Here is a 57,671-nt window from a genome sequence, read left to right as displayed (position 1 = left end):
GCCTGGTGTTCGCCAACCTGCTGCAGGGCTTCTCCGCGGGCGGCGAATTCGGCAGCGCGACCGCGTATCTGGTGGAGAGCAACCGGAAACGCCGCGGATTCATGGGCAGCTGGGGCGCGGCGAGCCAGGGATTGAGCACGTTGCTGGGCATCGTGTTCGCCGCGGTGCTGAGCGCGGTGCTCACCGAACAGCAGCTCGGATCGTGGGGCTGGCGGATCCCGTTCGCCTTCGGCCTGCTGATCGCGCCGATCGGCTACTACATCCGGCGGCACGTCGAGGAATCCCCGGCGTTCGAGGAGGACGCCGCCGAGGCGCCGCTGCGGGAAGTCCTGCGCTCGCAGAAGACGCGGATCCTGGTCGCGATGGGCGCGATGGCGGTGTCCACCGCGATCAGCTACCTCATCATCTACATGCCGACCTTCGCCATCCGCAACCTCGGACTGCCCAAATCGCTGGCCTTCACCACGACCATCGTCACCCAGATCGTGCTGACCGTCCTCGCCCCGGTCGCCGGGCGCTTGTCGGACCGGACCGGCCGGATCCCGCTGATGGCGGCCGCCTGCTCGGTGATGCTGCTCGCGATCTTCCCGCTGTTCCTCGCGCTGAACAGCCAGCCGACGTTCGCGATGATGACGGCGGTGATGGCCGCGATCGGCCTGGTCAAGGTCTGGTATGTCGGCCCGCTGGGCACGATGATGGCCGATGTCTTCCCGACCCGGACCCGTGCGACCGGATTGTCGGTCAGCTACAACATCACGGCTTCGTTGTTCGGCGGGTTCACGCCGCTGGTGGTGATTTGGCTGATCCAGGTGACGGGGAGCAATCTGGCGCCGAGTTATTACGTGATGGCGTTGGCGGTGCTGAGTCTTGGCGCTCTGGTTTTCGCCCGGCGGCGGTTGCGGGTGCGGTGAGCTTTTGTCCGTTGTGGACTCTCGGTCGGAAGTGCCGTGCGCGCGATGCCAGCGAGGCACCGCGCGCACGGCAGGTCAGCTACGGATGAGTCCGGAAAGCGTCCACGATCAGGTAACTGCCGTTCTTCATCGTGCCGGTAACGGTGTGCACCCCCGGCGGCAGACCGGAGACACTCGCGACTGTCGACTGGTACTGCCGGGTCGGCGTCACGAAACTGACCGTCCGATAAGGCGCACCGTCCAAGGCCAGGTCGACGTCGCCCTCGTCGGTGTTGGTTTCGGAGATGATGTCGATCCCAGTGCCGTAGAATGTCAAACTCCACGAATCGCCGACGTTCTGCGTCGCCCAGATATCGTCGAGATACGAGTTCGCGCCTCCCGCCGAGCTGCCGCGCCAGAGCCATCCCGTCGACGGGGCGCCGGTGTTGGTGTAGACGACGCCGGAAGTGTTGTTGAGCAGCTCCGATTCCCGCGTCTTGGCCAGGCGAACGGTGACATCGGCCTGCCCGCGCCGCACGGTCAGCGTGATCGGCGCACCCGGCGCGAGTTTGTTGTAGCTGAGCCAAAAAGTATTGCGATCATCGGTTACCGGGGTGCCGTTGACAGCGGTGATGTCGTCGCCGGTCCGCAGCCCGTTCTGCGCCGCGTAGCTGCCCTGCGGCACCGACGGCAGGTAGAGGCCGTACGGTTTGGTTAAGCCGAGCGACGACTGGACCGCGAGCGACGGGATGTTGGTAGCGGTGGCGCCCATCAGCATTTCGGGTTGGACGATCATCCCGTTGCTAGGCCCGCCGGAACCGGGGCCGTAAGCGAAGGCCGCCTTGGGCGGAAGCGGCCCGCCCGAGGCGCCGAAGCCGGTCATCGGGAAGTTGGCGTACCCGAGGCCGAGCGCGGGCGAATCGGCGGCGACCGTGAAATCGTAGCTGCCGAGCGGGTCGGCCGCGGCGAACTTCGGGTCGGCGACGCGCGAATGCGGGTCCATGCCGGCGCGGACCCAGGCCGACTGGGGGTTGATCGTGGCGCCGTCCGCGGAGAGTGCTTCGTTGCCGCTGCCGTCGGGGTTGACGTAGACCGGGTAGCTGTCGTTCCAGAAGAGGTTGCGGTCGACGCCGTACTTGGCGGTGGACGGATTGTTCAGCACGTTGTTGTACGCCTGCGGTCCGAGCGTGATGTTGTGCTCGATGACGTCGCCGCAGTCGGAGTGGCTGACCTGTTCGTAGATCGAACCGTCCACGAGCAGGTTGTTCCGCACGGTGCGCTCGTAGCCGTCGCGCAGTTTGATTCCGCCCTTGAGGACGAGATTGTCCAGCAGGCGGAAATTGGACGATCCGTCGTCGAGGTCGATGGCCCAGTCCCCGTCGTGCCAGAACCGGTTGTGCTGGATGGTGATCGGCCGGACGACGTCCAGCTTCATCAGGCTCCGGGCCTGGGCGTCGGTCAGCGCGGTGCCGGTGGATCCTTCGTAACTCGTGCCCGGCGCGAGGGTGTTGTTGCCGGAGCTGGCCCAGAACCGGCCGCGGCCCCACACGTTGACGGACCCGTTGTCCCCGGTTTCCTCGACGCAGTTGAAGAGATCGTTGTTCTTGATGTCGTGTCCGCCCCACGCGCCGTCCTCGATGTTGAGGCACGCGCGCGGGCTGCCGGAGACGGTGTTTCCGTCGACCGTCACGTCCGCGCTCATGGAAATGTTGACGCCGGAGGACTGCTTCTCGAACCGGCCCATGTTCTGCATGAGATTGTTCCGCACGACGATGTCGCGGGGATAGTCGTCGGTCTTCGGCCCTGGCGCGGTGTCGGTGACCGCGACGTTGTCGTAGTAGTTGCCGGAGTAGTCCCGCACCGCGCTCGGCGAGCCGACGATCTGGACGTCCGTGGCGCCGTCGGAGGCGAACTTGTTGTCGCTGATCGTGTTGTGCTTGTTGTAGCTGTCGAGGAAGACGCCGTTGCCGCCGAGCTGGTCGAAGAACGACCCGGTGACTGAGATGTCAGCGGCGTTCTTCAGAGATACCGCGCCCTTGCGGACCACCGCCCAGTCGCCCTTCGCGTCGGCCTCGAAGGGGCTGTCGAAGAGCGTGCGGTGAGTCGCGGTGAAGTGCAGTCCGCGCAGCGTGATGTCGTGGACGGGGTCGGCAGCCGAGGTCCCGGCGAGGGTGATCAGCTGATCCTGCTCGGCGGTTTCGACCGTCGCGGCGGAAAGATCGGTTCCCTCCGGCGGGTAGTAGAGCAGCTGGCCGCTCGTCCGGTCGTAGAACCACTCGCCGGGAGCGTCGAGCTCCTCCTTGACGTTCTCGGCCATCGCCGGACCGACCCGGCCGGGCCCGTTGCCCTTCGTCAGCCCGCAGTCCTGCGGCCGGTTGTTGTCGCCGACGTAGTGCAGAGCGAGCCCGTCGCCGGTGCGTCCGCTGACGGTGAACGAGACGGATCCCCAGTCGCCGCAGTGCATCGCGCGCACCAGCGCGGTCGACGGGTCCGCCCACTTCGCCGATTCCCGTTGAAGGTCGGCCAGCGAGGTCGACCCCTGCAGCCGGGCCGCGCTGGCGTCGTAGTTCGGGTAGCGGGCCAGGATCTGGCGCTGGCCGTTGACGAACAGGCCGTCGAAGTCCAGCCCGGCCGGGAGGGCCGCGGCCATGATCTTGCTGCCGGGCGCGGCGGGCTGCCAGGCCGGACGCAACGACCGGCCGCCGCTGATCGTCACGGCGGCGTCGGTCGCTGGTTGCCAGGTCACGGTGTGGCCGTTGCGCCCGGAGTCCTGCGGGCCCAACGCCAGCGGAGCGGAGAGGTAGTAGGAGCCGCCGGCGAGCTTGACCACGATGTCGCGGTGGTTGCCGACGCCGGTGCCGAGAAGATGCCGGACCCGTTGCTGCGCCTGCGAAAGCGAACACGGACGCGGCTGGGTGCAAGGGTTTCCGGGCGGTGCGTCGGCACCGGGAGCGGCATAGACGGCCATCGGCAGCGGCCCACTCGCGGCGGCTGGCGGGCCGAGGGCGACCGTTCCGCCAAACCCGGCGACGGCGGACAGGACGATGCTCAGAAGGCGGCGGTTGGCCATTCAGGTCCTCCTTGACCAGGCATCGGACGTTCTGTACGCCAGGACATCCGATGTCTAGGAGACTATGCAGGAGGGTGTATCGGTCGTCAAGGAGCTCTCCGGGTGGTGTCCGGATGCAGGTAACTGGCTTTACAGCACGGGTGCGTGCCTGATCGGCGAGGTTGCCGGGAGGACGCGCTAGGCGGACGACGACGGGGTTTACATCTGATCTTTGGGCGGCTTCCGAGTCTCGGTACGCGAGGTCCATCCGGCCGGGTGCCCGGTGGTTGACGGTCTTGCTCCCGGCCGGGAAAGTCCGAAGTGGAGTCTCCCGCGCGACTGCACGTGCGGTCTCTTCGGCGGAGTCGGGAGGGCAGAGGATCGGGCCGCCGGAGCACCTGGCGGGCCGCGGCCGCTATGGTCGGGCGAGGGGCTGCGGCCGGGTACATCGTCGTGCGGGGGAGTCGAGTGAGCAATCCGTTGATCGCGCCGGTCAAGGACTCGACGACGGCGTTGTCCGGGATACCGCTGCTCGAGGACGCCGAGACGCTGAAGCAGGGCATCGAGAGCAAGAACTGGGCGTCGGTGGCGATCGGCGCGGTCGGGACCGCGCTGGACGTGCTGACCGCGGTGATGGACCCGTTCGGCGCGATCCTCGCCGCGGGCGTGGGCTGGCTGATGGAGCACGTCGGCCCGTTGAAGGAAGCGCTCAACGCGCTGACCGGCAACGCCGACGAGATCAAGTCCCAGGCCGAGACCTGGACGAACGTCGCCAAGGAACTCGAGGGCATCTCGGCCGAGCTCGGCGAGATGATCAAGAAGGACCTGGAGAGCTGGCAGGGCGAGGCCGCGGACGCCTACCGGCAGCGGGCCGGGGACACGTCCGCGCTGATCGCCAGCGCGCAGAAGGGTTCCGAGGGCGCGGCCAGCGGGGTGAAGACCGCGGGCGAAGTGGTGGCGGCGGTGCGGACGCTGGTGCGCGACACGATCGCGGACCTGGTCGGGCACCTGATCTCGTGGGCCTTGCAGGTGCTGTTCACCGCGGGGATCGGGATGGCGTGGGTGGTGCCGCAGGTCGTCACCGCGGTCGCCAAGACCGCCTCCACCATCGCCAAGGTCACCTCGAAGCTCGTCAAGGCGCTCAAGGCGCTGATCCCGCTGCTGAAGAAGGCCGGGACGCTGTTCGAGGACGCGGGCAAGGCGCTGAAGGGGCTCAAGAGCGGCAAGGGCGGCGCGACGCACACGCCCAAGGACATCAACGTCAAATCCGAGAAGCCGAAGGGCGGCTCGAAAGACGACGAGAGCACCACGGCCTCCGGCGACCACAGCGGCGGGCACGGCGGCGGCGAGCGCGGCGGGAACACGCACACCTCCGGCGACCCCAACCCGCCGAAGGACCACAAGCCCGAGACGAGGGACGAAAACACCTCGGCCTCGGGCTCGCGGGAGGACATCGGGGGGACGGACGGTTCGCGCGGGGGAACGCGCGACCGGGACGGCGGCAACTCGATCAAGAAGAACAACCAGCCGCCCGCGGAGAACTCGACCCCCGGCTACTGCCGTCCCGGCAGCGGCGACCCGATCGACATGACCACCGGGCGGATGATGCTGCCCGAGACCGACCTCGTGATCGCCGGTGCGCTGCCGCTGGTGCTGCAGCGGATGCATTTCTCCACCTACCGCGCCGGATTCCGGTTCGGCCGCACGTGGGCGTCCACTGTGGACCAGCGGCTCGAGATCGAGGACGGGGAAATCGGCTTCGCCGCCGAGGACGGCACGTTCCTCGTCTACCCGGTGACCGAGGGCACCGCGCTCCCTGTCAGCGGACCGCACTGGCCGCTCAAGCGTTCGCCCGAAGGCGGTTACGTCATCGAGCAGCACGACCTGCAGCGGATGCTGTACTTCGCGCCCGACGGCAACGGACGGCTGCCGCTGACGGCGATCTTCGACAACGACGGGCACCGGATCCATTTCTGCCACGACGAAGACGGACGCCTCGCCGAGATCCGGCATTCGGGCGGCGCCCGCATCGGCGTCGAAACCGCGGCGGGGCTGGTCACCGCGCTCACGCTGCTCGGCGAGGACGCCGCGGACGAGCGGGTCGAACTGGTCCGCTACCGCTACGACCGCGAACTCCGGCTGACCGAGGTGATCAACTCCTCCGGCCAGTCGATGCGCTACGGCTACGACGAACTGGGCCGTGTCGTGCGGTGGACCGACCGCAACGGCCGTTCGTACGAGTTCGTCTACGACGAGCAAAGCCGTTGCGTGTCGGGCACCGGGACCGAGGGACACCTGGCCTACACCTTCGCTTACGACAGCGAGGCGCGCGTCAGCACCGCGACCGATTCGCTGGGCAACACCACCGAATTCCACCTGAACGCGAACTTCCAGATCGTGCGCCACGTGAGCCCTCTCGGCGGGGTCACGCACTACGAATGGGACCGCTTCGACCGCATTGTCTCCCAGACCGACGAGCTGGGCCGCACCTCGCGGTGGGAGTACGACGAACAGGGCGACCTGGTGGCGTACACGTTCCCGGACGGCGCACGCCGCCTGTTCGAGTACTCCGAGCACCGGCTGCTGTCCACTGTGGAGCCCGACGGAGCCGTGTGGCGGCAGGAGTACGACGAGGAAGGGCGGCTCGCCGCGGTGCACGGCCCGCTCGGCGCGACCGTCCGCTACACCGTCGGCGAGGACGGCGCGGTGCGCAGGTCCGTCGACGAGCTGGGCAATCTCACGAGGATCGAGTCCGACGCCTTCGGCAGGCCGGTCACGGTCATCGATCCGCTCGGCGCCGTCACGCGCACCTCGTACGACGCGATGGGCCGGGTGGTCTCCGAGACCGACGTGCTCGGCACCACCGAGTACTCGTGGACGGTCGAGGGCCGCGGCTGGCGGCGGACCGCGCCGGACGGGTCCGTGCAGCGCCGGGTCTACGACGGCGAGGGCAACCTGCGGGAGGAAATCGACGAGCTGGGCAGCGTCACCCGCGTCGACTACGGTGCGTTCGACCTCCCGATCACCCAGATCATGCCGGACGGCAGCCGTCTTCAGGTCGAATACGACACCGAACTGCAGATGATCGCCGCGACCAACGGCGAGGGGCAGACCTGGCGGTTCGAGTACGACGGCGAAGGGCGCATGGTCCGCGAGGTCGACTTCGACGGGCGCGTGCTGACCTACGCTTACGACGCCGCGGGACAGCTCGTCTCGCGTACCAACGCGCTCGGCAGCGTCACCACCTACGCTTACGATCTGCGGGGCAACCTCGTCGAGAAGCGCACCGAAGACGACGTCAGCCGCTACGCCTACGACGCGGCCGGGCGCATGGTGCGTGCCGTGAACGCCAGCGCTGACGTCTCGTTCGCCTACGACGCTCTCGGCCGGCTGGTGGCCGAGACCCTCGACGGCGAGACGGTCGCGACCGGCTACGACCTCGCGGGCAACCTCGTGCACCGGCGGACCCCCTCGGGGGTGGAGAGCCGTTGGGCCTACGACGGCCGGGGCGCGCCCGAGTCGCTCGCCGCGGGCCCGCGCACGCTCCGGTTCCGCCACGACGCGGCGGGCCGGGAGATCTGGCGCGGGCTCGGGGCCGCCGAGCTGACTCAGGAATGGGACGCGCGATACCGGTTGCGCAGCCAGACGGTCGCCACCGGGCCGGTCGCCGTCGCTCAGCGCCGTGTCTACGAATTCCGGGCCGACAGCGCTATTTCCGCCGTCGAGGAGCTGCTGGGCGGCCGGCGCGAGTTCACGCTCGACCGGATGGGCCGCGTCATCGGAGTGCAGGGCCCGAACGGTCCGGAGCAGTACCGGTACGACCGCGCCGACGCCGTGGCACTGCCGGACAAGCGCGCCGGCCGGTTCGACGCGCAGGGCAGGCTCGTCAGCCGCGAGGGCTGGACCTACGAGTGGAACGGCGAAGACCGGCTCGTCGGCGCCACGTCCCCGGACGGGCAGCAGTGGCGGTACCGCTACGACGCGCTCGGCCGCCGCGTCGCCAAGCAGCGCCTCGACGGCGAAACGGTCGTGTTCGAGACCCGTTTCGTGTGGAGCGACGACCTGCTCGTGGAGCAGATCGAATCGACGCCCGCGGGCCGCACGCGCAGCACCACGTGGGAGTGGCACCCGGACGACGAAACCCCGGTGGCGCAGACGGATCGCGCGTACGACGGCGACGCGTGCGTCGACGACCGTTTCCACGCGATCGTCGCGGACTTCCTCGGCGCGCCCGCCGAACTGGTCGACGAGACCGGGCGGATCGCCTGGCGCCGCGACGAAACGCTGTGGGGCGTGCCCCGCTCTGCTCCGTCCGGCCCGTCGACGCCGCTTCGGTTCCCCGGCCAGTACCTCGACGCAGAGACCGGACTGCACTACAACCGCCACCGCTATTACGACCCCGGCACGGCCCGCTACCTCAGCGCCGACCCGCTCGGGCTCGACGGCGGGCTGGACCCGCACGCGTACGTGCGCAACCCGCTCACCTGGAGCGACCCGCTCGGCCTCGCGGGCGGGTGCAAGAAGAACAAGCTCGACCTGCGGAACGGCAAGGAACGGAAGGGACAGACCGGCACCACGCCGTCGGGTCTGAGCTACGGCCCGATGAAGCGGGGCGGGCGCGGGGAGAAGAGCCGGGTCGACCACGTGGACCTGCACACCGACAACGTTCCCGGCAAGGCCGAACACGGGGTTTTCGGCACCCGCAACGGAAACGCGTGGAGCAAGGACAAGGTCGTCAAGGTCACCGACTCCGCCTGGCGAAGGGTCAAATCGGGCGACCCGCGCGTCACCAAGGAAGCGCAGGGCGACCGGACGGTCTACCTGGTCCCGATGGACAAGAAGGTCGGCTACATCGACGAGCGCGTCCCGGAGCGCGGGCCTTTCGACCACAACACCGGCCGGGCCGAGATCGTCCGGAACAGGCAGGGCGAGATCCAGTATCAGCGGGGGGAGAGCGGGAGCTACGTCCGGGAGCCGCACGACCTCGACCACCTCAGGATCGTGGTCGACAAGAACAACAACGTGATCACCTCCTACCCCGACCGCGTCCGCGACTACTGAGCCGCGGCGGCGGTCGGACCGGGTGACGCGGCGCCGGTTCGCCGGGAACGCCGCTCGCCGCGTCGCAGACGGCACGGGTCGCGGGAACAGCTCGTGTGCCAGTCCCGGTCGAGGACAGGCGGTCACCGGCCGGTTCGCGTCTTCGGCGGCTGCCGTTCAGGCGGGCACGTGCGCCCGGGCGAGCCGTCGTCGGCGGTGTGCGGCCACGCGGACCGGGGCGCCGGTCCAGCCGTCGTGGTCGCCGAGGCGTGGGACCAGTGCGAGGAACGCCCGGCCGCCGAGTACTTCGGTGCAGGCTTGCAGATAGTCGCCTTCGGGAGTGTGTTCGTGCAGCACGCCGAGTTCCCGGTAGGTGGCGAGCGTGCGGCGGCAGCAGCGGATTCGACGGCGAGGGCGGCGACGGCTGCCGGTTCGCCGGAGCGGTTGACGAGGATCCGCGCCTTGTTCCCAGCGGCCCACGGGTTTGGCGCGGTGGGTTCCGGTGCGCGCGAAAGACGTCGAACACCTCGAGCGAAAGCGGTCCAGCGTATCCGGCGGCGAGCACGGGGGCGAGGAATCCGGGCAGGCCGAACGCGCCTTGCCCCGAACCCAAAGCCCACTTGCCGCGCTTGCGTTCCTGGAGGGAGACTTCATGTCCCCGCGACCGTCCATATCGGACTGACCAGACGACCGGCTCGCCGACGCCTGTCTGCGCCGCAGCGCCCGGCGCGCTGCGGTCACCCGGGAAGCGGCGTGATCGACACCGGCGTGACCAAGACCCGGTCGTGGCCCGCTTCGCGGACCGGGCCGGTGAGTTCGAACCGGCCGGTGCAGGGCAGGTCGCCCGCGGACGGGCCGGCCAGGACCTCGATGGTTCCGGGCTCGACGATCCGGCGCAGGTCGAGTCCGGTGAAGCTGGTGCGGTCGGCGTGCAGCGCGAACGTGACCCTTGCGGCGCGGCCCGCCTCGAGCGGCACCCGGGCGAAGCCGGCGAGCTGCCGGACGGGGCGGGTGACCTGGGCGTGCACGTCGTTCAGGTACAGCTGCACGATTTCGTCCGCCGCGCGCTCGCCGGTGTTGCGGACGGTGACCGAAACGGACAGTTCGCCGTCGGTGGGGATCTCGGACGCGCTCAGCCGCAGGTCCGAGTAGGCGAACGTGGTGTAGGACAGGCCATGGCCGAACGGGAACAGCGGGGTCGGGTCGAGGTTGCTGATGCCCGCGCTGTCGCGGCCCAGCGGCGGAGCCAGGTAGGTGCCGGGCGAGCCGCCGGGCACGCGGGGGACCTGCACCGGCAGTTTCCCGGACGGGGCGGTCCGGCCGGACAGGATCCCGGCAACGGCGCCGCTGCCCTCCTCGCCCGGCAGGAACGCCTGGACCAGAGCGGCGGCGCGGCCGACGTGGCGGCCGAGGGCGTACGGACGGCCGGACACCACCACGACCACGACCGGGGTGCCGGTCGCCAGGAGCGCGTCGAGGAGTTCGTCCTGGACGCCGGGGAGGCTCAGGTCGGGGGCGTCGCAGCCCTCGCCGGAGGTGCCGAGGCCGAACATGCCCGCCCGGTCGCCCACGACGGCGACGCACACGTCGGCGGCTTCCGCGGCGCTCGCCGCGGCGGCGATGCCGGAGCGGTCCTCGTCGAGGATCGGGCAGCCTTGGTGCAGCGCGATCTCGGCCGCGGGCAGTTCGAGCCGCAGCGCATCGGCCAGGGACGGAACGCTTACGCCGAGGCCGAATTCGGGGTGGCGCGGCAGGACGTGGTTGGGGTAGGAGTAGCAGCCGAGGAAGACCAGCGGGTCGTCGGCGCACGGCCCGACGAGGGCGATTTTCCCGGCGGATTCCCGGGCGGACAGCGGAAGCGTGCCGTCGTTGGCGAGCAGCACGACGGACTTCTCGGCGATTTCCCGGGCGAGGGCTCGATTTCGCGGTGAATCCAGATCGACCGGTTCGGCCCGCGGCACCCAGTCCGCGTCGAGCAGGCCCAGCTCGGCCTTCTGCCGCAGGAGCCGGCTCGCGGCCCGGTCGACGAGCGCCTCGGGGAGCTCCCCGGAACGGACCAGCTCGGTCAGTTCCTTGCTGTAGCACAGGGTGTCCGGCAGTTCGACGTCGATCCCGGCGGCCAGCGCGAGCGCGCCCGCCGCACCCGCGCTGGCGGCCACGCGGTGCATGCTCTTGAGGAACGCGATCGCCCAGTAGTCGGAGACGACGACTCCGTCGAAACCCCATTCCTCGCGCAGAATCGTGGTGAGCAGCGCTTCGCTGGCCGCTGCGGGTACGCCGTCGAGGTCGCTGTAGGAGTTCATGACCGAGCGGGCCCCGCCGTCGCGCACCGCCATCTCGAACGGCGGCAGGACGACGTCGCGCAGCTCGCGCGGTCCGATCGAAACCGGCGCGTGGTTGCGTGCCGCCCGGGACGCGGAGTATCCGGCGAAATGCTTCAGCGTCGCGATGACCCCGGCCTTCTCCAGGCCGCGGACATAAGCGGTGCCCAGCATGCCGACGAGGTACGGGTCTTCGCCGAGGGTTTCCTCGGTGCGGCCCCAGCGGTAGTCGCGCACGACGTCGAGCACGGGCGAAAGCCCTTGATGCACGCCGACCGCGCGCATGTCTTCCGCGATGGCCGCGGCCATCCGCTCGACGAGACCGGGATCGAAGGTCGCCGCCCAGGCGAGCGCGGTGGGGTAGACCGTGGCGCCGAGGGTCGTGAAGCCGGTGAGGCACTCTTCGTGCACGATCGCCGGGATGCCGAGCCGGGTCTCGGAGACGATTTCGCGCTGCAGCGCGGTGATCCGGGCGACGCCGTCGGCCGCGCTCACCGGCGCGGTGCCGAACGGGCGGGTGAGGTGCCCGATCCCGTCCGCGCGCACCTGGTCGAACGGGACCTCGCCGCGGGCGAAAACGTCCTGCATGGGGGCGACGTTCCCGCTGATCTCCTGATTGCCGGGCCACGCGCTGCCCAGCTGGGCGACCTTCTCCTCGAGCGTCATCCCGGCCAGCAGCGCGTCCGCGCGTTCGGCGGGGGAGAGGGTCCGGTCGTGCCAGCGGCTCATCGTGCTCCTCGGTCGGCTGCGGGGGCGGTCGACTCGCGCACGACGAGATGGGTCGCGAGTTCGACGTGGTGGGAATCGAGCGTCTGCCCGGAAATCAGCTTGAGCAGGGTGCGCAGCGCGACCCGGCCCATGTCGTGCAGCGGCTGCCGGATCACGGTCAGCGGCGGGGTGGCGAGGCCGGCGAGCATGGTGTCGTCGAAGCCGACGACGCTCAGGTCCTGCGGCACCCGCAATCCCCGCCGCCGGGCGGCTTCCAGCACGCCGAGCGCGGTGGCGTCGCTGGCGGCGAACACCGCGGTCGGCGGATTTTCCATGGCCAGCAAGCGGTTTCCGATCTCCAGTCCGGCCGGGTGGCCGAAGTCGCCGTGGCACACCAGCTCCGGGTCGAAGGCGACGCCCGCGTTGTCGAGGGCGGCGCGGTACCCGTGCAGCCGGGCCTGGCTGCAGGAGGCCCCGACCGGCCCGCCGGCGAACGCGACGCGCCGGTGCCCGAGGCTCAGCAGGTGCTCCGCGGCGGCGATCCCGCCGGACCAGTTCGTCGCCCCGACGCTGGCGACCTCGGTCCTCGGCAGGTTGATCGGGTCGATGACCACCAGCGGCAGCCCGGCGCGTTCGAAGCTTTCGACCTGGGCGAGCGAGAGTTCGGAGGTCACGACGATCAGCCCGGCCCGGCCGTTGCCCTTGAGCCGGTGCGTCCACTGGTCCTCGGGGCTGAGCGGGCCGCCGGGCGCCGCTTCGGGCATCCGGCTCACCACCACGTCGGCGCCGAGTTCGGCGCCCGCGGCGGTCACCCCGCGCAGCACTTCGAGCGCGTACGGGCTGACGAGATCGTCGAACACGACGTCGACGATCCGGGTCGCGGGGGCGTTCCGGCTCCCGCCGCGCGGCACGTATCCGGCCTCCCGCAACGCTTGTTCCACTCGGGCGCGGGTGCGCGCGGCCACGTCGGATCGCCCGTTGAGCACCTTCGAGACGGTCGGCAGCGAGACGCCGGCGGCTTCGGCGACGGCCGCGAGCCTCGCGCCAGTGCGGGACGGCATCAGGCTCCCTCTTTTCGAAATGTTTCGAAGCGTGATTGTTGGCTATGAAAAGGGAATTTAGCACTTGACTGACCCGAATCACTACCCTAGATTTCGGCCAGCCTACGAGAAGTTTTCGAAACTTTTCGAACCTTCGGAGCGGAAGGTGCATCATGAAACTGGGTACTCGCCGGACGGTCCGCGGGACGCGGACGACGCTCGCGGCGACCGGGTTCGCGGCTCTGCTGGCGTTGACCGCGGCGTGCGGCACGAGCGGGCCCACGGCCGCCGCCGGCGGGAAAGCGACGGCATGGGCGTTGACCGGCGGCGACGAGCAGGTGTTCCGCGCTTCGTTCGCCAGCGGCGGCGTCGAGGGGCAGTTCTTCGGCAACGACGCGTACAAGCAGAAGATCCGCTCGGCCGTCGGCGCCGACCAGGCGCCCACCCTGGTGTTCAGCTGGGGCAACGGCGGGATGCTGAAATCCTGGGTCGCGGCCGGGAAAATCATGGATCTGACCCCGGAGGTGCGGAAGGATCCCGCGCTGACCGGCCGGTTCCTGCCCTCGGTGGCGAAAACCGGGGTGCTGGACGGCAAGACCTACGCCGTGCCGAACAACAGCATGCAGCCGGTTTTCCTGTTCTACAACAAGGATCTTTTCGCCCGGGTGGGCGCGCAGCCGCCGAAGACCTGGGACGAGCTGATGGCGCTCGTGCCGAAGTTCGCCGCCGCCGGGATCGCTCCGTTCTCCCTCGGCGGGCAAAGCAAATGGCCGCAGCTGATGTGGGAGGAGTACCTGGTCGACCGGATCGGCGGGCCCGGCGTCTTCGCCGCGATCGCCGCGAACAAGCCGGGCGCCTGGTCCGATCCCGCGATCCTGGACGCGAACCGCAAGATCCAGCAGCTCGTCGACGCGGGCGGATTCGCCAAGGGGTTCAATTCGATCAGCACCGACAGCAACGCGGACCTCGCCCTGCTCTACACCGGCAAGGCGGCGATGTACCTGATGGGTTCGTGGGCGTTCCCCACGATCAAGGAAGCCGACCCCGGTTTCGCCGCGGGCAAACTCGGCTACGTCGGCTTCCCGGTCGTGCCGGGAGGGAAGGGCGATCCGGCGGACATCGTCGGGAACCCGGCGAACTTCTGGTCGGTGTCCGCGCACGCCTCCGACGCGCAGAAACAGGCGGCGGTGAAATACCTGCGCGAGGGCGTCATGAACGATGCCTACGTCGACGCGCTGCTCGCCGGGGGCGCGGTGCCGCCGGTCAACGGGATCGAGGCCAAACTGGCCAAGGCACCGGACCCGGCGTATCTGTCCTATGTGTACGGACTGGCGCGGAACGCGCCGAATTTCCAGCTCTCCTGGGACCAGGCCCTTTCCCCCGGACAGGCCGACGCGCTGCTGAACAACCTGGACCAGCTCTTCCTCAAGCAGATCACGCCCGAGCAGTTCTCGGCGAACATGAACGCGACGGTCGGGAAGTGACGGTGTCCGCTGCCCTCGTGCGGGAGCGTTCCGGGAAGCGGCCGCGGTCCGCCGCGACGCCCGGCCGCGCCGGACCGCATCCGCTGACGGCCGTTCCCGCGCTGGCGTTCTTCTCGATCTTCGCGCTGCTCCCGCTCGGCGGGGTGGCGGTGCTCAGCCTGATGAAGTGGGACGGGATCGCCGACCCCGTCTGGACCGGGCTCGGCAACTGGACGGCGGCGCTAAGCGACCCGGCTACTTATCACGCGCTCTGGCTCAGCGTGCAGGTGATGGCGGCGAGCTGGTTGTTCCAGACGCCGGTCTCGCTTCTGCTTGGCGTGCTGACCGCGGGCCGCGGCCGGTACCGCGCGGTGCTGGGCGTGCTGTATTTCCTTCCGCTGCTGCTGTCCTCGGCCGCGATCGCGATCGCGTTCAAAGCCCTGCTCGACCCGAACTTCGGGATGAGCCGCGCTTTCGGAGCCGACTGGCTCTCCCAGGACTGGCTCGGCGAGCCGACACTGGCCCTGTACGTGGTGATCTTCGTGATCGGCTGGCAGTTCATGCCGTTCCACACGCTGCTCTATCAAGCGGGAGTGCGGCAGATCCCGGCCCAGCTTTACGAAGCCGCGCAGATCGACGGCGCGGGCCCGGTCCGGCAGTTCTTCCACATCACCCTGCCGCAGCTGCGCTACACGATCGTCACCTCCTCGACGCTGATGCTGGTCGGCTCGCTGACCTATTTCGACCTGGTCTTCGTGCTCACCGGCGGCGGCCCGGGCAACGCCACCCGGTTCCTGCCGCTGGACATGTACCTCAACGGTTTCTCGAACAACGACATGGGCCGCGCGAGCACTCTGGCCGTACTGCTCGTCGTCGCCGGGCTGGCGCTGTCGCTCGGCCTCTCCCGGTTCGCCCGCTTCTCCCGCGGCAGCCAGCAGGACGGTGTGTGATGGCCAGGAGCAGGCCCAACGTGCTCGGCGGGCTCGCCGGATTCGCCTGGCTGTTCGTCGTTCTCGTGCCCGTGTACTACATCGTCGTGACGAGCCTGCGCGGCCAGAGCGGGTTCTTCGGGGCCAACCCGTTGTCGCTGCCCGCAAATCCCACGTTCGAGAACTACCGGCTGGTCCTGGACAACGGCTTCCTGCGCTACCTGATCAACAGTGCGGTCGTCACGGCAGGCACTGTGGTTATCACCGTCGCGGTATCGCTACTGGCGGCCTATTACATCGTGCGCGGCCGGACCCGGTTCTCCGCGACCACGTACAAGATTTTCCTGCTAGGCCTGGCAATCCCGCTGCAGGCGACGATCATCCCGATCTATTACCTGATCACGCGCGCGCACCTCTACGACACCCTGCTCGCGATCGTGCTGCCCTCGGTCGCCTTCGCGATTCCGCTCTCGGTGGTCGTCCTGGCCAATTTCCTGCGCGACGTGCCGAACGAGCTGTTCGAATCGATGCGCGTGGACGGCGCCGGGCACGGGCGGATGCTCGTCAGCCTGGTGCTGCCCATGGTCAAACCCGCGATGGTCACCGTCGCGGTGTACGACGGCCTCAACGTGTGGAACGGATTCCTCTTCCCGCTCATCCTCACCCAGAGCGCCGACCAGCGCGTGCTTCCGATGGCGCTGTGGGCTTTCCAAGGCCAGTTCCGGGTCAACATCCCCGCGGTCCTCGCCGCGGTCGTCCTTTCCACCCTGCCGGTCCTCGCGCTGTACATCCTCGGCCGGCGCTACCTCGTCACCGGTCTCACCGCCGGCTTCGGCAAGTAATCCTTCGCCCGGCCGGCCGGCCTGCGGGGCACGTCCACCCCGCAGTGGTGCGACGTTGTGAGATATCGTTGCGAGGAAACCCCGAGCGGGGTCGTGCGACTCGCGGTGAGACACCTTTGAAATCTGTCGCACTGCCTGGTTCGTCGAGAGGGGCTGTCAAGGTTCATGGCCGGCACGTCACGTCCCCCGTCCTCCGGCACCTCGGGCAACCGGGAGCTGCCGTTGCAGCGAGAATTGCGGCAGGGCCCAGATCCGCGGGTAGGGGCGCTGGACGTGTTCCGGCTGGCCCGCGAGATGTTCCTGGAAGGCCGCCGGGTGGACATGAATCTGCTCGCGGAGACGCTCGGGGTGAACCGCGCGACGCTGTACCGCTGGGTGGGCGGCCGCCAGCAGCTGCTGGTGGAGGTGCTGTGGTCGCTTGCCGAGGAGTCGTTGCGTGCCAACCGGCGACGCGCGCGGGCTGAGTCGGCGAACTGGCTGGTGGAGGCCTTGGTCGGGTTCGTGGACGACTGGCTGAGCAATCCAGGGTGCCAGCATTTCATGCGCGAGGAAGCGGACCTGGCGCTGCGCCTGACGACGGTCCCGGAACAGGGTTTCCAGCCTCGGGTGCTGGAGGTCGTCCGCGAGTTCCTCGCCGAGCAGCATGACACCGGAGCGCTGGCGGCTGATCTGCCGTTGGACGAGTTCGCGTTCGTGATCGTGCGGGTCATCGAGTCCTACGCGCACATCGAGTACCTGACCGGCCGGTCTTCGGACCTCGACGCGTTGCGCCTGGTGTTCGGGACGCTGTTGCGCTAATACGGGCCCTCAGGCGCGGGACAGGTAACGGTCGCGGACTGCCAGTTTGAGCAGTTTGCCGCTGGGCGTACGCGGCAGCTCCGCAGTGAATTCCACCCGGCGCGGCACTTTGTAGTGCGCGATCCGGTCACGCAGGAAGCCGCGCAGTTCCTCGGCGAGTTCAGCTCCCGGCGAAGAACCCTGCGCGGGCTGTACGACGGCCACCACTGATTCGCCCATCTCGGGGTCCGGAATTCCGAACACCGCGACGTCGACGACTTTCGGGTGCAGTGCGAGCGCGTCCTCCACGTCCTGCGGGTAGATGTTGACGCCACCGGAGATGATCATGAAAGCCTTGCGGTCAGTCAGGAACAGATAGCCGTCCTCGTCCAGATAGCCGAGATCGCCGGTGGTGCTCCACGTGGCGTGCCGCGGATGGCGGGCGCGGGCCGAAGCCCTCGGATTGTTGTGGTATTCGAACGGCGGTTCGTCCCGTTCGAAGTAGACAGTCCCCACCTCGCCGGCAGGCAGCTCCGCTCCGTCGTCGGCGCAGATCCGCACGACGCCCACCGCCGCGCGGCCGACCGAACCCGGTTTGCGCAGCCATTCCTCGCTGCCGATGAGTGTCACCCCGTTGCCCTCGGTGGACGCGTAGTACTCCTCGATGATCGGGCCCCACCAGTCGATCATCCGCTGCTTGACGTCCGCCGGGCAGGGTGCCGCGGCGTGCACGGCGACCTTCATGCTGGAGTGGTCGTAACGCCGCCGGACGGTTGGACTCAGCTTCAGCATCCGCACGAACATTGTCGGCACCCACTGGCTGTGCGTCACCCAATGCCGCTCGATCGCGGCGAGCGCCTGCTCCGGTTCGAACCGCCGCATCAGCACGACGGTGCCGCCCAACGCGTGCACCGCTCCGCCGAATCGCAACGGCGCTGCGTGATAGATCGGTGCTGGCGACAAATAAACCGTGTCCGCGTCGAACCCGTACCGGCCGCCGAACGCGGCGACGTACGGGTCGCCAGGCTCGTGCACCTGACGGTCCGGAAGCGGCGGTTTGATTCCCTTCGGTTTCCCGGTGGTGCCCGACGAATACAGCATGTCCGCGCCCCGCGGCTGCGCGGACAGCGGTACCGCCGGGGTCGTGGCAAGGGCGTCGGCATAGGAACCGTGTCCGTGCACCGGCCCGCCGAACGCCAACCGGATCCGCACCCCCGGGGTCTGATCTGCCAACTCCTCGGCGAGATCGCGCAGCACCGCCGAGACGACCAACGCCTGCGCGCCGCAGTCCTCGACGATGTATGCCGCCTCCTCGGCAGTCAAATGCGAATTGATCGCCGTCAGGTACAGGCCGGATCGCATCGCCGCCCAGTACACCTCGAACGCGCGCGGAGAATTGTCGCTCAACAGCGCGATATGATCGCCTGGCCGCAGCCCCGCCTCGTGCAGGAACCTGGCCAGCGACAACGAGCGGTCCTCGAGTTCCCGATAGGACAGGACTTCTTCCTCGGTCTGGTCTTCGCCCGCGATCAGCACTGCGGGTTTGTCCGGAAATCGCGCGGTGTATGCGCCTGGGTACATTCGCCGTCCCTCTCGATTTCTCGTTTGACGTCGTTCCTGCCACCCGGATGATTCAGTTCGCGCCGCACCCCCGCGGATAGACGTAGCAGCGCAGTGGCGGTTCGGCGTCGACCGCGTCGCGCGGAAGGTTCACGACGACTCCGTTCGCATACAGGTTCGTGATCCCCGAAACCTGCGCGATCGGATTCGAATACGGCTGCCCCAATTGCGAACAGATCTTCCGGTCGACCCGGCTCGGATTCGCCGGCTCGTCCGGATGCCGCAACGCGTCTTCCACGAGCTGATAGGTCACCGCTGAACCCAAAGTCTGCCCGTGATCAGCTCCCAGCACGGCGGCGCTGAGACACACATCCTGAAGCGCGATGTTCCGGACGTTCGGCGCGGCCGGCAGCATCGACGCCTGCCCGGCGATGTTGGGCTCGTTGATGGTGTCGATCCGGGTGTAGATCACCGTGTACTGCACTTCCGGAAACGTCATCGCACCGGAGTTCAACGCGTCCAAGAACTTCGAGCCCACTCTCTGCTGCCACACCGCGGGCGGGCAGAGGGCGTTGACCAGTCCGCATCCCAGAGCGTTGGCCACGATCGAACCGTGGTTGGGCGGATCGATGGCGATGAGCCCGTTGACCATCGGGCGCACGTCCGGCCACCACCGCAGAGCCCACCGCGGCACCGGACCCGCCCCCTGGCTCCACCCCAGGATCTGTACCTTCCGCCCGGATTCCGCGTGCATCACCCGGATCGCGCGCACCGCGTACTCCGCAGCGGTCTGGATGTCGCCGTCCGCGTCCTTCGGCAATGTGACGGCACAGTACGGAACGCCTTCCGCCTTGAACGCCGGCAGGAAATTCCAGCCGAACACCGACTCCGGGTTGCTCGCTGTCCCCGGGATCAGCAACACCGGATCCTGCTTCGCCCCGCGCACTGACGGAGAACAGGAGAGCGCGTCGTCCACCGTCGACTCGGGAACCGTCAAGGCCGGACCGGGCTGATCCACCGGTGCGTAACCGCCCTGTCCAGCCGCGGTTGCGTGCCCGGGAACCGAAAACGCCAGAGCCGCAGCGAGAACGACAGCGAGCGGCGCCATCCGCCGAGCTCCGAACCTGGCAAACACAGACTGCGACATTGCATCCTGCTTTCTCGGTGTGCGACATCTTGCGTAAATGTCGCATGATGTGTACCACTTGCTCCCGAGGCGGTCAACACGCGCCGGACCTCGATCAGGGGTGTGTGCGCGGCGTTCCTCGGATTCCGCAGTGCCCGGTGATTTCCGCCGACCGGGACAGGTGGTCCTGCCGAGCGTCCGCAGCAACCTCTGCGCAGGATTCGCGGCCGAGCTCGACGGGCCGATCCTGGCGCGCTTTGGTGAATACGCAGGGTCCGGACGGCAGTGACCCACCGCGTTGTGACGGCCGAGGCGACGGTCCAGGGTTGCGTAAGCGAGCCTCGCCGTTATCCTGCGACTAAGCGGTCGCTTAGCGGTGGCTGTCCAGCGGCGGACAAGGAGACGGTGTGGTGGAGTCGTTCAAGGATCGCGTTGCCCTGGTCACCGGGGCCAGCCGGGGGATCGGGCTGGCTATCGCGCAGGGGCTGGTCGAGCGCGGGGCGAAGGTGTGCATTACCGCGCGCAAGCCGGAGCCGCTCGCGGAGGCCGTCGAGAAGCTCGGCGGGCCCGAGGTCGCGATCGCGGTGCCCGGCAAGGCCGACGACGCCGCGCATCAGCAGGAGGCGGTCGCCGCCGCGGTCGAGAAATTCGGCAGTCTCGACATGCTGGTCAACAACACCGGCATCAATCCGGTCTACGGGCCCACGCTGGACGTCGACCCGGCCGCCGCGAGCAAGATCTTCGCGGTGAACGTCGTGGCGCCGCTGTCGTGGATCCGCGTCGCGCGGGACGCGTGGATGGGCGAGCACGGCGGCGCGGTGGTCAACGTCGCCTCGATCGCGGGCATCCGCACCTCGCCGGGCATCGGCATGTACGGCGTCAGCAAGGCCGCGCTGATCCGGCTCACCCAGGAACTCGGCGCGGAACTCGGTCCGAAGATCAGGGTCAACGCGGTGGCTCCGGCGGTGGTCAAGACGCAGTTCGCGACAGCGCTGTACGAGGGGCGCGAGGAAGAAGTCGCCGCGGCCTATCCGATGAAGCGGCTCGGGGTGCCGGAGGACATCGCGGGCGCGGTGGCGTTCCTGCTGTCCGGCGAGGCGGGCTGGATGACCGGGCAGACGGTCGTGCTCGACGGCGGCGTGACGCTCGGCGGCGGTCTGTGAGCGCCGGAGTCGTCATCACCGGCGGTGGTGGCGGGATCGGGGCGGCACTGGCGCGGCGGTTCGCGGCGGACGGGGCTCGCATCGTGGTCGCGGACCTCGACGGGGACCGTGCCGCCGAGGTCGCGGCCGAGGTGGGCGGCACGTCGTTCGCCGGTGACGTCGCCAGCGAATCCGGGGTCGCCGACCTGATCGACACCGCCCGCGAAACGCTCGGTGAGATCGACGTTTTCTGCGCCAACGCCGGGGTCGCGCCGTTCGGCGACGCCCACGCGGACGAAGACGCGTGGTCGCTGGCGTGGGACGTGAACGTGATGGCACACGTCCGTGCGGCCCGGCTGCTGCTGCCGGCGTGGCTGGAGCGCGGCGAGGGGCGGTTCGTCGCGACGGTGTCCGCGGCGGGCGTGCTCACGAGCCTTGGCTCGGCTCCGTATTCGGTGACCAAGCACGGCGCGCTGGCGTTCGCGGAATGGCTGTCGGCCACCTACCGGCACCGCGGCATCACCGTGCAGGCGATCTGCCCGCAGGGCGTGCGCACCGCGATGCTCGAAGAGACCGGCGAACGCGGCAAACTGCTGATGGGCGCCAGCGCGATCGACCCGCCGCAGGTGGCCGACGCGCTGTTCGCCGCGATGGCCGAGAACCGGTTCCTGGTGCTGCCGCACGCCGAGGTCGCGGACTTCTATGCCTTGCGCGCCACCGAAACCGACCGCTGGCTCGGCGGGATGAACAAGCTGCAGCGGAAAATGGAGGAGCTGCCCGGCGACGCGTGACCCGATATTCTCCCGGGGCGGCACCGGGCCGCAGGGGAGAACAGGGAGCCGGAATGACCGCACCCGCGCGCACCGACATGTCGCGCATCGCCACCGCCAGTTTCATCGGCACCGCCATCGAGTTCTACGATTTCTACATCTACGGGACCGCGGCGGCGCTGGTGTTCGGGAAGGTCTTTTTCCCGACGTTTTCCTCGACCGCCGGGGTGCTGGCCTCGCTCGGCACCTTCGCGGTGGGATTCGTCGCGCGCCCGGTCGGCGCGATCCTTTTCGGACACTGGGGCGACCGGATCGGCCGCAAGTCCATGCTGGTCACGTCCTTGCTGGTGATGGGACTGTCCACAGTGGCTGTCGGGCTGGTGCCGGACTACGGCACGCTCGGCATCTGGTCGCCGATCCTGCTGGTGGTGCTGCGCTTCGTGCAGGGCATCGGCCTCGGCGGCGAATGGGGCGGCGCGGTGCTGATGTCAACGGAGTACGCGCCGCCGGGCAAACGCGGCCTGTACTCGGCTTTCCCGCAGCTCGGCCCGGCCATCGGATTCGTGCTGGGCAACCTGCTGTTCCTGCTGCTGGACGCGGTGCTCCCGCCCGCCGAGTTCCTGTCCTGGGGCTGGCGGCTGCCGTTCCTGTTCTCCGCGGTGCTGCTGGCGGTCGGGTTCTACATCCGGATCAAGATCGCCGAGACGCCGGTTTTCCAGGCCGCGTTGGACAAAGCCGGACAGGCGAAAGTCCCACTGTTCGAACTGCTGCGGAAACAGCCGCGGGTTCTGGTGCTGTCGACGTTGTCTTTCGTGCTCGCGCACGCGCTTTTCTATACTGTCACCACATTCTGTCTTTCGATGGCGACGACCACGCTCGGCATCCCGCGCACCACTGTCCTGATCAGCCTGCTCATCGCCGCCACCGTGATGGGCGTGGCGACGCTGGTGTTCGCGATGAAGTCCGATCAATGGGGCCGCAGGCGGCTGAGCGCGGCGGCCGCGGTTTCCGTTGTGGTGTGGGCGTTTCCGCTCTTTGCCTTGCTGCAGACGGGAAACCCGGTGCTGCTGACGCTCGGGTTCGTCGGCGGCCTGGCGTGTTTCGCGATGCTGTACGGGCCGATGGGCGCGTTCCTGCCGGAGCTGTTCCGGGTGCGGTACCGGTATTCCGGCGCTTCGATCGCGTACAGCGTCGCGGGCGTGATCGGCGGCGGGATCGTGCCGCTGATCTCGACCGATCTGTGGGCGTCGACCGGCTCGACGGTGCCGGTCGCCCTGGTGCTGGTCGTGCTCGGGGTGCTCAGCTTCCTGTGCGTGCTGGCCCTGCCGGAGACCCGCGACCACGACTTCTCCGACGGGCTCGGCGAGGGGACCGCCGCCGGCCGCCCCTGACTTTCGGCCCCACCCGGCCGGGGGAAATCCGGCCGGGCGCGGTGTTTCCGGCCCGGTGCGCCGTTCGGGCTGCGGCTCTTGACACGCCGATTTGGTCTAGTCCAGTGTGTGACGGCACCCTTCCGGGTGCACTCCTCCCGGGTTGATCCCGCCGCCTCAAACCGGAGGTGTTCCGTGGTGCTCGTGGGAGGAACACGATGAAATCAGTGCGTCGGCTGGCCGCGCTCGCGGCGGCGGCAGGGGCGGCTCTCGCGACCGCGGCCGGGGTGGCCACGGCCGCGCCCGCGTCCGCTCCGCAGGTGGCGGCCGCTCCGGACCCGGTGCTCGCCTCGCCGTACCTGTACCAGTGGGCGGGGCAGACCAGCGCGTCGGCGGCGATGTCCGCGACCGGGATCAAGACGTTCACGCTCGCGTTCATGCTGTCGGACGGCTCGTGCAACCCGAAGTGGGACGGCGACCGTTCGCTGACCGGTTCGGACAAAACCCTGATCAAGTCCATCCGCGACGCGGGCGGCGACGTCATCCCGTCCTTCGGCGGCTGGTCCGGCACAAAACTCGGCGCGAAGTGCTCGTCGGCCTCGGCGTTGGCGGGGGCGTACCAGAAGGTGATCGACGCGTACGGCCTGAAGGCGATCGACCTCGACATCGAGAACACCGACGAGTTCGAGAACGCGACAGTGCAGGACCGGATCCTGAACGCGGTCAAGATCACCAAGCAGAAGAACCCCGGCGTGCGCGTCGTGATCACGATCGGCACCGAAACGTCCGGCCCGAACGACTGGGGCAAGCGGCTGATCAAGCAGGCGAAGGCGATCGGCGCGCCGGTGGACGTGTGGTCGGTGATGCCGTTCGACTTCTCCAGCGGCGGCGACATGGCGGGCAAGACGAAGTCCGCGGTGGACGGTCTCGTGGGGCAGCTGAAGTCGACGTTCGGCTGGGACAGCGCCACGGCGTACCGCCATGCGGGCCTCTCGTCGATGAACGGCAAGACGGACAACCCCGGCGAGGTCGTCTCGGTGTCGGACTTCACCGCGATCCGCGACTACGCCTCCAGCCACCACCTCGGCCGGTTCACCTTCTGGGCCACCAACCGGGACTGCTCGGGCGGCGGGGAGTGCAGCGGAATCTCGCAGCCGAAGTACGCGTTCACGAAGATCGTGGCCGGGTACCACGGCTGAGCTGGTCCAGGCCGGTGACGAGGCCGCCGTTCCGAGGGGTGCGGCCTCGTCGCCACCTGCTCTGCGACTGGGTGGGGTACTCGGTGGGATTCGGAGCGGCCGGGCGATGCCGGGGGAGCCGCATTCGGCCGGGCGGACTGGATGGGCTGAGTTCTGGCGCAGGGGGACAGAGGTCGGGCTGAGCCGAGGTTGCGGCCGCAGCGGGTCCGGGATGGGCTCGGGACGGAACGGTGCGAAGAGGCCGGTCTGGGCCGCGGCAGCCCGTAGAGGTTGGCGGGCCGGGGCGATTGCCTCGGTTGCTGGAGTGGTGCCGTCTGGTGACTGCGATTGGTGGGGTTGCCGAGGGCGCAGGGTTTGGGGTGATCGCCGCGATTGCTGGAGCGGTGTCGTCTGGCGGCTGCGATTCCTAGGGGCTGCGGAGGGCGCAGGGTCGAGCGCGGCGGTGCGCGCGCGATGTGGCGGCCCGCGGTTTTGCGCAGGTGGTGCTGGGGCGGGGTGATCGCGGTGGCATGGTGCGGCGGCTGCGATTCGCGGGGGCTGCCGAGGGCGCAGGGTCGGGCAGGGTGAGCGCGGTGCGGCGGCTGCGATTCGCAGGAGCCGCTGAGGGCGCAGGGCCCGGCGGGATGATCGCCGGAGCACCCTCGACCGCAGAAGGCTCGGCGCAGAGGAGCTCGGCGCAGAGGTCGGTACGGTCGCGCGGTGGGGGCGCGACCGTACCGGTCTCGAACAGCGAGACTCGGCGCTAGCCGCAGCACACAGCCCTCAACCGCCCAGAACCCGGAGGACGAACTCCGTCTTCCCCGCCGTATACACCTCCCGATCCGTCACCTCCCCAGCCAGCCGTCGCTTCACCTCGGCGTACTCCTGGGCCAACCCGGGATCCGCCCGCAGCGCGTCCCGAAATCGGAGCTGTGCCTGCCACCGTGGATGTCCCTCCGGGAGCAGGTGCAGATGCGCCACCCGACGCCGTCCCGCCGCATCGGGCAGCACGAAGAACCGTCGCCACGGTGCCGCGACGTCCAGTTCCGGCGGCACGAAACACCAGCCCTCAGCGGAAAGCACCGGCACTACCGCCGAGACCGTCTCCGCGGACAGGTCCCGCATCGGGGCCATCACGTCGAGCACCGGTTTGGCTGCCAAGCCGGGCACCGCTGTCGAGCCGACGTGCTCCACCCGCCCGGGAGCTAGCCACGGCGCGAGCAGCCGCGCGACCTCAGCGCACAGCTTGGTGCCCCGGGAAGCCCACGTCGGATCCGGGGGATGGATTTCGGGCCGTTCGTAGGCCCAGGCCGGAGCATGGGGCGGGTCATCCATGCCGGGCCGCAAGGGAGGCCGGGGTTTCGTCCATGCCGATCACGTTAACCCCGGCCACCGACAAAACCGTCAGGCGGGAAGATCCACCAGATCAGCCAGCCGGGCCCGATGCCGTCCGGGAGTGCCGAAAGCGATCTGGTCGCTCTTGGCCCGCTTCAGATACAGATGCGCCGGATGTTCCCACGTCATCCCGATCCCGCCGTGCAGCTGGATCGCTTCCTCCGCCGCGTGCACCGCGATCGGCGACACCCTGGCCTGCGCCACCGACACCGCGATCGGCACGTCGTTCCCCGTCGCCAGCGCATCCGCCGCGTATCGAGCCGCGGCCCGCGCGTTGACCAGTTCCGTGTACAGATTCGCCAGCCGGTGCTTCAGCGACTGGAAACCCCCGACCGGACGGCCGAATTGGTACCGCCCCTTCAGGTACGTGACAGTCTCCGTCAGCGCCCACTCGGTGATCCCGGTCTGCTCCGAAGCCAGCAGCCCAGCCGCAGTGGTCAGGGCGCTGTCCAAAGCCTCGGCAGCAGCGGAACCGGTGCAAATCGTCTGTGCGGCAACGGAATTCAGAGTCACATCGGCGACCCGGCGAGTCAGATCCAACGACACTGCCTCGGTCACGGTCGCCGCGGAAGCGTCCACGGAGTAAAGACCAGGGCCATCAGGGCCAACAGCCGGAACGATCAGCAGATCGGCGACCGAAGCATCGGCCACTGTGGACACCCGGCCGGACAAGGTTCCGTCGAGAAACGAAACAGCAGAGGGGAAAGCAGCACCCGGAGCGGTCGACAAAGGCACCGCCAAAGCGCCGATCACCGAGCCGGAAGCGAGCTGGGGGAGCAGGTCCGAACCCGCGGCGAGCAAGGCAGCCGTCGCGAGCACTGCACTGCCCAGGTACGGCACCGGAGCGACACTCCGGCCCAGCTCCTCCATCACGACCGCGACCTCGCGCGTCGAAGCGCCATGCCCGCCAAGGGATTCCGGCACCATCAGTCCGGCCGCACCGAGATCGGCGGCCAGCGTCTTCCACAGCGCGAGGTCGTACGGCGTGTCCGTTTCGACCCGCGCCAGCAGCGCCGTCGGCCCGGCCCGGTCGGTCAGCAGCGCGCGCACCGACGACCGCAGGTCCTCTTCCACATCCGAGTACAGCAGGTCCGGCGTGCTCATCGCGGCAGGTCCTTCCAGGCGACGTCCTTGTCCACCCGCGGCTCGGACGGCAGCCCCAGCACGCGTTCGGAGATGATGTTCCGCAGCACCTCCGAGGTACCGCCCTCGATCGAGTTTCCCTTGGCGCGCAAGTACCGGTACCCGGCGTCGCGGCCGAAGAAGTCGACCTGTTCCGGACGGCGCATCGTCCAGTCCTCGTAGCGCAGGCCCTCTTCGCCGAGCAGTTCCAGCTCCAAACCGGACAGCTGCTGGTTCAGCTCGGCGAACGCCACCTTCATCGCCGAACCTTCCGGACCCGGCGCGCCCACCGCGAGCTGCTGCCGCTGCCGCATTCCGGCCAGCCGCAGCGATTCCGCCTCGACCCAGTGCTGCACGAGCCGGTCGCGCAATTCCGGCGTGCGCAGCTCCGGACGGTCCCGCCACGTCTTCGCGACCAGCCCGATCATGCCGCCCTCGCGCGGCATCGCGGTGCCGCCGATCGCGACGCGTTCGTTCATCAGCGTGGTCTGCGCGACCTTCCAGCCCTCGCCGACCGCGCCGATCCGCTGCGCGTCCGGGATCCGCACCTCAGTGAGGAAGACCTCGTTGAACTCCGCCTCGCCGGTGATCTGCCGCAGCGGCCGGACCTCGACGCCGGGTGCCGTCATATCGCACAGGAAGTACGTCATGCCCTGGTGTTTCGGCACGTCCGGGTCGGTGCGGGTGACGAGGATGGCCCACTGCGCGAGATGCGCGCTGGACGTCCACACCTTCTGCCCGGTCACGACCCAGTCGTCGCCGTCGCGGACCGCGCGCGTGGCCAGCGCGGCGAGGTCGGAGCCGGCGCCCGGTTCGCTGAACAGCTGGCACCAGACCTCCTCGCCGGTCCACAGTGGACGGAGGTAGCGCTTCTTCTGCTCCTCGGTGCCGAACGCGAGAATGGTAGGCGCGGCCATGCCGAGCCCGATGAGGATCCGGCGCGGGTTGTTGTCCGGTGCGCCGGCAGCGGCGAATGCGGCTTCGACCTCGCCCTGCAGCGCACGCGGAGCACCCTGGCCGCCGAGTCCTTCGGGGAAGTGCACCCAGGCGAGCCCGGCGTCGAACCGGGCCCGCAGGAACTCCACAGTGGACAAGGAAGCCGGATCGTGCGCGGCGAGGAACGCGTCGACCTGCGCCCGCAGCTCCTCGGCGGTCACTTGCCCGCCTCCGTCCGGTACTTCTTCAGCTCGCGCCGCGCCAGCGAACGCTTGTGCACCTCGTCCGGACCGTCGGCGAGCCGCAGCGTGCGCACCCCGGCCCAGATCTCCGCCAGCGGGAAGTCCTGCGAGACGCCGCCCGCGCCGTGCGCCTGGATCGCCTTGTCCAGGATCCATTCGACGGTCAGCGGGGTGGAGATCTTGATCGCCTGGATCTCGGTGTGCGCGCCCTGGTTGCCGACGGTGTCCATCAGCCACGCGGTCTTGAGCACCAGCAGCCGCTGCTGTTCGATCCGCACGCGCGCCTCGGCGATCCAGTCCTGCACGACGCCGGAATCGGCGATCGGACGCCCGAACGTCTCGCGCGACAGCGTGCGGCGGCACATCGCCTCCAGCGCGCGTTCCGCCATGCCGATCGCGCGCATGCAGTGGTGGATGCGGCCCGGCCCGAGGCGGGCCTGCGCGATGGCGAACCCGGAACCCTCGTCGGCGATCAGGTTCTCCGAGGGCACCCGCACGTCCTCGAACAGCACCTCGGCGTGCCCGCCGTGGTCGCCGTCGGTGTAGCCGAACACCTGCATGCCGCGCACGACGGTCAGCCCCGGCGTGTCGCGCGGGACCAGGATCATGCTCTGCTGCTGGTGCGCGGGCGCGTCCGGATCGGTCTTGCCCATCACGATGAAGATCTTGCAGTTCGGGTTCATCGCGCCGGTGATGTACCACTTGCGCCCGTTGATGACGTATTCGTCGCCCTCGCGCCGGATGCTGGTCGCGATGTTGCGCGCGTCCGAGGACGCCACGTCGGGTTCGGTCATCGCGAACGCGGAGCGGATTTCCCCGGCCAGCAATGGTTCCAGCCACTGCTTCTTCTGCTGGTCGCTGCCGAACATGGTCAGCACTTCCATGTTCCCGGTGTCCGGCGCGGCGCAGTTGACCGCGGCGGGCGCGAGGTGCGGGCTGCGGCCGGTGATCTCGGCCAGCGGCGCGTACTGCAGGTTCGTGAGTCCCGCGCCGTGGTCGCCGGGCAGGAAGAAGTTCCACAGCCCGCGTTTGCGCGCCTCGGCCTTCAGCTCGTCGACGACCGGCGGCGGCGACCACGGGTCGGTGCGCGCGGCCAGTTGCTCGTGGAAAACAGCCTCGGCGGGGTAGACGTGCGAGTCCATGAATTCGAGCAGCTGCCCGCGCAGTTCCTCGGTGCGGGCGTCGAACGCGAAGTCCATCAGTTCTCCTTGCTGAGCGTCTTGGCGCCCTGCTCGATCAGGGGAGCGACGGCGGCGCCGATCTGGTCGAAGCCCTCGCCGACGGTTTTGCCTTGCTGGAAGCGGAAGTAGATGCCCTCGAGGATCACCGCGAGCTTGAAGAACGCGAAGCTCACGTACCAGTCCAGCGCCGACAGATCGCGGCCGGACCGCTGCGCGTAGCGGGCGATCGTCTCGTCGGTGCCCGGATAACCGGGCGCGCTGCTGGCGTTGGACACCATCGGCAGCGAGAGCTGGTCCCGCTGCGCGTAGGTGATCATCAGGCCGAGGTCGGTGAGCGGGTCGCCGAGCGTGGACATTTCCCAGTCCAGCACCGCGGTGATCCGGTCGTCGCCGTCGACGAGCACGTTGTCCAGCCGGTAGTCGCCGTGCACGATCGCGGGCGGGCCGGATGCCGGGATCGCCGCGGCGAGCCGGTCGTGCAGCTGGTCCGCGCCCGGCAGGTCGCGGCTGCGCGAACCGTCGAGCTGCTTCTTCCACCGGCGCAGCTGGCGTTCCAGAAAGCCTTCCGGACGGCCGAAATCGCCGAGCCCGACCGCTTCCGGATCGACCGCGTGCAGGTCGACGAGCGTGTCCACCAGCGAATCGGCGATCGCCCTCGTCCGCTTCGGGCCGAGCTGCTCCAGCTCCTCCGCGGTGCGGTACGGCGTGCCCTCGACGAACTGCATCACGTAGAACTGCGCGCCGAGCACGTCCGCGTCCTCGCACAGCAGAACGGTTTCCGGCACCGGCACCGGAGTCCCGGCGAGACCGCTCATCACGCGGAACTCGCGGCGCATGTCGTGCGCGGTCGGCAGCACGTGGCCGAGCGGCGGACGCCGCACGACCCAGCGCTGCGTGCCGTCGGAGACGAGATAGGTGAGATTGGACCGCCCGCCCTGCACCACTTCCGCGGTGAGGGCTCCGGAGACGAGCCCGGGCCGCTCGCGGTCGAGATGGGCGCGCAGCCTCGCCAGATCGAGGCCGGGCGGGTCGGTTTCGGTCATCGGAAGGACTCCAGTTCGTGCGAGGTCGGGGCTTGCGCCCCCATGCCGCGTCGGGTGCGGGGGACGCACCGGACGCCGCATCGGGGCGCGGGCGGGGCTCAGAGGATGAGCCGGGAAACCATCTCGGCGACGCAGGCGGGTTTGTCCTCGCCCTCGATTTCGACGGTCCAGCGCACCACGGCCTGCTTGCCGCCGGGCACGTCGGTCAGCTCGACCAGCTCGGCGGTCCCGCGCACCCGCGAGCCCACCTTCACCGGCTGCGGGAACCGCACCTTGTTGAGGCCGTAGTTGATGCCCATCTTCAGGCCCTCGACCCGGTAGATCTCCGGCAGGAACGCCGGGATCAGCGACAGCGTGAGGAACCCGTGCGCGATCGTCGTGCCGAACGGGCCGGCAGCGGCCTTCTCGGCGTCGAGGTGGATCCACTGGTGGTCGCCGGTGGCGTCGGCGAACAGCTGCACCTGCTCCTGGGAGACGGTGTGCCATTCGCTCGTGCCCAAGGGCCCGCCCACTGCTTCGGCGAGTTCGGCGACATCGGAGAACACGCGCATCGGGATCAGTCCTTCGGTCCGCCGGCGACGTAGATGACCTGGCCGGACACGAATCCCGCGCCCTCGCTGACCAGGAACGACGCGACGTTCGCGATGTCCTCGGGCGTGCCGACGCGCTGCACCGGGATCTGCGAGGCGGCCGCGGCCTTGAAGTCCTCGAAGCTCATGCCGACGCGCTCGGCGGTCGCCGCGGTCATGTCGGTGGCGATGAACCCGGGCGCGATCGCGTTGGCGGTGACGCCGAACTTGCCCAGCTCGATCGCCAGCGTCTTGGTGAAGCCCTGCATGCCGGCCTTGGCCGCGGAGTAGTTGACCTGCCCGCGGTTGCCCAGCGCCGAGGTGCTGGACAGGTTGACGATCCGGCCCCACTTCTCCTGCGTCTGGTACTTCTGCACGGCGCGGGTCATCAGGAACGAGCCGCGCAGGTGCACGTTGAGCACCGAGTCCCAGTCCTGTTCGGTCATCTTGAACAGCAGGTTGTCGCGGGTGATGCCGGCGTTGTTGATCAGCACGGTCGGCGCGCCGAGCTCCTCGGCCACGCGGGTCACCGCGGCCTCGACCTGCTCGGCGTCGCTGACGTCCAGCGCGACGCCGACCGCGCGGCCGCCGTCGGCGACGATCGCCTCGGCGCCCTGCTTGACCCCGGCCTCGTCGAGGTCCAGCAGGCCGACGGCGAACCCGTCGGAGGCGAGGCGGCGGGCGACGGCGGCGCCGATGCCACGGCCTGCGCCGGTCACGATGGCCACACGGGAAGCGGTCACGGGGATCTCCTCATCGTCGAGAAAGCGGTTCGGCAGCGGCGCTAAGCGTACGCTTAGTACGAGAATTTCGCGAGACCTCGGAAGGGCGGTTCGCCGCGTGCGGCCGGAATTGTCGGTCCGGGCCGGTAGGGTCGCCGCCGATGAAGATCACGAGCGCGCCCCTCGTCGCGGCGGGACGCGCGCTGGGGGAGGCGGTCGCTGGCGGCGGCGGTCCGGCGGTCGCGCCCGGCCGGACGCACCAGGTGCTGACCGGGCTCGCGGCGCTCGTCGCCGGGGTGCTCGCGTTCTTTCCCGCCGACCGCGCGACCGAGGGCGCGCGGGTGCTGGCGGCCGCGCTGACCCTGTTCGCGGTCGGCCTCACGCTGGTGCGTCCGCTGTGGTCCTGGCGGGTGCTGATCGTCCTCGTGGGCTGCGCGGACCAGCTGTACGGGATCCACGCCCGGTTCGGCTGGCCGTGGAGCGAGGGGTTCGCGTTCGCGGCGATCCCCGTGCTCGCCGCGGTCGGCCGCAACCACCGGCCGGGCGTGCTGGCGTGGGTCTGGCTGATCTCCACCGGGGTCAGCGCCCTGCTGGCGAACGTGCGCGGCGAGCTGGTCGTGATCTCCGTGCTGCTCGCGGTGCCGCTGGCGTTCGGCTGGCTGGTTTCGCGGCTGCGCGGCGCCGAACGCGACCTGGAAGCGGAGTCCACCCGTCGCGCGGTGCTGGAGGAACGCGCCCGGATCGCTCGCGAGCTGCACGACGTGGTCGCGCACCACATGTCGGTGCTGGCCATGCGCGCCGACTCGGCGCGCTACCGGTTTCCCGGCCTCGACGACGGGCTGCGCGAGGAGTTCCAGTCGATCCAGGACACCGCCCGCAACGGGATGACCGAAATGCGCCGGCTGCTCGGTCTGCTGCGCGCCGGGCAGGCCGGACAGGAGATCGAGCCCCAGCCCGGGGCCGAGCAGATCGAACAGCTGGTGGAACGGGTCCGCGCGGCGGGCACCGACGTGCGGTTCGAGCTGCGCGGCGATTACCGCGGGCTGCCCGAGGGCGTCGGGTTGTCCGCGTACCGGATCGTCCAGGAAGGGCTCAGCAACGCGGTGCGGCACGCGCCCGGCGCACCGGTCGAGGTGTTCGTGCACGTCGGACCAGGTGAGCTGCGGCTCGTCGTGCAGGACACCGGTGCCGTCGCGAGCGCTCCCGAGGACACCGCGGGGCGGGCGAAACACGGACTGCTCGGGATGCGGGAACGCGCGGCGGCGCTCGGCGGTACGTTCTCCGCGGAGCGAAGGGACGGCGGCGGATTCGCCGTCGTCGTGACCGTTCCGCTGGACTAGGGGACAGCCATGGCGGTGACGGTGGTGATCGCCGACGACCAGACCATGGTCCGGCAGAGCTTTCGCGCGGTGCTGGCCGCGCAGCCGGACATCGAGGTGGTCGGCGAAGCGGCCACCGGGACCGAGGCGGTGGCCGCGTGCCGCGCGCTGCGCCCGGACCTGGTGCTGATGGACATCCGGATGCCGGACCTCGACGGGCTCGCCGCCACCCGGCTCATCCTCGGCGACGGCGAGGACGCCAGGCCGCGGGTGCTCGTGCTGACCACGTTCGACGCGGACGAATACGTCTACGGCGCGCTCAGCGCCGGTGCCAGCGGTTTCCTGCTGAAGGACTCCCCGCTGGACGATCTGGTCGTCGCGGTCCGGATGGTGGCGGCGGGCAACGCGCTGTTCGCGCCCGCAGTGACCCGCCGCGTGATCGAAGGGTTCGCCGGGACGCGGCGGCCGACCCAGGACGTCGGCAGGCTGTCCGAGCTGACCGCGCGCGAACTCGAGGTGCTGCGGCTGATCGCGCGCGGACTGTCCAACGCGGACATCGCCGCGCAGCTGGTAATTGCGGAACAGACCGCCAAGACGCACGTCAGCCGGGTGCTGGGCAAGCTCGGGGTCCGCGACCGCGCACAAGCCGTGGTCATGGCCTACGAGGCGAAGTTCGTGGTGCCGGGCCAGTGATACGCCGGTAGCACTCGCGGGCGGGGACGCTACCGGGGGAGCAGCCGAAGACAGCTCCGCGGACCGACGCTTCCGGGGCACTCGTCTCCCTAGCTTTCCCTTGTGCGCCAAGAGAAAAGCATTGTCGTCGTGGTGATTGCCGCGTTGACCGGGATCGCCGTCTTCCGCTGGCTCGGCGGAGCACCGCTCGGGGTGGACAGCGCGGTGTACCGCGCCGGTGCGCTGGCCGTGCTGCGCGGACAGCCGCTTTACGAGCCCCTGCTCGCGCTCGACCCGAAGTCCGCGCTGGAGTTGCCTTTCACGTACCCGCCGAGCGCGGCGTTGCTGTTCCTGCCGCTGGCCGCGCTCCCGGCGCACTTCGCGTGGCTGCTGATCGCGGTCGGCTCGGTGCTCGCGCTGTGGTCGGTGTCGCGCCGGTTCGCCCGTGAACGGCCGCTGCTGGCGCTCTGTCTCCTGCCCGTGCTGGAACCCGTGTGGCGGATGATTTCGCTGGGCCAGATCAACGGCGTCCTGATGGCCATGGTCGTGCTGGACGCGCTGCCGGTCCGCAACCGCAGATCCGGCGGAATGTTGATCGGACTCGCGGCGGCGGTGAAGCTGACCCCGCTGATCTTCGTCCCGTACCTGCTCCTGACCGGCCGCCGCGCCGACGCGTGGCGCGCGCTGGCGACCTTCCTCGGAGTGAGCGCCGCCGGAGCGCTGCTCCTGCCGGGCGACTCGATCCGGTACTGGACCTCGGCCATGCTGGACAACCGCAACGCCGGAACCCTCGACTGGGTCCTCGACCAGTCCCTGCACGGCATGTTCGCGAGGTTCGGCGCGACCTCGCTCGGCTGGTACGCGGCGTCGGCCGCAGTGTGCCTGCTGGCGGGCGCGCTGCTGGTCCGCGAGTTCCACCGGCGCGGCGACCCGCGAGCCGCGCTGCTCGTGACGGCGGGCTGCGGGTTGCTGGTGAGCCCGCTTTCCTGGACGCACCACTGGATTTGGGCGGTGCCGCTGGTCGGTTTTCTGTCGGGCAAACGGGCCGGGCTGATCTGCGCCGGAGCGGTTTTCAGCGGGATCGCGCTGGCTGTGGTTCCCGAAGGCGGGCACCGGGAGCTGTCCTGGAACCCGGTCGAGATGGTGCTGGGCAACGCCTATGTGCTGAGCGCGTTGGCTGTCGGCGCGGTCCTCAGCGTCCGGCTGCTGACCCGACGGTCGGGGCGGCAAGTGCGGCCAGTGCGACAAGTTCGGTGAGCGCCATCCCGCGTTCGACGAGGCCGAGCGGGATGAGCAGCCACCAGCGCTGGTCGGTCAGCGCGGCGACGGCGACCGCGCCGAGGATCACCGCGAACCAGGCGAGCGACGCGACGGCGAGCGCGCGGGCGAGGAACCGGCGGCGCGGCGAGTCCGGAAAAGCTGCGCGCGCCGAGACGAGTACCGCGAGCGGAAGGCAGACGAAGGCGACGACACTGGCGATCCGGTGCAGCGTGCCGCCCGCGCCGGTCGCGGCCGCGTTGGCCCAGTCGGTCTTCGGGAACGCGATGATCACCAGCAGCCCGGCTGTCCAGAACGCTCCGAGCACGGCCGCGAGGACCGGCAGCCTTCCTTGCAGTCGCAGCACGGCGAACGCGACCGCCGAACCGGCCGCGACCAGCACGATTGCCAGGTCGAACACCCATTTGTGGTCCGACCGCCCGTACTCGCTGATGGTCCGCCAGGTCGCGCTGATCTCGTCGGTCGGCGGCACCAGTTGCAACAGCAGCATCAGCACGGCGCCGAGAGCCAGCGCGGCGATCCCGGCCAGCGCGAGCAGGACGGGGCGGCGGTCGGCGCGCACGGTTGTCATGCACTCACAGTGACACATGCCGGATATGTCCCGGGTGAATCAGGCCGCCCGGCCGGATCCGGTGACCTGCGCGCGCACCGTGCGCAGCGCGTTGTGGTCCACAGTGGACGGTTCGGCGGACAGCCAGCCGCCGATCTCGTGCAGGAACTGCTCCGGCGTCATCGGCGGGCCGGGTTCGCCGTCCGGTTCGGCGGTGGTGACCTCGCCGTCGCGGCTCGGGTACACGATCATCGCGCCGCGCAGCGCGACGCCGGGCAGCAGTTCGCGGTAGCGCTCCAGGCTTTCTTCCAGCTGGCTGCCGCCGCCGCGGAACGGGCGCCCGTTGCGCAGCAGCCGTCCGTCCTCGGCGGTTTCGTAGTGCCCGGGCAGCCAGAGCTTCGATTCGACCAGCACCAGGCGTTTCCCGCACAGCACCGCGTGGTCGACGTCGGCGAACACCGAACCGGGCCACGCGAGACCGTGGAAGATGCGCGCGCCGGGCAGCCGGGTCAGATAGCGCTCCAGCAGGTCGGCGGTGAGCTGTTCGGCCAGCTCGTCGGCCTCGGCGCCGGGGGCGCCGAACACCGCGCTGCCGCCGAATTCCTCCGCGAACTCGTGCCGGGCGCGGCGCGCGGAAAGGAAACCGCGGGCGAGCCGGTGCACGAGCAGCGCGGTGCCCGCGGTGAGCGCGAGCCAGACGATCAGCACCGGCGGCGTGAAGTCGATCCCGGCGAGCAGCGGCAACAGCACCAGCACCGTGCCGGCAACGGCCGCGACGACCGGCGTGTGCCCCGGCCCGCGCCGCCGCCCGTGCCGCATCCGCGGGTCGGCCGCGGCGAACGACCACCACTCCAGGGTTTCCGGATCGATCTCCGGCGCCTCCGGGCGGTAGCCGGGCTGCTCGCCGAACCGCCGCCGCGGCCGCGGTTTGGGCACCGAGGCGGCCGGGACGCCGGCGTCGTAGCGGGCGCGTTCGCTGGGGTCGGCGAGGGTGTCGTAGGCCTCGCGCAACAGCTGGAAGGTGCCGACCGTGCCGCCCGCGTCCGGGTGCAGCGTCTTGGCCAGCCTGCGGTAGGCGGCCTTGATCTCCGTGGGGGACGCGGTTTTCCCCACGCCGAGTACCGCGTAGTAGTCGGGCACGGTTCGGGTTCCACCTCCGGACGGCTGCTGCGCAACGATATGGGGTCGCCGGGGCGGCGTGCCATCCGCCTCCGCGGCGCGCCGGGGTGAACGTGTTTCCGCTAGGTGCGGGCCAGCCACTCGTCGCGGGTGAGCGCGTACTCGACGGCGTGCCGGTCGTCGCCTGGCGCGAAGTAGTCGGGATCGTCGGAGACGAAGTCGCGGATGTGGCGGAGCCCGATCGACGCCATGGTCGCCAGGGAGGCCTTGTTGCCCGCTGCGGTCCCGGCGAAGATCCGGTCCAGGCCGACCTCGCGGAAGCCGTACCGGAGCAGTTCGAGCGAGCCTTCCTTGGCGAGTCCTTTGCGCCAGTGCTTGCGGAGCAGCCGGTATCCCAATTCGGCGTCTTTCGGGGCTTCGGCGGGGCGTAAGGCCCAGTAACCGGCGAACTCGGCTTCGAGGAACCCGGCCCAGCAACCGAGCCCCGGCTGGGTGCCCGCGAGCAGTCTCCGAAGCGCTTCGGCCGACTGTTCCCGGGTCCGCACGCCGCCCAGGTAGCGCATGACTTCCGGGTCGGCGGACATCTCGACCTCGTGCTCGAGATCTCCGGCGGACAACGGGACCAGCCGGAGGCGTTCGGTGCGCAGGACCGGTTGGGACATCAGGCGAACTCGCTAGCCAGCCACTCTTCGCGGCCGACGGCGTACTCGACCGCGTGCCGGTCCTCGCCCGGCGCGAAGTACTTCGGGTCGCCGATGAAGTCGCGGAGGTGCCGGAGCCCGATCGAGGCCATCGTCGCCTGGGAGGCTTTGTTGAGCACCGCTGTCCGGGCGTAGATCCGGTCGAGCCCGACGTCGCGGAACCCGTGCCGGAGCATCTCCCGTGCCCCTTCCTTGCCGAGTCCCTTGCGCCAGTACCCGCGAAGCATCCGGTATCCCAATTCGGCCTCTCCCGCGGTTTCGCCGGGACGCAGCGACCAGAAACCGGCGAAAGCGCCGTCGATGAAGCCGGTCCAGCAACCGATCCCGCCCTCGGCGTACGCGAGGGTTCGCCGAAGCTCGTCCGCTGACTGCTCAGGGGTCTGCACACCGGCCAGGAAGCGCATCACCTCGGGGTCGGCGGAGAGTTCGACCAGGTGCTCGAGATGTCCGGCGGACAACGGGACCAGGCGGAGGCGTTCGGTGTGCAAGATCGGTTGGGACATCAGGCGAACGCTCCCGGGTCGGCGGACGACGGGAAGCAGTCTGGCAGTCGCGCGGTCCGCCCGTCAGCCGGTTTTCCGCTCGCTCGGCACGGCTCCCGGTCAGCGGCGCCATCCCGCCGGAGCGCCCGCCCGTGTCGCGAGGAGCCGTGCCTGCGGGACCCGCGCCCCACCGTCCCCTTCTCCCACTCCCGCACCGGTTTCGGCAACTTTCCGGACGCAGCCCTTCCGCACCCCGTTCCTCTTATGTTAAGAAGCTTTACTAACTATTGGATGGAGGCACGACGTGAGCTCACCCACCCGCCCGGGGGACTCCGCGACCCTTCCGGGGAACGGTCTCGAACGCCGGATCGGGCCGCTGCAGGCGACCGCGATCAACATGACGCAGATGTGCGGGATCGGCCCGTTCGTCACGATCCCCGCGATGGTCGCGACCATGGGCGGCCCGCAGGCGATGTTCGGCTGGATCATCGGCGCGATCATCGCGCTCGCCGACGGGCTGGTGTGGGCCGAACTGGGCGCCGCGCTGCCCGGGGCCGGCGGCACCTACATCTACCTGCGCGAAGCGTTCCAGTACCGCACCGGCAGGCTGATGCCGTTCCTCTTCGCCTGGAGCGCGGTGCTGTTCATCCCGCTCATCATGTCCACCGGCATCATCGGGCTGGTCCAGTACCTGGGCTATCTGGTGCCGGGCGTGACCGACGCGGGCGGCGTCACCCCGCTGGGCAAGGTGATCGGCATCGGCCTCGTCGTGCTGATCGTGCTCGCGCTGTTCCGCCGGATCGGCCAGATCAGCAAGCTCACCACCGCGCTGTTCCTGATCATGCTTTTCGCCGTCTTCGCGGTGATCATCGCGGCCTTCTCGCACTTCGACGCGCACCAGGCGTTCGACTTCACCCCGGGCGCCTTCGGCTCGGGCGGCGCGTTCTGGTCCGGTCTCGGCGCGGGCCTCGTCATCGCCGTCTACGACTACCTCGGCTACAACACGAGCGCGTACCTCGGCGGCGAGGTCCGCAACCCGGGCCGCACGCTCCCGCGGTCGATCATCTTCTCCATTCTCGGCATCATGACGCTCTACTTCCTGCTGCAGGTGGGCGTTCTCGGCTCGCAGCCGCTGGAGTCGATCAAGAACGCGACGTCGGTGGCGTCGTCGGTGCTCGAGCAGGCATGGGGTTCGGTGACCGCGAAGATCGTCACCGTCTTCATCGTGATCGCCGCGGTCGGTTCGGTGTTCGCCGGGCTGCTCGGCGGGTCGCGGGTGCCGTTCGAAGCCGCGCGCGACAAGGTGTTCCTGCCGGTGTTCGGCAAACTGCACCCGAAGCTGAACCTCCCGACCGCGGGCGTGCTCGCGATGGGCGTCATCACGGCGATCGGTTCGCTGTTCACCTTGACTGACGTCATCAACGCGGCGGTTACGGTGCTGGTGATCATCCAGTCTCTGGCGCAGGTCGCGGCGATCGTCGTGCTGCGCCGCCGCCAGCCGCACCTCAAGCGGCCTTACCGGCAGGTGCTGTATCCGGTGCCGACGATCATCGCGCTCGTCGGGTGGGTTTACGTCTACGTGTCGGCCAGTTGGCTTTCGATCTGGCTTTCGGTCGCCTGGATCGTCCTCGGCGTCCTCGCCTTCCTGATCTACGCCTCGAAGGAAAAGGTGTGGCCGTTCGGCCCCAAGGAAATCCGCGAGGCGTTCGCGTCCCAACCGGCCGCGGGGGTGGAGTCGTGAGGAAGCCGCTGATCGCCGGGATCACCGCGCTCGTCCTCGTCCCCGGCGTGGTGACCGCCGTGTCGAGTACCGCTTCCGCGCAGCAGCCGGAATCGGTGGCATCGCGTCCGCAGGGGCAGTCGACGATCGGCCTCGGCGGCTGGCAGGTGCTGACCACCGCGCAGGTCAAGGACGGCGGCACGGCGGTGTCGAGGCCTGGCTACCCGACGCACGGCTGGTTGAAGGTGAAGCCGGACGACGCGGGCGCACCGGGCACCGAGATCAACGCGTTGGTGCAGAACGGCAAATGCCCGAACGTGTTCTACTCGGACAACATGCGCAAATGCTTCGGCTACCAGGCGAAGCGCGGACCGGTCACCACGAAGCAGTTCAAGGACCCGTGGTGGTTCCGCACCGATTTCAACCCCGGTTTCCGGCCAGGCAAGAACGCGAAGCTGACCATCCCCGGCGTCGTCGGCGAGGGCGACGTGTGGCTGAACGGCACGCTCGTCGCGGGCAAGGACGTGGTGAGCGGCGCGTACGCGGGCCACACCTTCGACGTCACGAAACTCCTGCGGCCGGGCAGGAACACGCTCGCGGTCAAGATGTACCCGAACGACCCGAATTCGATGTACACGCTCGACCAGGCCGACTGGGCACAGATCGTGCCGGACAACAACACCGGCTTGCAGTTCCCGCCGACACTGCAGCTGTCGGACGCGCTGAGCGGCGACAACGCGCATGTCGTGCAGGACAACGCGGCGGATCTGTCGACGTCATCGCTGACCGCGAAGGTCGACGTGACCAACAACGCGGACACGCCGCAGACCGGCGAGGTCGCCGCGACGGTCACACCGCCGGGGCGCGGGCGGCCGATCGTGGTGCGGCAGAACGTCACGATTCCCGCGCACGCCAAGCAAACCGTGACGTTCACGCCGGCCAAATTCCCGCAGTTGAAGATCGTGAAGCCGCAAGTGTGGTGGCCGTACTCGATGGGTGCACAGCCGTTGTACACCTTGGGTACGACAGTTTCGCAGGACGGCGCGGTGTCGACGTCGTCATCGGAGACGTTCGGGATCCGGACGGTGACGTCGAAGCTGATCGGCAAGTCCCCGGCGCTGCCGGACGGCGCGCGGAAGTTCGCGGTCAACGGCCGCGATTTCGTGTTCCGCGGCGGCGGTTTCGCGCCGGACCTGTTCCTGCGCTACGACAAGGCCGACATCGCGCACCAGCTCGCGCTGATCAAGAACATGGGCCTGTCCGGCGTCCGGCTCGAGGGCCACGACATGCCCGCGGACTTCTACGAGCAGGCCGACCGCGCCGGACTGCTGGTGCTCGGCGGATTCCTCTGCTGCGACGCCTGGCAGCCGGAGCATCCGGAGAAACTGACCGACCGCGACTACCGGATCATGCACGATTCCGCGTATTCGATCGCACAGGCCGAACGCAGCCATCCCAGCGTGATCACCTACGGCTGGAGCGACAACGAGCCGATCCCGCGGCAGGAAACCGAGACGCTGAGCGCGTTCAAGGCGGCCGACTGGGACGTGCCGGTGATCGCGTCGGCGGAGTACAAGAGCACCAAGACGCTCGGTCCGTCGGGGGAGAAGGAAGGCCCGTACGACTGGGTCCCGCCGACCTATTGGTACGACTCCTCGACCTTCGACAAGACCGACCCGAGCCGCACGAACGCGGGCGGCGCCTGGGGTTTCGCGAGCGAACAGAGCGCCGGGCACACCGTGCCGACGCTGGATTCGCTGCGGCGGTTCCTGTCGCCGGAGGAGCAGGCGAAGCTGTGGCAGGACCCGGCGTACAACCAGTACCACGCGAATTACGAATCCGGGCACGGCGGCTACAAGTTCGGCACGCTGTACACCCTGGACGAGTCGATCGCGCACCGGTACGGGAAATGGGATTCGCTGGAGTCCTATGTGGAATCCGCGCAGATCGCGAACTACGAGAACACCCGCTCCCAGTTCGAGGCGTTCCTCGCGCACGCCAACGACAAGAAGAACCCGTCGACCGGCGTGGTGTACTGGCAGCTGAACAAGGGCTGGCCGACCCTGCTGTGGTCGCTGTACAACAACGACGGCGACCAGCCGGGCGCGTATTTCGGTGCGCAGAAGGCGAACAAGCCGTTGCACGCGCTGTACACCTATGACACCGGCACGGTCGCGCTGTCCAACCTGGGTGCCGCGCGGCAGAACGGGATTTCGGTCCAGGCCAAGGTTTACGACACCGCGGGCAAGGTCCTCGACGACCAGACCGCTCCGGCGGTTTCGCTGGACAGCCAGGGCGTCGCGACCGGGTTGCTGAAGCCGAAGGTCCCGGCGGAGACTAAGGCTCCCGCGAAGGCGCAGGTGTACTTCGTGGAACTGCAGGTGCGCCAGGGCGGGAAGGTCGTGGACCGGAACGTCTACTGGATGTCGACGCAGAAGGACGTGGTCGACTGGGCGAAGACGCTGCAGAACCCGCAGGCGACGATGAGCCAGTACAGCGACCTCACCGCGCTGCGCGATCTGCCGAAGTCGCAGGTCAGTGTGACCGCCTCGACCCGACCTTCGCGGGGCCCGGACGGCACGGACACCGCGACCACGGTCACGATCGCCAACACGTCGAAGACCTCCGCGGTCAGCTTCTTCCTGCGCGCGGACTTGCGCCGCTCCGCGGACGGGTCGCAGCTGCCGGCCGCGACCTGGGACGACAACGACATCACGTTGTGGCCGGGCCAGTCGCAGACGCTGACTGTCCGCTACCGGGCCGCCGACCTCCACGGCGCGGCCCCGACCGTCAGCGTCGACGGGTTCAACACCGGCAGGGTCGTGGTGCCCGCCGGTCCGCACCGGGACGGCCAGGAGGCTGTCCCGCCGGTCATCGAGGGGACCCGCGAGTGACATCGGAAGACCTGATCCTGGGCATCGACTTCGGCGGCACGAAAGTGGCGCTGGGTCTGTCCGACCGGACCGGCGCCCTGCTGGCCACGCGCCGCCTGGACACCGACGCCGAAGCAGGCGCCGAACAGGTGGTCACGCGAGCTTTGGCCGCCGCCGCCGAGCTGGTCGCCGGCGCTCCGCTGACCGCGATCGGCGTGGTCAGTCCCGGAATCGTGCTGCCAGACCGGATCCTGCTGGCCCCGAACGTGCCCGGCTGGGAAGAACTCCACCTGGCCGACCTGGTGTCTGAAGCCTTCCCCGACGTTCCGATCGCGGTCGGCACCGACGCCAAAGCCGCGGCACTGGCGGAATGGACCTGGGGCACGCTGAAGGGAGCCGACCCCGCGGTCTTCCTCTCCCTGGGCACGGGAATCGCCGCCGCGGTCCTCGTCGGAGGCCACCTGCTGACCGGCGCGAACGGGGCGGCCGGGGAGATCGGGTACAACCTGCGCACCCCCCAAGACGCCGACGGATTCGCCAGCGGAGCGGCGCCACTGGAAGAAGCCGTCGGAGGCCGGTGGCTGGGCACGCGGGCAACCGCGCTGCTCGGCCGCCCGGTCACGGCGGGGGAGCTGTTCGCCTTGGCGCGGGAGAACACGGAGGCCAAGGAACTGGTCGCTTCGGCGCTGGACGAGCTCTCCATGCACGTCGCCAACCTGGCCATCGCCTTCGACCCCGCCCGGATCGCAGTGGGCGGCGGGTTGGTCCGGTCGGCTGATGTGCTGCTACCCGCCCTACGAGAACGCCTGACGGCTGCGGTGCCGTTCCCACCGGAGCTGGTGCCTGCGCGGTTCGACCAGGACGCTTCACTGCTGGGCGCGGTGGCTTTGGCGTTGCGAGAGTGAGACTTCCGTGACCGGCGGGGTAGGGCTGACGCTTCGCCGGTCACGGGTACCAAATCGGTTGGCTTGTTTGCCGGTTGTGGTGGGTTGTTTGTTAGCCGCGCTGGGCTGGCTGGGTTTGGCAGCGTTGTTTGCCAGCTGTGGCGGGCTAGCGGCTGTTTGTTAGACGCGTTGGGCCTGGTTGGAGTGGCTAGCTGCTTTTGCCTGCACTGTTCGGCAGCTGCGTTCGCCAGCCGTGGCGGGCTGACGGCTGTTCGTTAGGCGCGTTGAGCTGGCTGGGTTTGCCAGCTGTGCTCACCAGCCGCGGCCGCCAGGGCAGTGGGCTCGGAGCCGTTCGCTCGCCCGTGCTGGGCTGGCTGTGTTTGCCTACGGCGTTTGGCGGCATTGTTCGCCAGCTGTGGCAGGCAGGCGGCTGTTTGTTAGTCGCCCTGGGCTGGCTGGGTTTGCCAGCTGTGGTTCACCTGCTGCGGCGGGCTCGAATCCGTTTGCCGTGCAGGCTGGCTGTGTTTGCCTGCGGCACTTGGCAGCTGCGTTCGCCAGCTGTAGCGGGCTGGTTGTTTGCTGGTCGCGCTGGGCTGGTTGCGTTGGCTAGCCGCCTCTGTCTGCGGTGTTTGCCAGCTGCGGCGGGCTAGGAGCTGTTTGCTAGCCGAATTCCCCAGCCGCGCTTGCCTGCGGCGTTCGCCAGGCGCAGTGGTCCCGCGTTTCCGCCACCCCTCTGGCCAGCTTCGAACGGCGATGCCCCGCGCTCACGCTCCCACGGCGAGCTCCGTGGGTGGTTGCGGCTGACGAGAACCGCGGCGCGGCGCGGCCAGGAGCCTGCCCCCACCCCGTAGCGTTGCCACGCGCTCCAATTCGCCGAACCTGCCCAGCCGCTAGCCGTGCCAGATCGCGTCTCGCACCTCCGTCGACGCCGCCCGTTCCTTCTCGTCCGAGGCTCGGCCAGCATCCGTTCGCACTCAGCGAGCCTCGTGCCCCCGTAGGTCGCGCAGCCCGGCCCCCTAACCCGCCAGACCGCATCTCGCGCTCCTTCCCCCGCCCTCCCGCCACGCACTTCGCCCCTCTCACCGGGCCCCTGACCAGCCAAAACGCCCGCTAGATCGAACCTGGCAGCACCGCGCACCGATCTGGCGCCCAAGAAGTGTGGACGAGGAGCTGCGGGTAGCCGTGCTCGTCGCCAGCACCCGGGAGGGCCGGGTCGGCGGCGAGATCGGCCGATGGTTCGTCGAGCGGGCCGCCGGGCACGGCGGGGTGGTGCTCGACGTGCTCGACCTCGCGACGTTCGCGATCCCGGCCCGGTTGCCAGCCGAGCCGACGGCCGGCATGGCCGGGTTCGCGAAGCGGATCGCGGCGGCCGAGGCGTTTGTGGTGGTCACGCCCGAGTACAACCGCAGCTTCCCGGCGTCGCTGAAGCAGGCGATCGACTGCGCGTACGAGGAGTGGCGGGCCAAACCGGTCGGCTTCGTCTCCTACGGCTACCGCGCGGGCGGCCGCTACGCGGTGGAGCATCTTCGGGATGTCTTCACCGAACTGCACACGGCGACGGTGCGGGATTCGGTGTGTCTCGACCTGCTCGAGCACGAATGCGGCGACCCCGGCGCGGGTCCGCACGGCGAATCCGCAGGCCACGCGGCCTCTGCTTTGCTGGACGAACTGCTCTGGTGGGGCCTCGCGCTGCGCGACGGCCGGCGCGCGCGGCCGTATCGCGGATGAAGAACTGAGGGGAAGGACAAGACATGAGCAACGCTGCCGGGGAACCGGCGATCGAGACTTCCGGGCTCGTCAAAGTGTTCGGCGAGACCCGGGCGGTCGACGGGGTCGACCTCGTGGTGCCCGCCGGAACCGTGTACGGCGTCCTCGGGCCCAACGGCGCGGGCAAAACCACCACTGTCCGGATGCTTGCCACGCTGTCCCGTCCGGACGGCGGCGAAGCGCGGGTGTTCGGCCACGACGTGGTGCGCGAGGCGGACGCCGTGCGCAGCCGGGTGAGCCTCACCGGCCAATACGCCTCGGTCGACGAAGACCTGACCGGGCAAGAGAATCTGGTGCTGCTCGGCAAATTGCTGGGACATCGCACCGCCGCCGCGCGCGATCGGGCGGCTCAGCTGCTCGCGGCGTTCGGGCTCACCGACGCCGCGCGCCGGCAGGTGAAGAACTACTCCGGCGGGATGCGCCGCCGGCTCGACATCGCGGCGAGCATCCTCAACACCCCGGACCTGCTGTTCCTCGACGAGCCGACCACCGGCCTCGACCCGCGCAGCCGCAATCAGGTGTGGGACATCGTCCGCGCGATCGTCGCGCAGGGCACCACCGTCCTGCTCACCACGCAGTACCTCGACGAGGCCGACCAACTGGCGTCGCGGATCGCGGTCATCGACCACGGCCGCGTCATCGCCGAGGGCACCAAGGGCGAGCTGAAATCCTCGGTCGGAGTCGGCGCCGTCCACTTGCGACTGCGGGACGCCGACCAGCGCGCGACCGCCGCCGAAGTGCTGGAACGCGCGCTGTCCGCCACCGTGCAACTGGATCCCGACCCGGTCGCGATCACCGCGCGGCTGTCGTCGGACGCGCACGAAGCCGCCGCCGATCGCGCGTCGCGGGCTCTCGCGGAACTCGCGAAGGCAGGCGTCACCGTCGACACGTTCTCGCTCGGCCAGCCCAGCCTCGACGAGGTTTTCCTGGCCCTCACCGCCCGCACAGCCACCGAGGAGGCGGCGTGACCACCGTCAAGGAACCCGATCTCGACCTCGCGGCCCCGAAACCGGACGAGCTGACCGCGGTCCTGCTCGCCACCGAACGCCCGCCGCGGCCGAGCGCGTTGTCCGCGTCGTTCTCCTTCGGCTGGCGGGCGGTGCTGAAGATCAAGCACGTGCCGGAGCAGCTGTTCGACGTCACCGCGTTCCCGATCATGATGACGCTGATGTTCACCTACCTGTTCGGCGGCGCATTGGCCGGTTCGCCGACGCAGTACCTGCAGTTCTTCCTGCCGGGCATCCTCGCGTCGAGCGTCGTGATGATCACGATGTACACCGGCGTCGCGGTGAACACCGACATCGCGAAGGGCGTGTTCGACCGCTTCCGCACGCTCCCGATCTGGCGGCCGGCCCCGATGGTCGGCTACCTCCTCGGCGACGTGCTGCGGTACTTGATCGCGTCCGTGGTGATCATGGTCGTAGGCCTGATCCTGGGCTTCCGCCCGGACGGCGGCGTCGGCGGCGTGGCCGCGGGAGTCCTGCTGCTGCTCGTGTTCTCGTTCGGGCTGTCGTGGGTGTGGACGATGTTCGGGCTGCTGCTGAGGTCCGAGAAATCGGTGATGGGCGTCAGCATGATGGTGATCATGCCGCTGACGTTCCTCAGCAACATCTACGTCGACCCGTCCACCATGCCCGGCTGGCTCCAAGCCGGCGTCTCGGCCAACCCGATCAGCCACCTGGTAACGGCAGTGCGCTCGATGATGTCCGGCACCTGGGACGGCGGTGCCATCACGTGGACGTTGATCGCGTCGGTCGCGCTGACCGCGGTGTTCGGGACGCTGACAATGCGGCTGTACAACCGAAAGTGACTCTGCTTGGCGGGAGGCCGTGCGGTCGCGGACCGGACGGCCTCCCGGACAGGCCGGGGCTTTAGGCGGCGGGGGAGAGGACGTAGGAGAATCGGCGGACGGCCGGAATCCAGCGCTGGAATCGGGAAAGGGTGTCGATGCGCAGCGTGGCCGACACGTGGCCGACACTTGGGTGAGGCCGCGATGCAGCTGACGCCAGTCCCGCTGCGTCGCATTTCCTCAGCGACAACACCGAATCTGGTGACTGCCAAGCAGTCGTGGTTCCGCTCGGTCTGCTCGCCGCGCCGGGGCACTTTTCCCTTCTTTCCCTTCCCCGGTGCCCGGCCTGGTCGCGGCAGGACGCACCGGCGGTTACAAGCGCCAGGCCATAGGCGTCTCCGGTTGGTAGCTGCAGGACGAGCCGGTCGTGATGGTGTGGCGGAGGTGGTCGGCCAGTTCCGGGTGGAGGTCGGTCAGTTTGCGGAGGGTGTCGCGGATGCGGGCGGTCACGGCTTTGCGGGCGCGTTCCGTTTCGTCGCCGAGGCGGCGGGTTCGGCCGGCCAGGCCAGTCGACGTTCGGAGTTCGTCCAGCAGGGCGGCGCGTTCGGTGTCCAAGGTGGCGGCTTTCGCGTCGTCGCCGCGGAGGGTGGCGGCGTCGATGGCTTCGTCCAGGTGCTCCAGGCGGCGGCGGTAGGCGGCTTTCGCGGTGTCGTCCAGGATCGGGTCGCCGCTGAAAGTTCGGGCGGCTTCGGATTCTTGGCCGCCGTCGGGGGAGAGCAGTTGTGCGGCGGGGATCTCGGTGCCTGGTCTGCTCAACAGGAAGTTCAAGTCTCGCAGGCCTTTTGCGTCTGGCATGCGTACTTCGCGGTCGGCGAAGCGCAGGGTCCAGACCGCGTCGGTTCGGTGGAATTCGTTTGTGGCGGCAGGTGGTGGCGGCGTCGCGGGGCGGGGGTGGGCGGTGATGTGGTGCAGGCCCAGTTCGGCGGCTTCTGCGGTGACGGCATCGGCTAAGGCGGTGGCGCGGTCGGTGTCGCCTAGGCCCAGCAATGTGCTTGCCAGGTGGTTGCGGGCTTCGACGGCCCACGGACGGGCGCGCAGCCGGTCTGCGGAGCGGGCGGCGGAGGTGAAATGGGCGGCGGCTGTTTCGTGATCGCCCAGGGTTTTGTGCAGCAGGCCGGTCCACAGGTCCACCGGGCCGCTCAGTTCGCAGCCGTACAAGGAGACCAGCCATTCTCCGGCGTGTGGGGAAAGCTCGTGCAGCAAGCGTTCGGCTGCTGCGCGGTCTTTCAGCACGACGGCGGCTTGGGCTTGGCAGCGCAGCCACAGCGGGGTGAAGACGCGGGCGTATGGGCCGTCTGCGAGTGCTTCGGACAGTTCGTGCCGGGTGGTGGCGGCATCGCCGGCGAGGGCCGCGGTGAGGGTGCGCAGCAGGGCTGGGTGCGGGAAGCCGGTGTCGGCCATTTTGGCGGGGAGTTCAGCGGCTTCGGCGAAGCGGCCTTGCACTAGCAGCGCGCTCCAGCGCAATTGGTCGGGCAGGTAGCCGTAGTCGTTGCTGCCGAAGATTTCCGGGGCGGCCAGTGCTTCCTCGAGTGCTTCGTCCGCTTCGGCGAAACGGCCGCGGAAGGTGCAGATGATGCTGCGGTCGATCGCTTCCGCCAGTTTCGCGGCTCGCACGCCTTCGTCGGCGATCCCTTGGAACAGGTGGAATTGGTCCAGGTACCGCGGATCTCCCTGTTCCAGCATCGCGACCCACTTGAGCGAGGCTGCGAAGAACTCGTTCTCCCGGTCGCCGGTGCGCCGCGCGATGGCGGCGAGTTCGTCGGTGAGCCGTTCGCGTTCGGCGCCGCTGCCCAGGCCCCAGATCGCGTCGTGTCTGGCCCACAAGGTGAATGCCAGCGCGTCGTCGTCCTCGTCGTTGCGGGCGAGGATCGTGGCGCGGGCGGTGAGTTCCAGCCGGATGCGGTCCAGCGAGAGGGGTTCGGCCGCGTTGCCGCCGCACAGTTTTTCGTGTGCTTCGCGGAGAACTTGAACGGTGAACTCGTGCCGGACGCCGCCGGTGCTGAATTTCGACAGGGTGAGGGCGGCGCGGGCTAGGAGGTTCGCGTTGTCTTCTTGGCGAGCCAGGGCGACGGCTTCCTCGCAGAGCAACCAGGCTTCGTCTTTCACCTCGAAGCGCCACAGTGCGGTGGCCAATTCCAGCGCGACGACTGCTTGGCTGCGTTTGTCCGCCGCTCGTTCGCGGGCTCGGCGCAGGTGCGCGATGGATTCCTCGAAGGCCATCCGGGCGCCTGCGTCTTTGGCCGCGGCGAGCAATAGCCGGACTGCTTGCTTCGGGTCGAGGTCGGTATGGGCGAGGTAGGCGTGCCGGGCGCGTTCGGCGACGCCGACCAGGGCCGGGGTGTGTTCACCGGCGCGCACGACCGCTGCGTGGCGGCGTTGTGCTTCGGCGGGCGTCAGTTCGGCGTATCTCGACTCCCGTACCAGGTCGTGCGCGAAGGAGAAGCGGCCTTCGCCGAGTGCGATCACGAGCCGGGCGGCTACGGCGCGGGTGAGCAGGTGGTCGACCTGTGCGGCGGGCGCACCGGCGGTGGCGGCGAGCAGGTGGAGCGAGAACTCGCGGCCGAGCACCGCGGCGTTGGTGAGCAGATCGGTGACTGGGCGGGGGAGCAGGGACAGCCGCCGCTGGAGTGCGTCCGCGACTCCGGGCGCGACCGCGGACACTGTGCTCCCGCTGCGCCACAACCGTGCCGTCTGCTCGACGAAAAACGGGTTGCCGCCGGTGCGGCGCTGCACGTCGGCGGCCAGTTCGGCGCCCGGCTCCGCGCCCGCGGTGCGGATCATCAGCTCGGCGACCCCGGTTTCGTCCAGGCCGGTGAGCGTGATCGTGGTTGCTTTCGCGACCAGCGGCAGCATCAGCTCGTGCAGCGGATGGCTGGGCGCGTCCACCTCGACGTCGCGGTACGTGCCGATGAGCAGCAGCCGTTCGAACCACGTGTGCCGGGCCGCGAATTCGAGCAGCCGCAGCGACGCCGGGTCGGCCCAGTGCAAATCGTCGAGGATGACGACGACCGGGCGGTTTTGGGCCACCGTGACCAGCGCGCGGGTGACCGCGTCGGGCAGCTGGAACCCGTCGTCGGCCGATTGTTCGGGGGATTCGCCGAGCAGCGCGGACAGCGTCGGCGAACTGGCGACGGCCCATTCGTGCGGCGCGGCCTCCCGGCGCAATGAGCGCATGACCTGGACCCATGGCCAGTAGCCCGGCGCGGCCCCGGACTCCCAGCACGTGCCGCCGAGCACGAGCGCGCCTGCCTCGCGCGCGTCGTCGGCCAGTGCGCTGACCAGCGTGGTCTTGCCGATTCCGGCCTCCCCGGTGACCAGGGTGAGGCCGCCGTGGCTGGCGGTGGCGCGCGAGAGCTGCGCACGCAAGGTCGCGGCGGGGTGAGCCCGCCCGATCAGCGCCGCAGTCATGTCCGGTTCCTCCCTTTCTCTCCGAGCCTCTCACGGGACTCGCCTCGTCGTCGCGTGCTTTCACCGGCTGCGACCGGCTGGTCACGCAGGTCGCTGCCGATGCGGGCCATTCTGTCCGGGGGGTCTGACAATTCCGGGAACCCGTCACCTGGCCGGGTGACGGGAGTCCACAGTGGACTCGCGCTGGTCACAGGGTGACGGGCGTCTCCGCCCGGGACCGGCGGAAGGGGTGGTTGCGGTACTGTCGCCGCCATGGGGAGTATTCGTTCGCGCGTCCTCGCTTGGGCCGGCCGCAGGTACATCGCCCGCCAGCAGAAGCGCGGCTTCGATCTCGAGAAGATGGCGCTGCTGCCGGATTCGGCGCTGGAGCCGTTGCGCCGCCAGGGCCTCGACCCGGTTCCGGACCTCGGCCGGCTGCGCGGCGAGGTGCCGATCAGCAAGCTGGACCTGCCGTTCGGGATGAACGCCTGGCTCGTGACCGGCTACGAGGAGGCCAAGGCCGTCCTCGGGAAGGGCGCCGAGTTCAGCAACGATTTCACGAACCTCGTCGGCAACGCGGGCGTCACCGAGGACCAGAACCCGGGCGGCCTCGGATTCGCCGACCCGCCGGTCCACACGCGCCTGCGGAAGCTGCTGACGCCCGAGTTCACGATGCGCAGGCTCTCCCGGCTGACGCCGCGGATCGACGAGATCGTCGCGGACCAGCTGGACGCGATGGCCGCGGCGGACGGGCCGGTGGACCTGTGGGAGCAGTTCGCGCTGCCGATCCCGTCGCTCACGATCTGCGAGCTGCTCGGCGTGTCCTATGAGGACCGCGCCGACTTCCAGCGGCTGAGCACCGCGCGGTTCGACCTGTTCAGCGGCGCGGGCGCGTCGCTGGGGGCGATCTCGGAGTCGCTGGGGTACCTGCTGGAGATCGTGCGCAAGCAGCGCGAACAGCCCGGCGACGGCCTGCTCGGCATGCTGATCAAGGAGCACGGCGACGAGATCGACGACCGCGAGCTCGCCGGTCTCGCGGACGGCATTCTCACCGGCGGCCTCGAGACCACGGCGAGCATGCTGGCGCTGGGCGCGCTGGTGGTGCTGCGCGACCCGGCAGCGTTCGAGGCGGTCCGGGGCGACGACGATTCGGTGCACCGGTTCGTCGAGGAGCTGCTGCGCTACCTGACGGTGGTGCAGATGGCGTTCCCGCGGTTCGCGAAGCAGGACATGGACATCGCGGGCGTGCACATCAGCGAGGGCGACATCGTGCTGGTGTCGCTGTCGGTCGCGGACCGCGACCCGGTGCTCGGCAAGGGCGACATGGACCGCTTCGACCCGACCCGCGAGCCGTCCTCGCACCTGGCGTTCGGGTACGGGATCCACCGGTGCATCGGCGCGGAGCTGGGCCGGATGGAGCTGCGGGCGGCGTACCCGGCACTGGTCCGGCGGTTCCCGAACCTGCGGCTGGCGGTGCAGCCGGAGGAGCTGGAGTTCCGGAAGGTGTCGATCGTGTACGGGCTCGATTCGCTGCCGGTGCTGGTGGACTGACTCCGGATTGCTGGACGGCCGGGGTGGCTCGGGTGGTTGCCTCGGGCGGGCCGACTGGGACGCGGGTCTCGTGCGGCTGGGGTCGCACCGGCAGCGCATTCGTGACCGGTGAGGTGGCGTGGTCGAACCGAGCCCAGCCCAGTCCCGCCGCTCTCTCGCGGCACCGTCATCATCGGCTTCTCATCGCACCCCTCTCGGCCGGAATTGGATGCTGATCCTCGGCCCCACCGCGCGGGACGTCTTCGGAATCGCGTGTTCCCAGGTCCGCTGGCAGGACCCGCCCATCACGATCAAGTCTCCGTGGCCCAGTGGGTACCGCACTGAGTCGCCGCCGCCTCGTGGGCGGAGGGCCAGGTGTCGGGCGGCTCCGACGGACAGGATGGCCACCATGGTGTCTTCGGTACGGCCGCGGCCCAGGTCGTCGCCGTGCCAGGCGACGCTGTCCTGGCCGTCGCGGTAGTAGCAGAGTCCGGCCGTGCGGAATGGTTCGCCCAGTTCAGCTGCGTAGTGCGCGGTCAAGGCTTCCCGGGCCTCGGTGAGGACTGGGTGCGGCAAGGGCGCGTGTTCCCGGTAGAAGCACAGCAAACGCGGCACGGCGACCACGCGGTCGTACATCTGCCTGCGTTCCGCGTACCACGGGACCTCGGCCGCCAGGTGTTCGTACAGCTCGTCCGAGCCGTCGAGCCACCCGGGCAGCACGTCGATCCACGCGCCTTGACCCAGTTCGGTGCGCTGCACGCCGGACAGCGAACCCAGCGTGGCCGGCCCGCTGGCACCGAACAGCGAGCCCTGAAATGCCTGACTCATGCCTCCAAGCTACACGACGATCGAACACCTGTTCGGGCGAACTACTCGGCGGGTTTGGGATGCGCGGTGACGACGAGGCGGTGCAGGCGGGCGTCGGGGGCGGATTCGTTGTGGTAGCGGGACACGAGGTCGGTTACCAGGGTGGTCAGCTCGTCGGTGAAGGCCGACCGGTCGCGGGCGGACGCGAAGGCGATCTCCGTGTCCAGGGTCAGCGTCGAGAGCGGTTTGCCTGCGCGAGCCGCGCGGCGGGCCAAGCCAGCGACTTCGCGCAGGGTTCGGCCGGCGACGGCGAGCAGGTAGCTCACCGATAGGCGGTCCGCCTTCACGTGGGCGGAACCGGCGGCGCCGAGGGCGGCGGGGGAGACCAGGTAGGCGCTGGCGGTGGCGGCGAAAAGGCGTTCGGTGAGGCCGCCCCACTGCCGGGTTCCGGCCGGTTCGACCAGGCCGTGCGATTCGAGCGCGCGCAGGTGGTAGTTGACCTTTTGCCTGGTCAGGCCCACTCGCGCGGCCAGCGCCGCGGCGGACGCCGGTTCGGTCAGCGCGGCCAGCAGGCGGGCGCGCACCGGGTCCAGCGCGGCCGCCGCGACGGCGGGGTCCTCGATCACTTCGACGTCCTGCATTCCCTGAGCCAAGCAGTGACAAACAAAGTCGTCAAGGGATGCGCTCTTGTCCGCGACCGGCCGGGGACCTACAGTGATCAGCCAGTGGTCTGGACCTGTACCGCTACCGCCGCCCTGAGTTCCACGGAGGTTGGCACGTGCGCACGAGAACCCGGATCGGCGGAGCACTGGCGGCGGCGGTGTGCGGGCTCGCGATTCTCGCCCCGGTCGCGGACGCCCAGGTCGGCGGCGGCACCTGGAAATCCTGGTCGCCGGGGTACAAGGAGCAGCAGAAGGGCTGCGGCCAGATCAGCGGGCTCACCTTCAAGCTGACCTGCTCCGACGGCAGCGGCGAACAGCGCGCCGAGCGCCGCTACGAGACCTACACCGGCGGCGCGCACCAGTTCGAGGGCTCCTTCAAGATCACCAGCATGGGCGGTTCGCGGATCAGCCTGAAGCAGACGTTCCGCGACGGTTCGAACGCCGGGCCGTACTTCCTGCTGGCGGTGGAGAAGGGCGGCCGCCTCTACACCGTCGAGAACGGCCAGACGGTGGCGACCGGCGCGACGGTCGGGACCTCGGTGCGGGTGAACACGATCAATCAAGTGGGCAGCTCCCACAAGGTATACATCAACGGCTCGCTGAAGCAGACCGACGACAGCCCATCGGGTAGTTATTACGACAAGTTCGGGTCGTACCGGACGGCGAGCGGGGCGGGGCCGATCACCGTGCAGTGGAGCGGAATCAAGTTCTGGACCAGGTGATCGCCCGCGCGGGTGCCAGCCGCCGCCTGGCACCCGTCCGGCGGGAATTCCGTTGCCTCTGCAGAGAAACTCGGTCACTGTTGCGCGCATGACTTTGGCTGAGCACTACGACACCGAGACCTCCGAGGACACGCGGCTCGTCAGATCGCCGCACGGCAGGCTGGAATTCCAGCGCACCCAAGAACTCGTGCGCAGAGCGATCCCGGCGACCGGGCAGCGAGTCCTCGACGTCGGCGGGGCGACCGGGGTGCACGCGCGATGGCTGGCCGCGGACGGACATTCGGTGCACGTAGTCGATCCGGTGGCCACGCACGTCGCAGCGGCAGCCGGGATCGAAGGCGTCACCGCGGAAGTCGGCGATGCGCGAGCTTTGGCATGGCCGGACAACAGTGCGGACGTCGTGCTGTTAATGGGTCCGCTCTACCATTTGACCGAATCCGGTGACCGCCAGCAGGCGCTTGCCGAAGCCCGTCGCGTTCTTCGTCCGGGCGGCATTTTGTTCGCCGCTGCGATCAGCCGCTATCTCTCGGCCATGGAGACCGGAACCAATGGTCGGCTCACCGAACAGATGACCCCGGCGGTAAGAGCCTTGCTCGATACGGGCAGCTACGACGGTCACGTCGGCTTCGTGCCCGCGCATTTCCACACCGCCGACGAGCTCCGCGATGAGCTGGAAACCGCTGGCATGAACGGGATTTCCGTGTACGGAGTGGAAGGCCCGGCCTGGCCCGCGCTGGACGTGGCCGGGATCGAGGAATTCGACGCGCGCGTGGACGCGGCCCTCCGCTGTGCCCGGCTGGTCGAACAGGACCCGCTCTTGATCAACGCCAGCGCGCATTTCCTCGCGACAGCGGTCAACTAGCCCATTCTTCGAGCGAATCCCACGCTGTGAGCGTCCGGCGGCTGGTGAACCGGCGGTGCTCACCGGTCAGCGGATCGTCGAATTCCAGCACTTTCGCCAGCAGCTGCAACGGTTTCGTGAAGTCGTCGAGCGGTTTCTCGTGCAGTTCCGGATAGAAATCGTCGCCCAGGATCGGGATCCCCAAAGAACACATGTGGACCCGCAGCTGGTGCGTGCGTCCGGTGGCGGGCGTGAGGCGATACCGGCCCAGTCCGTCCCGGTGTTCGAGAAGCTCCACTGTGGACTCCGCGTTCGGCGGCCCGGGAAGTTCCTGCGCGGCCAGCACGCCGCGTTCCTTCACGATCCTGCTGTGCACCGTCCGGGGCAGCTCGAGCGACGGATCGTATGGCGCGATCGCCTCGTATTCCTTGTGCACCAACCGATCGCGGAACATCGTCTGGTACGCCCCGCGCGCGGACGGCGTGATCACGAACATCACCAGCCCCGCCGTCACGCGGTCGAGCCGGTGGGCGGGGGAGAGGGCGGGCAGGTCCAGCGAACGGCGGAGGCGCACCAACGCGGTTTCCAGCACGTGCCGTCCGCGCGGGATGGTCGCCAGGAAGTGCGGTTTGTCGACCACGAGCAGGTGGTCGTCGCGGTGCAGGACGGTGACGTCGAACGGCACCGGGACCTCGTCCGGCAGGTCGCGGTGGAACCAGATGAACGAACCGGGGACGTACGCCGCGTCGATTCCCAGCGGACCGTCCTCGCCGTGGATCCGCTGCTCGTGCAGCATTTCCTCGATCCGTGCGGGGGAGACCCGGGGCAGGCGTTCGACCAGGTGCTCCAGCAGCGTCGTCCACGGACCCTCTTCGGGCAGCCGCAGCCGTGCCGGGTCTAGGCCGTGCCGAGGCGGGATCGGGGCCGGGCGCTTGCGTCTCATCGGCTCCCGAGTCTAGTCGGCGGAGTTCTGCCGGTAGGCCGCGATGTAGCGGGCGGTCGCCTCGGCGTTGGCCTCGGCGGCTTTCTCGCGCCGGACGCGCTTGCCGGTTCCGGGCGGGAAACCGTTGCGGGACAACCGGTGGTCGATGCTTTCTTCCATGTACGCGCACGAGTAGAAGTACGACACCAGCGCGGCCATCAGCACGATCGCCAGCCGCAGCCCGAGCGGCGCCGGCAGCAGAAGCCAGACCAGGCACAGCGGCGCGATGCCCACCGTCGCGCGCAGGACGTGCCGGGCCTTCCAGTGCTTGGACGTCGCGTCGTGCAGCAGCCAGTCGCGGTAGCGCTCGGGAAGCCGCCCGCTCACGGCATAGGCGAACCAGCGGAGAACGCCGGGCCGGTCGGTCATCGTTCCTCCTCGGGGTCTACGGCAACAGTACCCTAATGATTAGTACACTAACTAATAGTGTGGTGCAGCCCGCGCTAGAGTGGGCCCGAGCACGAGGAGGACGAGTGGCCGAGATCGACCTTGGCGAGGACCCGCTGAAGCTCGACCGGCAGGTGTGCTTCGCGCTGTCGGTCGCTTCGCGCAGCGTGATCGCGATTTACCGGCCGCTGCTGGAGCCGCACGGGCTGACTCATCCGCAGTACCTGGTGATGCTGGCGCTGTGGGAGCAGTCGCCGCGGTCGGTGAAGGACCTCAGCACCGCGTTGCGGCACGAGCCCGCGACGCTGTCTCCGCTGCTCAAACGACTGGAAGCGATCGGATACGTGACTCGAGGCCGCAGCCGGGCCGACGAGCGCCAGCTGACCGTCGAGCTCACCGAGAAGGGCCGGGAGCTGCGCGTCGAGGCGGAGAAAATCCCGTATCGCGTCGTGGAGCGGCTCGGCATGGAGGTCTCCGAACTGGAGGCGCTGCACACCGCGCTGGGCCGGGTCATCGAAGCGACCGCCGGATAAGGAAGAACTCGCGCCGGGATCCGGTTCTGTCGAGGGGAACGTGCCGACAGAGCGGAGCGAGCGTGGACAAGATCCGGGTGGGGGTGGCTCCGGGACTCGGGACCGGGCCGACGGAATTCACCGGTTTGGCCGAGCTGACGGAGGCAGCGGGCGTCGACTCGCTGTGGCTGTCGGAGGTGGTCTATTCGCCGGATGTCGACCCGTTGATCGGCATGACGCACGCGCTCGCCCGCACCGAGCGGCTCAAGCTGGGCACGGGCGTGGCGATCCTGCCTGGACGGAATCCGGTCCTGGTCGCGAAGCAGCTGGTCACGCTGGCCGGGCTGGCTCCGAAACGGGTGCTCCCGGTGTTCGGCCTGCTGCCCGCGCAGCCTGCGGAACGAGCGCTGTTCCCAGTGCCGGAAGGCCGGCGCGCGGCGGTTTTCGACGAGTCGCTCGCGCTGCTGCGCCTGCTGCTCGAACAGGACAACGTGTCCTTCGACGGCGAGTTTTTCCAGGTCGACGGCGTGACGATCGGGCCGCGTCCGGCGAAGCGGCTCGACGTCTGGGTCGGCGGGGCCGCGCCTGCCGCGTTACGTCGCGCGGGCCGGTTGTCCGACGGATGGCTCGGCAGTTTCCACACTCCCGAGCAGTCCCGCGCGGCGCGGATGGCGATCCAGGAAGCCGCCGCCGAAGCCGGCCGGGAGATCGAATCGGACCACTTCGGGCTGAGCATGGTCCTTGCGCTGCACGGGATCCCGGAACGGCTGCGCGCCGTGGCGCAGCAGCGCAATCCGGGCCGTCCGGCGACCGATCTCGTGCCCACCAGCTGGGCCGAGGCGCGCCGGATGATCGAGCAACACGTCGAGGCCGGACTCACGAAATTCGTGGTCCGGCCGGGATACTCCGGCGACTACCGGCAGTTCCTCGACGATTTCGTGCGCGAACTCGTGCCGCTGCAGAACTAGAACGTCAGCTGCTCGGTCTTGCGGGGCATGAGCAGCAGCGCGACGACACTCACCACCGAGACGGCGACGATCGCGAGGAACACGTTGTGCGTGGCCCCGGCGAGCGATTCGCGCACGTACGCCGTCGCCGGTGAGTTGTGGTGCGTTCCGCTGAGGATGCGGCTGGTGGCGTCGACGCTCTGCGGCAGGTGTCCGGCGACCTCCGCGGGCGGGTTCGCGAACCGTCCCGCGAGGGTCGCGTTGG

47 protein-coding genes (2 of these 47 cut by a window edge) are annotated in these 57,671 nt (G+C 69.3%); 24 read left to right on the top strand and 23 right to left on the bottom strand.

Features of this window, described 5'->3' with window-relative positions; translation table 11 throughout:
- Positions 1-911, top strand: the 3' portion of a protein-coding gene (locus EIZ45_RS16645; RefSeq protein ID WP_134663541.1) for an MFS transporter. Its footprint begins 379 nt before the window's first position; only the last 911 of its 1,290 coding nucleotides appear in the window; the start codon falls outside the window, past its left edge; the stop codon is at positions 909-911.
- 79 nt (positions 912-990) lie between these two features.
- Here EIZ45_RS16645 and EIZ45_RS16640 read toward each other — a convergent pair whose 3' ends face one another.
- Positions 991-3,960: a right-handed parallel beta-helix repeat-containing protein gene (locus EIZ45_RS16640; protein ID WP_134663540.1), complete on the bottom strand. Its 2,970-nt coding sequence runs from the start codon at positions 3,958-3,960 to the stop codon at positions 991-993.
- Positions 3,961-4,407: 447 nt separating this feature from the next.
- Here EIZ45_RS16640 and EIZ45_RS16635 point away from each other — a divergent pair, with 447 nt between their 5' ends.
- Entirely contained in the window at positions 4,408-9,000 is a 4,593-nt protein-coding gene (locus EIZ45_RS16635) for an RHS repeat-associated core domain-containing protein (RefSeq protein ID WP_134663539.1), read from the top strand.
- 156 nt (positions 9,001-9,156) lie between these two features.
- Here the strand turns inward: EIZ45_RS16635 and EIZ45_RS16630 are convergent, their stop codons facing one another.
- The 3 genes from EIZ45_RS16630 to EIZ45_RS16620 form a co-directional block, all read right to left on the bottom strand.
- Positions 9,157-9,336 carry a hypothetical protein gene (locus tag EIZ45_RS16630; protein WP_205669958.1) on the bottom strand — a complete coding sequence of 60 codons (180 nt, stop codon included), beginning with the start codon at positions 9,334-9,336 and terminating at the stop codon, positions 9,157-9,159.
- Positions 9,337-9,716: 380 nt separating this feature from the next.
- Complete coding sequence (locus EIZ45_RS16625; RefSeq protein ID WP_134663538.1) at positions 9,717-12,029, bottom strand: beta-glucosidase; 2,313 nt, start codon at positions 12,027-12,029, stop codon at positions 9,717-9,719.
- On the bottom strand, positions 12,026-13,069 hold the full coding sequence (locus EIZ45_RS16620; protein ID WP_134663537.1) for a LacI family DNA-binding transcriptional regulator: 1,044 nt from the start codon (positions 13,067-13,069) through the stop codon (positions 12,026-12,028). Before EIZ45_RS16620 ends, EIZ45_RS16625 begins: the two co-directional genes overlap by 4 nt.
- Positions 13,070-13,221: 152 nt before the next feature.
- Here EIZ45_RS16620 and EIZ45_RS16615 point away from each other — a divergent pair, with 152 nt between their 5' ends.
- From EIZ45_RS16615 to EIZ45_RS16600, 4 genes are all read left to right on the top strand, one after another.
- Complete coding sequence (locus EIZ45_RS16615; protein WP_134663536.1) at positions 13,222-14,532, top strand: extracellular solute-binding protein; 1,311 nt, start codon at positions 13,222-13,224, stop codon at positions 14,530-14,532.
- Positions 14,529-15,461 (top strand): carbohydrate ABC transporter permease, encoded by a 933-nt coding sequence (locus EIZ45_RS16610; RefSeq protein WP_370318143.1) that lies wholly within the window; start codon positions 14,529-14,531, stop codon positions 15,459-15,461. The genes EIZ45_RS16615 and EIZ45_RS16610 overlap by 4 nt, the downstream gene beginning before the upstream one ends.
- The gene (locus EIZ45_RS16605) at positions 15,461-16,282 is read left to right on the top strand and encodes a carbohydrate ABC transporter permease (RefSeq protein WP_134663535.1); all 822 of its coding nucleotides are present in this window, start codon (positions 15,461-15,463) and stop codon (positions 16,280-16,282) included. Before EIZ45_RS16610 ends, EIZ45_RS16605 begins: the two co-directional genes overlap by 1 nt.
- Positions 16,283-16,447: 165 nt before the next feature.
- Complete coding sequence (locus EIZ45_RS16600) at positions 16,448-17,080, top strand: QsdR family transcriptional regulator (protein ID WP_134663534.1); 633 nt, start codon at positions 16,448-16,450, stop codon at positions 17,078-17,080.
- Between the two features lie 9 nt (positions 17,081-17,089).
- On the opposite strand, the gene EIZ45_RS16595 is transcribed toward EIZ45_RS16600, so the two are convergent.
- A complete protein-coding gene (locus tag EIZ45_RS16595) occupies positions 17,090-18,640 on the bottom strand; it encodes an acyl-CoA synthetase (RefSeq protein ID WP_134663533.1) in 1,551 nt (516 codons plus the stop codon).
- A gap of 52 nt (positions 18,641-18,692) precedes the next feature.
- Positions 18,693-19,727, bottom strand: coding sequence for a triacylglycerol lipase (locus EIZ45_RS16590; RefSeq protein ID WP_134663532.1), 1,035 nt, complete (start codon positions 19,725-19,727; stop codon positions 18,693-18,695).
- Between the two features lie 428 nt (positions 19,728-20,155).
- On the opposite strand from EIZ45_RS16590, the gene EIZ45_RS16585 reads away from it, so the two are divergent.
- The 4 genes from EIZ45_RS16585 to EIZ45_RS16570 all read left to right on the top strand — a co-directional run bounded on the left by EIZ45_RS16585 (position 20,156) and on the right by EIZ45_RS16570 (position 24,226).
- Positions 20,156-20,908, top strand: coding sequence for an SDR family oxidoreductase (locus EIZ45_RS16585; RefSeq protein WP_106961427.1), 753 nt, complete (start codon positions 20,156-20,158; stop codon positions 20,906-20,908).
- Complete coding sequence (locus EIZ45_RS16580; protein WP_037814906.1) at positions 20,905-21,678, top strand: SDR family oxidoreductase; 774 nt, start codon at positions 20,905-20,907, stop codon at positions 21,676-21,678. The genes EIZ45_RS16585 and EIZ45_RS16580 overlap by 4 nt, the downstream gene beginning before the upstream one ends.
- Before the next feature lie 53 nt (positions 21,679-21,731).
- Positions 21,732-23,048: an MFS transporter gene (locus tag EIZ45_RS16575; protein ID WP_134663531.1), complete on the top strand. Its 1,317-nt coding sequence runs from the start codon at positions 21,732-21,734 to the stop codon at positions 23,046-23,048.
- Positions 23,049-23,245: 197 nt separating this feature from the next.
- Positions 23,246-24,226, top strand: coding sequence for a chitinase (locus tag EIZ45_RS16570; protein WP_205669957.1), 981 nt, complete (start codon positions 23,246-23,248; stop codon positions 24,224-24,226).
- A 762-nt stretch (positions 24,227-24,988) separates the two neighbouring features.
- Here EIZ45_RS16570 and EIZ45_RS16565 read toward each other — a convergent pair.
- The 7 genes from EIZ45_RS16565 to fabG form a co-directional block, all read right to left on the bottom strand.
- Positions 24,989-25,540: a GrpB family protein gene (locus EIZ45_RS16565; RefSeq protein WP_134663530.1), complete on the bottom strand. Its 552-nt coding sequence runs from the start codon at positions 25,538-25,540 to the stop codon at positions 24,989-24,991.
- Between the two features lie 69 nt (positions 25,541-25,609).
- Positions 25,610-26,704 carry an acyl-CoA dehydrogenase family protein gene (locus EIZ45_RS16560; protein WP_037814911.1) on the bottom strand — a complete coding sequence of 365 codons (1,095 nt, stop codon included), beginning with the start codon at positions 26,702-26,704 and terminating at the stop codon, positions 25,610-25,612.
- On the bottom strand, positions 26,701-27,879 hold the full coding sequence (locus EIZ45_RS16555) for an acyl-CoA dehydrogenase family protein (RefSeq protein WP_134663529.1): 1,179 nt from the start codon (positions 27,877-27,879) through the stop codon (positions 26,701-26,703). The genes EIZ45_RS16560 and EIZ45_RS16555 overlap by 4 nt, the downstream gene beginning before the upstream one ends.
- Entirely contained in the window at positions 27,876-29,099 is a 1,224-nt protein-coding gene (locus EIZ45_RS16550) for an acyl-CoA dehydrogenase family protein (protein ID WP_134663528.1), read from the bottom strand. The genes EIZ45_RS16555 and EIZ45_RS16550 overlap by 4 nt, the downstream gene beginning before the upstream one ends.
- Positions 29,099-30,124 (bottom strand): phosphotransferase family protein, encoded by a 1,026-nt coding sequence (locus EIZ45_RS16545; RefSeq protein WP_134663527.1) that lies wholly within the window; start codon positions 30,122-30,124, stop codon positions 29,099-29,101. Before EIZ45_RS16545 ends, EIZ45_RS16550 begins: the two co-directional genes overlap by 1 nt.
- Before the next feature lie 98 nt (positions 30,125-30,222).
- A complete protein-coding gene (locus EIZ45_RS16540) occupies positions 30,223-30,675 on the bottom strand; it encodes a MaoC family dehydratase (protein ID WP_037814918.1) in 453 nt (150 codons plus the stop codon).
- A gap of 5 nt (positions 30,676-30,680) precedes the next feature.
- Positions 30,681-31,436, bottom strand: coding sequence for a 3-oxoacyl-ACP reductase FabG (gene fabG, locus EIZ45_RS16535; RefSeq protein ID WP_037814923.1), 756 nt, complete (start codon positions 31,434-31,436; stop codon positions 30,681-30,683).
- A 140-nt stretch (positions 31,437-31,576) separates the two neighbouring features.
- Between fabG and EIZ45_RS16530 the strand changes: the two genes are divergently transcribed.
- From EIZ45_RS16530 to EIZ45_RS16520, 3 genes are all read left to right on the top strand, one after another.
- Positions 31,577-32,755, top strand: a complete 1,179-nt coding sequence (locus tag EIZ45_RS16530) for a sensor histidine kinase (RefSeq protein ID WP_134663526.1) — start codon at positions 31,577-31,579, stop codon at positions 32,753-32,755.
- Positions 32,756-32,764: 9 nt separating this feature from the next.
- Positions 32,765-33,427, top strand: a complete 663-nt coding sequence (locus tag EIZ45_RS16525) for a response regulator transcription factor (protein ID WP_134663525.1) — start codon at positions 32,765-32,767, stop codon at positions 33,425-33,427.
- A gap of 102 nt (positions 33,428-33,529) precedes the next feature.
- A complete protein-coding gene (locus tag EIZ45_RS16520) occupies positions 33,530-34,663 on the top strand; it encodes a glycosyltransferase 87 family protein (RefSeq protein WP_240690660.1) in 1,134 nt (377 codons plus the stop codon).
- Here EIZ45_RS16520 and EIZ45_RS16515 read toward each other — a convergent pair.
- The 4 genes from EIZ45_RS16515 to EIZ45_RS16500 form a co-directional block, all read right to left on the bottom strand.
- Positions 34,599-35,255, bottom strand: coding sequence for a DUF998 domain-containing protein (locus tag EIZ45_RS16515; RefSeq protein WP_134663524.1), 657 nt, complete (start codon positions 35,253-35,255; stop codon positions 34,599-34,601). The genes EIZ45_RS16520 and EIZ45_RS16515 overlap by 65 nt on opposite strands.
- Before the next feature lie 39 nt (positions 35,256-35,294).
- Positions 35,295-36,374: a DnaJ domain-containing protein gene (locus tag EIZ45_RS16510; RefSeq protein WP_134663523.1), complete on the bottom strand. Its 1,080-nt coding sequence runs from the start codon at positions 36,372-36,374 to the stop codon at positions 35,295-35,297.
- Positions 36,375-36,475: 101 nt separating this feature from the next.
- Positions 36,476-37,015: a GNAT family N-acetyltransferase gene (locus tag EIZ45_RS16505; RefSeq protein WP_134663522.1), complete on the bottom strand. Its 540-nt coding sequence runs from the start codon at positions 37,013-37,015 to the stop codon at positions 36,476-36,478.
- On the bottom strand, positions 37,015-37,557 hold the full coding sequence (locus EIZ45_RS16500; RefSeq protein ID WP_134663521.1) for a GNAT family N-acetyltransferase: 543 nt from the start codon (positions 37,555-37,557) through the stop codon (positions 37,015-37,017). Before EIZ45_RS16500 ends, EIZ45_RS16505 begins: the two co-directional genes overlap by 1 nt.
- Before the next feature lie 283 nt (positions 37,558-37,840).
- On the opposite strand from EIZ45_RS16500, the gene EIZ45_RS16495 reads away from it, so the two are divergent.
- The 6 genes from EIZ45_RS16495 (at position 37,841) to EIZ45_RS16470 (ending at position 46,590) form a co-directional block, all read left to right on the top strand.
- Positions 37,841-39,277: an APC family permease gene (locus EIZ45_RS16495; protein ID WP_134663520.1), complete on the top strand. Its 1,437-nt coding sequence runs from the start codon at positions 37,841-37,843 to the stop codon at positions 39,275-39,277.
- Complete coding sequence (locus EIZ45_RS16490; protein ID WP_134663519.1) at positions 39,274-42,150, top strand: beta-mannosidase; 2,877 nt, start codon at positions 39,274-39,276, stop codon at positions 42,148-42,150. The genes EIZ45_RS16495 and EIZ45_RS16490 overlap by 4 nt, the downstream gene beginning before the upstream one ends.
- The gene (locus EIZ45_RS16485; RefSeq protein ID WP_134663518.1) at positions 42,147-43,034 is read left to right on the top strand and encodes an ROK family protein; all 888 of its coding nucleotides are present in this window, start codon (positions 42,147-42,149) and stop codon (positions 43,032-43,034) included. The genes EIZ45_RS16490 and EIZ45_RS16485 overlap by 4 nt, the downstream gene beginning before the upstream one ends.
- Before the next feature lie 1,137 nt (positions 43,035-44,171).
- Positions 44,172-44,741: an NADPH-dependent FMN reductase gene (locus tag EIZ45_RS16480; protein WP_037814941.1), complete on the top strand. Its 570-nt coding sequence runs from the start codon at positions 44,172-44,174 to the stop codon at positions 44,739-44,741.
- A 23-nt stretch (positions 44,742-44,764) separates the two neighbouring features.
- Positions 44,765-45,748 (top strand): ATP-binding cassette domain-containing protein, encoded by a 984-nt coding sequence (locus EIZ45_RS16475; RefSeq protein WP_134663517.1) that lies wholly within the window; start codon positions 44,765-44,767, stop codon positions 45,746-45,748.
- The gene (locus EIZ45_RS16470; RefSeq protein WP_134663516.1) at positions 45,745-46,590 is read left to right on the top strand and encodes an ABC transporter permease; all 846 of its coding nucleotides are present in this window, start codon (positions 45,745-45,747) and stop codon (positions 46,588-46,590) included. The genes EIZ45_RS16475 and EIZ45_RS16470 overlap by 4 nt, the downstream gene beginning before the upstream one ends.
- Before the next feature lie 351 nt (positions 46,591-46,941).
- On the opposite strand, the gene EIZ45_RS16465 is transcribed toward EIZ45_RS16470, so the two are convergent.
- Positions 46,942-50,037, bottom strand: a complete 3,096-nt coding sequence (locus EIZ45_RS16465; RefSeq protein WP_134663515.1) for an AAA family ATPase — start codon at positions 50,035-50,037, stop codon at positions 46,942-46,944.
- Positions 50,038-50,289: 252 nt separating this feature from the next.
- Here EIZ45_RS16465 and EIZ45_RS16460 point away from each other — a divergent pair, with 252 nt between their 5' ends.
- Positions 50,290-51,567 carry a cytochrome P450 gene (locus tag EIZ45_RS16460; RefSeq protein WP_167756468.1) on the top strand — a complete coding sequence of 426 codons (1,278 nt, stop codon included), beginning with the start codon at positions 50,290-50,292 and terminating at the stop codon, positions 51,565-51,567.
- 180 nt (positions 51,568-51,747) lie between these two features.
- Here EIZ45_RS16460 and EIZ45_RS16455 read toward each other — a convergent pair whose 3' ends face one another.
- Complete coding sequence (locus EIZ45_RS16455; protein WP_037814952.1) at positions 51,748-52,374, bottom strand: alpha-ketoglutarate-dependent dioxygenase AlkB; 627 nt, start codon at positions 52,372-52,374, stop codon at positions 51,748-51,750.
- Between the two features lie 41 nt (positions 52,375-52,415).
- Entirely contained in the window at positions 52,416-52,994 is a 579-nt protein-coding gene (locus tag EIZ45_RS16450) for a helix-turn-helix domain-containing protein (RefSeq protein ID WP_043830187.1), read from the bottom strand.
- Between the two features lie 137 nt (positions 52,995-53,131).
- On the opposite strand from EIZ45_RS16450, the gene EIZ45_RS16445 reads away from it, so the two are divergent.
- Together EIZ45_RS16445 and EIZ45_RS16440 are read left to right on the top strand one after the other, a co-directional pair.
- On the top strand, positions 53,132-53,737 hold the full coding sequence (locus EIZ45_RS16445) for a polysaccharide lyase family 7 protein (protein WP_167756467.1): 606 nt from the start codon (positions 53,132-53,134) through the stop codon (positions 53,735-53,737).
- A gap of 88 nt (positions 53,738-53,825) precedes the next feature.
- Positions 53,826-54,599, top strand: a complete 774-nt coding sequence (locus EIZ45_RS16440; RefSeq protein WP_134663514.1) for a bifunctional 2-polyprenyl-6-hydroxyphenol methylase/3-demethylubiquinol 3-O-methyltransferase UbiG — start codon at positions 53,826-53,828, stop codon at positions 54,597-54,599.
- Here EIZ45_RS16440 and EIZ45_RS16435 read toward each other — a convergent pair.
- Both EIZ45_RS16435 and EIZ45_RS16430 read right to left on the bottom strand, forming a co-directional pair.
- Positions 54,592-55,521, bottom strand: coding sequence for an RluA family pseudouridine synthase (locus tag EIZ45_RS16435; RefSeq protein WP_043830181.1), 930 nt, complete (start codon positions 55,519-55,521; stop codon positions 54,592-54,594). The two genes, EIZ45_RS16440 and EIZ45_RS16435, sit on opposite strands and share 8 nt — an antisense overlap.
- Positions 55,522-55,533: 12 nt before the next feature.
- Positions 55,534-55,929 (bottom strand): DUF5313 domain-containing protein, encoded by a 396-nt coding sequence (locus tag EIZ45_RS16430; protein ID WP_037814960.1) that lies wholly within the window; start codon positions 55,927-55,929, stop codon positions 55,534-55,536.
- A 104-nt stretch (positions 55,930-56,033) separates the two neighbouring features.
- Between EIZ45_RS16430 and EIZ45_RS16425 the strand changes: the two genes are divergently transcribed.
- Positions 56,034-56,480 (top strand): MarR family winged helix-turn-helix transcriptional regulator, encoded by a 447-nt coding sequence (locus EIZ45_RS16425; RefSeq protein ID WP_043830178.1) that lies wholly within the window; start codon positions 56,034-56,036, stop codon positions 56,478-56,480.
- 62 nt (positions 56,481-56,542) lie between these two features.
- Positions 56,543-57,427, top strand: a complete 885-nt coding sequence (locus EIZ45_RS16420; protein WP_134663513.1) for a TIGR03854 family LLM class F420-dependent oxidoreductase — start codon at positions 56,543-56,545, stop codon at positions 57,425-57,427.
- On the opposite strand, the gene EIZ45_RS16415 is transcribed toward EIZ45_RS16420, so the two are convergent.
- Positions 57,424-57,671: the end of an MDR family MFS transporter gene (locus tag EIZ45_RS16415; protein ID WP_043830174.1), read on the bottom strand. The gene runs 1,279 nt beyond the window's last position; 248 of the gene's 1,527 nt are visible here — the last part of the coding sequence; its start codon lies off the right edge, out of view — the gene reads right to left on this strand; it ends in the stop codon at positions 57,424-57,426. The genes EIZ45_RS16420 and EIZ45_RS16415 overlap by 4 nt on opposite strands.

The sequence above is a fragment of the Amycolatopsis sp. CFH S0740 genome (assembly GCF_004522315.1).
In the GTDB taxonomy this organism is placed as follows: Bacteria; Actinomycetota; Actinomycetes; order Mycobacteriales; family Pseudonocardiaceae; genus Amycolatopsis; species Amycolatopsis nivea.
Note: the sequence above shows the minus strand (reverse complement) of the source record. Positions and strands in the feature narration are given on the sequence as shown.

Excerpts from the sequence above, each read along its gene's own strand:
- EIZ45_RS16640 (WP_134663540.1), bottom strand. The coding sequence starts at position 3,960 with ATGGCCAACCGCCGCCTTCTGAGCATCGTCCTGTCCGCCGTCGCCGGG.
- EIZ45_RS16625 (WP_134663538.1), bottom strand. The coding sequence starts at position 12,029 with ATGAGCCGCTGGCACGACCGGACCCTCTCCCCCGCCGAACGCGCGGAC.
- EIZ45_RS16620 (WP_134663537.1), bottom strand. The coding sequence starts at position 13,069 with ATGCCGTCCCGCACTGGCGCGAGGCTCGCGGCCGTCGCCGAAGCCGCC.
- EIZ45_RS16615 (WP_134663536.1), top strand. The coding sequence starts at position 13,222 with ATGAAACTGGGTACTCGCCGGACGGTCCGCGGGACGCGGACGACGCTC.
- EIZ45_RS16605 (WP_134663535.1), top strand. The coding sequence starts at position 15,461 with ATGGCCAGGAGCAGGCCCAACGTGCTCGGCGGGCTCGCCGGATTCGCC.
- EIZ45_RS16600 (WP_134663534.1), top strand. The coding sequence starts at position 16,448 with ATGGCCGGCACGTCACGTCCCCCGTCCTCCGGCACCTCGGGCAACCGG.
- EIZ45_RS16595 (WP_134663533.1), bottom strand. The coding sequence starts at position 18,640 with ATGTACCCAGGCGCATACACCGCGCGATTTCCGGACAAACCCGCAGTG.
- EIZ45_RS16590 (WP_134663532.1), bottom strand. The coding sequence starts at position 19,727 with ATGGCGCCGCTCGCTGTCGTTCTCGCTGCGGCTCTGGCGTTTTCGGTT.
- EIZ45_RS16575 (WP_134663531.1), top strand. The coding sequence starts at position 21,732 with ATGACCGCACCCGCGCGCACCGACATGTCGCGCATCGCCACCGCCAGT.
- EIZ45_RS16570 (WP_205669957.1), top strand. The coding sequence starts at position 23,246 with ATGAAATCAGTGCGTCGGCTGGCCGCGCTCGCGGCGGCGGCAGGGGCG.
- EIZ45_RS16565 (WP_134663530.1), bottom strand. The coding sequence starts at position 25,540 with ATGGATGACCCGCCCCATGCTCCGGCCTGGGCCTACGAACGGCCCGAA.
- EIZ45_RS16560 (WP_037814911.1), bottom strand. The coding sequence starts at position 26,704 with ATGAGCACGCCGGACCTGCTGTACTCGGATGTGGAAGAGGACCTGCGG.
- EIZ45_RS16550 (WP_134663528.1), bottom strand. The coding sequence starts at position 29,099 with ATGGACTTCGCGTTCGACGCCCGCACCGAGGAACTGCGCGGGCAGCTG.
- EIZ45_RS16545 (WP_134663527.1), bottom strand. The coding sequence starts at position 30,124 with ATGACCGAAACCGACCCGCCCGGCCTCGATCTGGCGAGGCTGCGCGCC.
- EIZ45_RS16540 (WP_037814918.1), bottom strand. The coding sequence starts at position 30,675 with ATGCGCGTGTTCTCCGATGTCGCCGAACTCGCCGAAGCAGTGGGCGGG.
- EIZ45_RS16530 (WP_134663526.1), top strand. The coding sequence starts at position 31,577 with ATGAAGATCACGAGCGCGCCCCTCGTCGCGGCGGGACGCGCGCTGGGG.
- EIZ45_RS16525 (WP_134663525.1), top strand. The coding sequence starts at position 32,765 with ATGGCGGTGACGGTGGTGATCGCCGACGACCAGACCATGGTCCGGCAG.
- EIZ45_RS16515 (WP_134663524.1), bottom strand. The coding sequence starts at position 35,255 with ATGACAACCGTGCGCGCCGACCGCCGCCCCGTCCTGCTCGCGCTGGCC.
- EIZ45_RS16505 (WP_134663522.1), bottom strand. The coding sequence starts at position 37,015 with ATGTCCCAACCGGTCCTGCGCACCGAACGCCTCCGGCTGGTCCCGTTG.
- EIZ45_RS16500 (WP_134663521.1), bottom strand. The coding sequence starts at position 37,557 with ATGTCCCAACCGATCTTGCACACCGAACGCCTCCGCCTGGTCCCGTTG.
- EIZ45_RS16475 (WP_134663517.1), top strand. The coding sequence starts at position 44,765 with ATGAGCAACGCTGCCGGGGAACCGGCGATCGAGACTTCCGGGCTCGTC.
- EIZ45_RS16465 (WP_134663515.1), bottom strand. The coding sequence starts at position 50,037 with ATGACTGCGGCGCTGATCGGGCGGGCTCACCCCGCCGCGACCTTGCGT.
- EIZ45_RS16460 (WP_167756468.1), top strand. The coding sequence starts at position 50,290 with ATGGGGAGTATTCGTTCGCGCGTCCTCGCTTGGGCCGGCCGCAGGTAC.
- EIZ45_RS16455 (WP_037814952.1), bottom strand. The coding sequence starts at position 52,374 with ATGAGTCAGGCATTTCAGGGCTCGCTGTTCGGTGCCAGCGGGCCGGCC.
- EIZ45_RS16450 (WP_043830187.1), bottom strand. The coding sequence starts at position 52,994 with ATGCAGGACGTCGAAGTGATCGAGGACCCCGCCGTCGCGGCGGCCGCG.
- EIZ45_RS16440 (WP_134663514.1), top strand. The coding sequence starts at position 53,826 with ATGACTTTGGCTGAGCACTACGACACCGAGACCTCCGAGGACACGCGG.
- EIZ45_RS16435 (WP_043830181.1), bottom strand. The coding sequence starts at position 55,521 with ATGAGACGCAAGCGCCCGGCCCCGATCCCGCCTCGGCACGGCCTAGAC.
- EIZ45_RS16430 (WP_037814960.1), bottom strand. The coding sequence starts at position 55,929 with ATGACCGACCGGCCCGGCGTTCTCCGCTGGTTCGCCTATGCCGTGAGC.